This window comes from Pleomorphomonas sp. JP5, assembly GCF_023721815.1.
Classification (GTDB): Bacteria; Pseudomonadota; Alphaproteobacteria; order Rhizobiales; family Pleomorphomonadaceae; genus Pleomorphomonas.
The window spans coordinates 860041-917711 of sequence record NZ_JAMDLI010000008.1; the positions used below are offsets into that span (position 1 = coordinate 860041).

51 protein-coding genes and 1 riboswitch (2 of these 52 only partly in view) are annotated in these 57671 nt (G+C 63.8%); of the genes, 21 read left to right on the forward strand and 30 right to left on the reverse strand.

Going from position 1 to position 57671, the window contains the following annotated elements; genetic code table 11:
• Positions 1 to 136: the 5' end (the start) of an NAD(P)H-hydrate dehydratase gene (locus tag M4J40_RS15120; protein WP_251755092.1), read on the reverse strand. Its footprint begins 1418 nt before the window's first position; the window shows 136 of its 1554 coding nt (coding positions 1-136); it begins with the start codon at positions 134 to 136; the stop codon falls past the left edge of the window.
• A gap of 383 nt (positions 137 to 519) precedes the next feature.
• On the opposite strand from M4J40_RS15120, the gene M4J40_RS15125 reads away from it, so the two are divergent.
• From M4J40_RS15125 to M4J40_RS15135, 3 genes are all read left to right on the forward strand, one after another.
• On the forward strand, positions 520 to 858 hold the full coding sequence (locus M4J40_RS15125; protein ID WP_026790983.1) for a P-II family nitrogen regulator: 339 nt from the start codon (positions 520 to 522) through the stop codon (positions 856 to 858).
• Positions 859 to 998: 140 nt separating this feature from the next.
• Positions 999 to 2408, forward strand: coding sequence for a type I glutamate--ammonia ligase (gene glnA / locus M4J40_RS15130; RefSeq protein WP_251755093.1), 1410 nt, complete (start codon positions 999 to 1001; stop codon positions 2406 to 2408).
• A gap of 173 nt (positions 2409 to 2581) precedes the next feature.
• Positions 2582 to 3409, forward strand: coding sequence for a shikimate 5-dehydrogenase (locus tag M4J40_RS15135; protein WP_251755095.1), 828 nt, complete (start codon positions 2582 to 2584; stop codon positions 3407 to 3409).
• A 104-nt stretch (positions 3410 to 3513) separates the two neighbouring features.
• On the opposite strand, the gene M4J40_RS15140 is transcribed toward M4J40_RS15135, so the two are convergent.
• The 3 genes from M4J40_RS15140 to M4J40_RS15150 all read right to left on the reverse strand — a co-directional run bounded on the left by M4J40_RS15140 (position 3514) and on the right by M4J40_RS15150 (position 5585).
• Positions 3514 to 3996, reverse strand: coding sequence for a hypothetical protein (locus M4J40_RS15140; RefSeq protein ID WP_251755097.1), 483 nt, complete (start codon positions 3994 to 3996; stop codon positions 3514 to 3516).
• Between the two features lie 68 nt (positions 3997 to 4064).
• On the reverse strand, positions 4065 to 5312 hold the full coding sequence (locus tag M4J40_RS15145) for an Hsp70 family protein (protein ID WP_251755098.1): 1248 nt from the start codon (positions 5310 to 5312) through the stop codon (positions 4065 to 4067).
• Positions 5313 to 5378: 66 nt separating this feature from the next.
• Entirely contained in the window at positions 5379 to 5585 is a 207-nt protein-coding gene (locus tag M4J40_RS15150) for a hypothetical protein (RefSeq protein ID WP_251755100.1), read from the reverse strand.
• A 223-nt stretch (positions 5586 to 5808) separates the two neighbouring features.
• On the opposite strand from M4J40_RS15150, the gene parE reads away from it, so the two are divergent.
• The 4 genes from parE to M4J40_RS15170 all read left to right on the forward strand — a co-directional run bounded on the left by parE (position 5809) and on the right by M4J40_RS15170 (position 12205).
• The gene (parE, locus tag M4J40_RS15155) at positions 5809 to 7851 is read left to right on the forward strand and encodes a DNA topoisomerase IV subunit B (RefSeq protein WP_251755102.1); all 2043 of its coding nucleotides are present in this window, start codon (positions 5809 to 5811) and stop codon (positions 7849 to 7851) included.
• A 192-nt stretch (positions 7852 to 8043) separates the two neighbouring features.
• Positions 8044 to 8937 carry a prohibitin family protein gene (locus M4J40_RS15160; RefSeq protein ID WP_251755103.1) on the forward strand — a complete coding sequence of 298 codons (894 nt, stop codon included), beginning with the start codon at positions 8044 to 8046 and terminating at the stop codon, positions 8935 to 8937.
• 445 nt (positions 8938 to 9382) lie between these two features.
• Entirely contained in the window at positions 9383 to 10927 is a 1545-nt protein-coding gene (locus M4J40_RS15165) for a DEAD/DEAH box helicase (RefSeq protein ID WP_251755105.1), read from the forward strand.
• A gap of 222 nt (positions 10928 to 11149) precedes the next feature.
• A complete protein-coding gene (locus M4J40_RS15170) occupies positions 11150 to 12205 on the forward strand; it encodes a GGDEF domain-containing protein (protein WP_251755106.1) in 1056 nt (351 codons plus the stop codon).
• Positions 12206 to 12207: 2 nt separating this feature from the next.
• Here the strand turns inward: M4J40_RS15170 and M4J40_RS15175 are convergent, their stop codons facing one another.
• Complete coding sequence (locus M4J40_RS15175; RefSeq protein WP_251755108.1) at positions 12208 to 14382, reverse strand: ComEC/Rec2 family competence protein; 2175 nt, start codon at positions 14380 to 14382, stop codon at positions 12208 to 12210.
• A gap of 156 nt (positions 14383 to 14538) precedes the next feature.
• Between M4J40_RS15175 and gltX the strand changes: the two genes are divergently transcribed.
• Positions 14539 to 15963, forward strand: coding sequence for a glutamate--tRNA ligase (gene gltX, locus M4J40_RS15180; protein ID WP_251755109.1), 1425 nt, complete (start codon positions 14539 to 14541; stop codon positions 15961 to 15963).
• A 365-nt stretch (positions 15964 to 16328) separates the two neighbouring features.
• Positions 16329 to 17621, forward strand: a complete 1293-nt coding sequence (gene gltA, locus M4J40_RS15185; protein WP_251755112.1) for a citrate synthase — start codon at positions 16329 to 16331, stop codon at positions 17619 to 17621.
• Between the two features lie 84 nt (positions 17622 to 17705).
• Here the strand turns inward: gltA and lpxB are convergent, their stop codons facing one another.
• From lpxB to rpsB, 14 genes are all read right to left on the reverse strand, one after another.
• Positions 17706 to 18893 carry a lipid-A-disaccharide synthase gene (gene lpxB / locus M4J40_RS15190; RefSeq protein WP_251755114.1) on the reverse strand — a complete coding sequence of 396 codons (1188 nt, stop codon included), beginning with the start codon at positions 18891 to 18893 and terminating at the stop codon, positions 17706 to 17708.
• Positions 18890 to 19759: an LpxI family protein gene (locus tag M4J40_RS15195; protein WP_251755115.1), complete on the reverse strand. Its 870-nt coding sequence runs from the start codon at positions 19757 to 19759 to the stop codon at positions 18890 to 18892. The genes lpxB and M4J40_RS15195 overlap by 4 nt, the downstream gene beginning before the upstream one ends.
• Entirely contained in the window at positions 19756 to 20562 is an 807-nt protein-coding gene (lpxA, locus tag M4J40_RS15200) for an acyl-ACP--UDP-N-acetylglucosamine O-acyltransferase (RefSeq protein ID WP_251755117.1), read from the reverse strand. The genes M4J40_RS15195 and lpxA overlap by 4 nt, the downstream gene beginning before the upstream one ends.
• Before the next feature lie 123 nt (positions 20563 to 20685).
• Positions 20686 to 21114, reverse strand: coding sequence for a 3-hydroxyacyl-ACP dehydratase FabZ (gene fabZ / locus M4J40_RS15205; protein WP_251755612.1), 429 nt, complete (start codon positions 21112 to 21114; stop codon positions 20686 to 20688).
• Positions 21115 to 21179: 65 nt separating this feature from the next.
• Positions 21180 to 22229, reverse strand: coding sequence for a UDP-3-O-(3-hydroxymyristoyl)glucosamine N-acyltransferase (gene lpxD, locus M4J40_RS15210; RefSeq protein ID WP_251755118.1), 1050 nt, complete (start codon positions 22227 to 22229; stop codon positions 21180 to 21182).
• 346 nt (positions 22230 to 22575) lie between these two features.
• Positions 22576 to 24822, reverse strand: a complete 2247-nt coding sequence (bamA, locus tag M4J40_RS15215; RefSeq protein WP_251755120.1) for an outer membrane protein assembly factor BamA — start codon at positions 24820 to 24822, stop codon at positions 22576 to 22578.
• 243 nt (positions 24823 to 25065) lie between these two features.
• Positions 25066 to 26175: an RIP metalloprotease RseP gene (gene rseP / locus M4J40_RS15220; protein ID WP_251755121.1), complete on the reverse strand. Its 1110-nt coding sequence runs from the start codon at positions 26173 to 26175 to the stop codon at positions 25066 to 25068.
• Positions 26176 to 26245: 70 nt separating this feature from the next.
• Positions 26246 to 27454, reverse strand: a complete 1209-nt coding sequence (dxr, locus tag M4J40_RS15225; protein WP_251755122.1) for a 1-deoxy-D-xylulose-5-phosphate reductoisomerase — start codon at positions 27452 to 27454, stop codon at positions 26246 to 26248.
• A gap of 5 nt (positions 27455 to 27459) precedes the next feature.
• Entirely contained in the window at positions 27460 to 28323 is an 864-nt protein-coding gene (locus M4J40_RS15230; protein ID WP_251755123.1) for a phosphatidate cytidylyltransferase, read from the reverse strand.
• A complete protein-coding gene (locus tag M4J40_RS15235; RefSeq protein WP_251755125.1) occupies positions 28320 to 29081 on the reverse strand; it encodes an isoprenyl transferase in 762 nt (253 codons plus the stop codon). Before M4J40_RS15235 ends, M4J40_RS15230 begins: the two co-directional genes overlap by 4 nt.
• Before the next feature lie 54 nt (positions 29082 to 29135).
• Complete coding sequence (frr, locus tag M4J40_RS15240; protein ID WP_251755126.1) at positions 29136 to 29699, reverse strand: ribosome recycling factor; 564 nt, start codon at positions 29697 to 29699, stop codon at positions 29136 to 29138.
• 84 nt (positions 29700 to 29783) lie between these two features.
• Positions 29784 to 30500, reverse strand: coding sequence for a UMP kinase (pyrH, locus tag M4J40_RS15245; RefSeq protein ID WP_251755128.1), 717 nt, complete (start codon positions 30498 to 30500; stop codon positions 29784 to 29786).
• A gap of 197 nt (positions 30501 to 30697) precedes the next feature.
• On the reverse strand, positions 30698 to 31624 hold the full coding sequence (tsf, locus tag M4J40_RS15250) for a translation elongation factor Ts (RefSeq protein WP_251755129.1): 927 nt from the start codon (positions 31622 to 31624) through the stop codon (positions 30698 to 30700).
• Positions 31625 to 31849: 225 nt separating this feature from the next.
• Positions 31850 to 32614, reverse strand: a complete 765-nt coding sequence (rpsB, locus tag M4J40_RS15255; RefSeq protein WP_251755131.1) for a 30S ribosomal protein S2 — start codon at positions 32612 to 32614, stop codon at positions 31850 to 31852.
• Positions 32615 to 32929: 315 nt separating this feature from the next.
• Between rpsB and M4J40_RS15260 the strand changes: the two genes are divergently transcribed.
• Genes M4J40_RS15260 through M4J40_RS15270 form a run of 3 tightly spaced genes read left to right on the forward strand, consistent with a single transcriptional unit; the run spans position 32930 to position 36135 of the window.
• Positions 32930 to 33433, forward strand: a complete 504-nt coding sequence (locus tag M4J40_RS15260; protein WP_251755132.1) for a MarR family winged helix-turn-helix transcriptional regulator — start codon at positions 32930 to 32932, stop codon at positions 33431 to 33433.
• A 6-nt stretch (positions 33434 to 33439) separates the two neighbouring features.
• The gene (locus M4J40_RS15265; protein ID WP_251755133.1) at positions 33440 to 34603 is read left to right on the forward strand and encodes an HlyD family secretion protein; all 1164 of its coding nucleotides are present in this window, start codon (positions 33440 to 33442) and stop codon (positions 34601 to 34603) included.
• Complete coding sequence (locus M4J40_RS15270) at positions 34600 to 36135, forward strand: DHA2 family efflux MFS transporter permease subunit (RefSeq protein WP_251755134.1); 1536 nt, start codon at positions 34600 to 34602, stop codon at positions 36133 to 36135. The genes M4J40_RS15265 and M4J40_RS15270 overlap by 4 nt, the downstream gene beginning before the upstream one ends.
• Before the next feature lie 68 nt (positions 36136 to 36203).
• Here M4J40_RS15270 and M4J40_RS22550 read toward each other — a convergent pair whose 3' ends face one another.
• From M4J40_RS22550 to M4J40_RS15285, 3 genes are all read right to left on the reverse strand, one after another.
• Positions 36204 to 36806, reverse strand: a complete 603-nt coding sequence (locus tag M4J40_RS22550) for a hypothetical protein (protein ID WP_311134136.1) — start codon at positions 36804 to 36806, stop codon at positions 36204 to 36206.
• Between the two features lie 152 nt (positions 36807 to 36958).
• Positions 36959 to 39391 (reverse strand): hypothetical protein, encoded by a 2433-nt coding sequence (locus M4J40_RS15280; protein WP_251755136.1) that lies wholly within the window; start codon positions 39389 to 39391, stop codon positions 36959 to 36961.
• Positions 39392 to 39603: 212 nt separating this feature from the next.
• Entirely contained in the window at positions 39604 to 40800 is a 1197-nt protein-coding gene (locus M4J40_RS15285) for a porin (protein ID WP_251755138.1), read from the reverse strand.
• Positions 40801 to 41452: 652 nt separating this feature from the next.
• Between M4J40_RS15285 and M4J40_RS15290 the strand changes: the two genes are divergently transcribed.
• From M4J40_RS15290 to M4J40_RS15315, 6 genes are all read left to right on the forward strand, one after another.
• Positions 41453 to 42619, forward strand: coding sequence for a benzoate/H(+) symporter BenE family transporter (locus tag M4J40_RS15290; protein WP_251755140.1), 1167 nt, complete (start codon positions 41453 to 41455; stop codon positions 42617 to 42619).
• Positions 42620 to 42641: 22 nt separating this feature from the next.
• Positions 42642 to 43214, forward strand: a complete 573-nt coding sequence (locus tag M4J40_RS15295) for a histidine phosphatase family protein (RefSeq protein ID WP_251755141.1) — start codon at positions 42642 to 42644, stop codon at positions 43212 to 43214.
• A 111-nt stretch (positions 43215 to 43325) separates the two neighbouring features.
• Positions 43326 to 44024: a TerB family tellurite resistance protein gene (locus M4J40_RS15300; RefSeq protein WP_251755142.1), complete on the forward strand. Its 699-nt coding sequence runs from the start codon at positions 43326 to 43328 to the stop codon at positions 44022 to 44024.
• A gap of 86 nt (positions 44025 to 44110) precedes the next feature.
• Positions 44111 to 44752 carry a GNAT family N-acetyltransferase gene (locus tag M4J40_RS15305; RefSeq protein WP_251755143.1) on the forward strand — a complete coding sequence of 214 codons (642 nt, stop codon included), beginning with the start codon at positions 44111 to 44113 and terminating at the stop codon, positions 44750 to 44752.
• A 177-nt stretch (positions 44753 to 44929) separates the two neighbouring features.
• Complete coding sequence (locus M4J40_RS15310) at positions 44930 to 46372, forward strand: AMP nucleosidase (RefSeq protein ID WP_251755613.1); 1443 nt, start codon at positions 44930 to 44932, stop codon at positions 46370 to 46372.
• A 49-nt stretch (positions 46373 to 46421) separates the two neighbouring features.
• The gene (locus M4J40_RS15315) at positions 46422 to 47099 is read left to right on the forward strand and encodes an HAD family phosphatase (protein WP_251755144.1); all 678 of its coding nucleotides are present in this window, start codon (positions 46422 to 46424) and stop codon (positions 47097 to 47099) included.
• Positions 47100 to 47138: 39 nt separating this feature from the next.
• On the opposite strand, the gene M4J40_RS15320 is transcribed toward M4J40_RS15315, so the two are convergent.
• Positions 47139 to 47399, reverse strand: coding sequence for an EscU/YscU/HrcU family type III secretion system export apparatus switch protein (locus tag M4J40_RS15320; protein WP_251727194.1), 261 nt, complete (start codon positions 47397 to 47399; stop codon positions 47139 to 47141).
• A complete protein-coding gene (locus M4J40_RS15325; protein WP_251755146.1) occupies positions 47396 to 48109 on the reverse strand; it encodes a hypothetical protein in 714 nt (237 codons plus the stop codon). The genes M4J40_RS15320 and M4J40_RS15325 overlap by 4 nt, the downstream gene beginning before the upstream one ends.
• Positions 48110 to 49313: 1204 nt before the next feature.
• On the opposite strand from M4J40_RS15325, the gene M4J40_RS22420 reads away from it, so the two are divergent.
• Positions 49314 to 49445, forward strand: coding sequence for a hypothetical protein (locus M4J40_RS22420; protein WP_257235221.1), 132 nt, complete (start codon positions 49314 to 49316; stop codon positions 49443 to 49445).
• A 481-nt stretch (positions 49446 to 49926) separates the two neighbouring features.
• Here the strand turns inward: M4J40_RS22420 and gcvPB are convergent, their stop codons facing one another.
• The 6 genes from gcvPB to M4J40_RS15355 form a co-directional block, all read right to left on the reverse strand.
• Complete coding sequence (gcvPB, locus tag M4J40_RS15330) at positions 49927 to 51474, reverse strand: aminomethyl-transferring glycine dehydrogenase subunit GcvPB (protein WP_251755614.1); 1548 nt, start codon at positions 51472 to 51474, stop codon at positions 49927 to 49929.
• Between the two features lie 2 nt (positions 51475 to 51476).
• Positions 51477 to 51635 carry a hypothetical protein gene (locus M4J40_RS15335; RefSeq protein ID WP_251755147.1) on the reverse strand — a complete coding sequence of 53 codons (159 nt, stop codon included), beginning with the start codon at positions 51633 to 51635 and terminating at the stop codon, positions 51477 to 51479.
• Positions 51632 to 52978, reverse strand: a complete 1347-nt coding sequence (gene gcvPA, locus M4J40_RS15340; protein ID WP_251755149.1) for an aminomethyl-transferring glycine dehydrogenase subunit GcvPA — start codon at positions 52976 to 52978, stop codon at positions 51632 to 51634. Before gcvPA ends, M4J40_RS15335 begins: the two co-directional genes overlap by 4 nt.
• Positions 52979 to 53102: 124 nt before the next feature.
• The gene (gene gcvH, locus M4J40_RS15345) at positions 53103 to 53474 is read right to left on the reverse strand and encodes a glycine cleavage system protein GcvH (RefSeq protein WP_251755151.1); all 372 of its coding nucleotides are present in this window, start codon (positions 53472 to 53474) and stop codon (positions 53103 to 53105) included.
• 28 nt (positions 53475 to 53502) lie between these two features.
• Positions 53503 to 54660 (reverse strand): glycine cleavage system aminomethyltransferase GcvT, encoded by a 1158-nt coding sequence (gene gcvT, locus M4J40_RS15350; protein ID WP_251755153.1) that lies wholly within the window; start codon positions 54658 to 54660, stop codon positions 53503 to 53505.
• A 152-nt stretch (positions 54661 to 54812) separates the two neighbouring features.
• A riboswitch (glycine riboswitch) is annotated at positions 54813 to 54906 on the reverse strand.
• Positions 54907 to 54990: 84 nt separating this feature from the next.
• The gene (locus M4J40_RS15355; protein WP_251755155.1) at positions 54991 to 55566 is read right to left on the reverse strand and encodes a hypothetical protein; all 576 of its coding nucleotides are present in this window, start codon (positions 55564 to 55566) and stop codon (positions 54991 to 54993) included.
• A gap of 226 nt (positions 55567 to 55792) precedes the next feature.
• Between M4J40_RS15355 and ispH the strand changes: the two genes are divergently transcribed.
• Both ispH and M4J40_RS15365 read left to right on the forward strand, forming a co-directional pair.
• On the forward strand, positions 55793 to 56779 hold the full coding sequence (ispH, locus tag M4J40_RS15360; protein ID WP_251755157.1) for a 4-hydroxy-3-methylbut-2-enyl diphosphate reductase: 987 nt from the start codon (positions 55793 to 55795) through the stop codon (positions 56777 to 56779).
• 2 nt (positions 56780 to 56781) lie between these two features.
• On the forward strand, positions 56782 to 57671 hold the 5' portion of the coding sequence (locus M4J40_RS15365) for a homoserine kinase (RefSeq protein WP_251755159.1). Its footprint extends 91 nt past the window's final position; the window shows 890 of its 981 coding nt (coding positions 1-890); its start codon is at positions 56782 to 56784; the stop codon falls past the right edge of the window.

Below are 57671 nucleotides of genomic sequence, written 5' to 3' on the forward strand. Positions count from 1 at the left end.
TGAAGCGGGCACAGATGACGTCGGCAACGGCGTAGCCGGCATTTTCCATCAACCGTTCGCCGGAAATGCCCGCCGCTATGGTCAACGCGTCGGCGCGGCTCATCTCCGCTGGAGTCAGCAACAACTCGCCCTGCATTCGGTTCACTCCCTCGACCTCAGGCGCATGCGCCGTCCACCCAGCACACAAGCCCTTCCCATCTACACCCTTGGAGGAAAAGCAACAAATTGGCGCAGCCGCGCGGTTCGGCGCGTTGAGCTCGGCCACGCGAGGACTGGCGAACAAAGTTCTAACGCGGCCAACGGCTGCCCAATTGAGTCCCATTTGCACAACAATTAGGCCGCGCCATTGGGCAAACTTCGATATACCTCCCCACGACTGACCGCCAGTCGCCTCATTTTTCGCCAGGATCCGGCTCGCCCTCGAACTGGCACGTCGAATGCTTGAGAGGGTGCGTCTCGGTCGGCGCAGGGCGAAAAACGCCTCGCGCGGGCGCCTGGAGCAACGGAGACAAGGGGTCGATGAAAAAAATCGAGGCTATCATTAAGCCCTTCAAGCTGGACGAGGTGAAGGAAGCGCTGCAGGAAGTGGGGCTTCAAGGCATCACCGTCACCGAAGCCAAGGGCTTCGGCAGGCAGAAGGGCCATACCGAGCTTTATCGGGGCGCCGAATATGTCGTCGACTTCCTGCCGAAGGTGAAGATCGAGGTTGTCATGACGGACGACATGGTCGCCAAGGCCGTCGATGCGATCCGCAATGCGGCGCAGACAGGCCGCATCGGTGACGGCAAGATCTTCGTGTCGCCCGTGGAGGACGCCATCCGCATCCGTACCGGCGAGTCCGGCAACGACGCAATCTGACCTCGCGCGCTTCGCCGACAGCAAGAGTGGGCGACAGAGCGGCAAATGAGGACAACCCAGGGAAATTGGAGCGTTCGGATCGGCCAGACCGTTGGCCGAAAAGCGCTCCAGCAAGACCAGAAACCCGAAAGGAAGGGCAAATGACCACTGGTGCTGATGTTCTGAAAATGATCAAGGACAACGACGTCAAGTTCGTTGACCTGCGGTTCACCGATCCGAAAGGCAAGTGGCAGCACGTGACCTTCGATATCGGCCTCGTCGATGAGGACATGCTCGAGAATGGCACTGCCTTCGACGGCTCGTCGATCGCCGGTTGGAAGGCCATCAACGAATCCGACATGACGCTGATCCTCGATCCGGAATCGGCCTTCATCGACCCGTTCTTCGCTCAGACCACGCTGGTCATCGTCTGCGATATCGTCGACCCCTCCTCGGGGCAGTCCTACAGCCGCGACCCGCGCTCGATCGCCAAGAAGGCCGAGGCCTACGTTGCCACGCTCGGCATCGGCGACAGCGTGTTCTTCGGTCCGGAAGCCGAGTTCTTCGTGTTCGACGACGTTCGCTTCTCGGCGACGCCCTACAACACCGGCTTCAAGCTGGACATGGTCGAGCTGCCGACCAACGGCGACACCGAGTACGAGTCGGGCAACCTCGGCCACCGCGTCCGCACCAAGGGCGGCTATTTCCCGGTGCCGCCGATCGACAGCCTGCAGGACATGCGCTCCGAGATGCTGTCGGCCATGGCCGAGATGGGCGTCGTCGTCGAGAAGCACCATCACGAGGTGGCCTCTGCCCAGCATGAGCTCGGCATGAAGTTCTCGAGCCTGACCCGCATGGCCGACCACCTGCAGATCTACAAGTATGCGATCCACCAGGTTGCCCACGCCTACGGCAAGACGGCCACGTTCATGCCGAAGCCGGTGTTCGGCGACAACGGGTCGGGCATGCACGTCCACCAGTCGATCTGGAAGGACGGCAAGCCGGTGTTCGCTGGCAACCAGTACAACGACCTCAGCGAGACCTGCCTCTACTACATCGGCGGCATCCTGAAGCACGCCAAGGCCATCAACGCCTTCTCCAACCCGTCGACCAACAGCTACAAGCGTCTGGTTCCGGGCTACGAGGCGCCAGTGCTTCTGGCCTACTCGGCCCGCAACCGTTCGGCCTCCTGCCGCATCCCCTACACGACCAACCCCAAGGCCAAGCGCGTCGAGACCCGCTTCCCGGATCCGGCCGCCAACCCGTACCTCTGCTTCACGGCCCTTCTGATGGCCGGCCTCGATGGCATCAAGAACAAGATCCATCCGGGCGACGCCATGGACAAGAACCTCTACGACCTTCCGCCGGAAGAGCTGAAGTCCATCCCGACCGTTGCCGGCTCGCTGCGTGAGGCACTGGCCTCGCTCGACGCGGACCGCGACTTCCTGAAGGCCGGTGGCGTCATGGACGACGATTTCATCGACAGCTGGATCGAGCTGAAGATGGAAGAGAACATGCGCTACGAGATGACCCCGCATCCGGTCGAGTTCGACATGTATTACTCGGTCTGAGGCAGGTCCCCAGAGCCAATCCGGACGCCGACGAGGCGTCCGGTTTCGATGAGCCGCCCCGCCGCAAGGTCGGGCGGCTTTTTCGTTGCCCCGGGGATAGCCGGCCGACCGCGACTTCCCGTCGGCCAGCCGCGCGCCTATGCTAAACCGAGCTTACAAACGGAGATCGGAACATGCCCGACAAACCCGCCATCGGTCCGTCGACAAAACTGTGCATGTCTCTGGCCGGCCGACCGGGGAAGTTCGGCTCGCGTTTTCACAACCGGCTCTATGAGCTCACCGGTCTCGACTACATCTACAAGGCCTTCACGACCAAGGACTTGCCTGCGGCGATCGGAGGTGTCCGCGCCCTGGGGATTCGGGGCTGCGCCATTTCCATGCCGTTCAAGGAAGCGGTCATCCCGCTGCTCGATCATATCGAAGGATCGGCAGCGGCCATCGACAGCGTCAACACGATTCTCAACGACGACGGTTGGCTGACCGGCTACAACACCGACTACAGTGCGGTTCTCGACCTGCTCGACCAAGCGGAAATAGCGCCCTCGACACCCTTCCTTCTCGCCGGCTCAGGCGGCATGGCCAAGGCTGTGGCAGCGGCCTTGCGCAATCGCGGCCATCGTTCCGGCGCGATCATTGCCCGCAACAGGACGACCGGCCGAGCGCTGGCCGATCTCTACGGCTTCGACTGGGCGGAGACCTCCGAAGGACTTACGGCGCCGCTGATCATCAATGCCACGCCGGTCGGAATGGCAGGCGGCGTCGAGGCGGAGACGCTGGCCTTCCCTCCTGAAGCGATCGAAGCGGCCGAGACGGTGTTCGACGTGGTGGCGCTCCCTGTCGAGACACCGTTGATGCGGGCAGCGGCAGCAGCCGGGCGCAAGCGCATTTCCGGAGCCGACGTGGCCGTGCTGCAGGCGCTCGAGCAGTTCGTGCTCTACACCGGCGTGTATCCCAGCGAGGAGCAAGTGAAGGAGGCAGCCGCCTACGCGCGAAGCGCCTGAACTGTCAGGTCGTCGGCATCTCGGTTGTTTCCATTTCCATCAAGCGAAACACGGTGGTCGAAACCGCGCCGGTCACCACAAGACGCCCCACCAGCTTTCACAGCTTAGCTGTAGCAGGCCCGCTCCACCTTGCCGATGGCATTCGACGAACCCTTCAAGGTGAAGGTTGCCTTCGGCAGAATACCAGCCTTGTCGGTCACGCTCAGTGGCCCTGCCGACTTCAGAATGCGGACAAGGTCGCTGTCGCGACGAGGCGTCGCAGCCAGCACACCGTCCATCGCCTCGTAGCGGAGCGCGACTTCGGCGCTCAATGAGCCGCTCGTGAAGACGAAGGCGGACCGGTAGTTCATGTCGCCACCGGGTGGAAAGTCGTCGTTCAAGGCCGGCACGAAGCGAAGGCCGAGCTTGCCCTCGCCGCCGCAGGTGATCAGCAGCATGTCGTCAGGCCGTTCGATCGCGCAGATCGAAGCGGTCATCATCATGCCCTCCTCTTCCTGCTCCAGCCCGGCTTTCCAGCTGTCGCAGTCACCCGCCAGCGCTGGGGCCGCCCAAACGACACCGACCACCGCCATCCCACTCATCTTCATAGCCCGTCTCCGACTGGTCGGTGCATCAGGCACCCGCTTGCCGGTACCTGCAAGCGCGACCTTTGGGGTCAGCCGTAACGTTTGGCCGCCTCGACAGCGAGGCCGGTCCCGACGGAACCGAACACGTTGCCGGTGACGACGCGCGCCTCTGGCACTGACGCCAGAATGGCGGTGCGAACATGCTCGAGCCGGGTGGAGCCTCCAGTCAGGAACACAGCGTCGATATCTGTAGCTCCCACGCCGGCCATTTCGAGGCAGGCATCCACACGAGCGCCGATGCGGCTTGCGAGGTCGCCGGTGTGACGAACAAGCTCGGAATGGTCGATATCGGTGGAAAGGCCGCGCTCCAGCCAATCGAACGGCACGGTGACGGCGCCATGCTCCGCAACTGAGATCTTGGCTGCCTCCACGTCAATGGCGAGGGTATGGCCACGCTCGTCGTCGACGACCCGCATCAGGCGGTGAATGAGCTCCGGCTCGGCTGCGCGCTTCTCGAGGTCGACGAGCTCGCGATGAACACGCGACTCGTAGAGGCGATTGATCGCCGACCACGTGGCGAGGTCGTGGTAATAGACCGAGGGCACGTCGAGCTCGCCACGGGCGAGCTTGGAGCGAAAGCCGAGAAGCGGCATCACCGTGCCAAGGCTGAGGTGGCGATCGAAATCGGTGCCGCCGATGCGGACGCCGTCATTGGCCAGAACGTCGGAGACGCGCTCGGCCTTTTTTGCCCGTTCCGGCCCGAGGCGAACGATCGAAAAGTCGGAGGTGCCGCCGCCGATGTCGGCGATCAGCGCCAGCTCCTCATGGGAGAGCTGCTGCTCGTAGTCGAGGCTGGCGGCGATGGGCTCGTACTGGAAAGACACTTCCTCGAAGCCGAGATCGCGCGCAATGGCATGCAGGGTCGCCTCCGCCAGCCGGTCGGCCTCGGGATTGCCGTCGACGAAATGAACAGGGCGACCGTGGACGAGGTGGGTCAGCGGCTTGTCCGCCACCGCTTCGCCGCGCCTCTTCACTTCCGCGAGGTAGCGTTTCAGCACGTCGCGGAACTTGACGCGGCTCCTGCCGACCAACGTCGTCTCGTCCATCAAGGCCGAGCCGAGCACCGACTTCAGGGCTCGCATCAGTCGGCCGTGCTCGCCGCCGACATAGGCCGCGATGGCAGCGCGGCCGACCGAGATGGACCCATCCTGATAGTAGAAGGTGGCGCTTGGCAGCGTTTCCTCATCACCCTCAAGACGCACCATCTCGGCCCGACCGCCGGTAACGACGCCGAGGGTAGTATTGGACGTGCCGAAATCGAGGCCTGCCGCCGCCATGACCGCTCTCCGAATAAGTGGGGGGCGGTTTCCCTAACGCCTCAGAGCGACGATTGCCAGCTCAAATCAGGCGAGCAGGAGGACAAGCGCCGTCAGAGAGAGCAGCACCAGTACGGCGGGCAACGCAAAAAGCCCGCTCGTAAGCGGCGGCTCGGCCACCACTTCCTGAAGATGACGCCGCATGCCGCCGAGGCGATGGCCGGCGACAAAGGCATGGGTGTGGACGGTTCCGAGTTCCCGTAACACGGCATCTTGATACTGGTTTCGACGCATGACAAACCACCAATGAACATTCTGGAGCTTGCCGCCGCCACGGTTAAGAACGCCTCAACGGCGTTGACTGTACCCGGATCGCCGGTGTACGAGCCGGAACACATATAGAACGAGATTGGCGCTTCCACCGCTGGCGTGGCAAACTCCGAAGCGCGCGAATCAGCGTCGCCCGGCGGTAGGCGGAATGGCTGGCAGGGCCGGCCCATGGACGAAGACGGAACGCATGGAAAAGGACGACCTGTTCGGAACTCTCCCTCCGCCGGCAAGCAACGCCGCCTCGACGACGGCACCTGTTCGCGCTCCCAAGGCAACCCGCGCACGCCCCGAGCCCACCACGCCGGTTGAGGCGGTCTATGACGCGTCCGCCATCGAGGTTCTGGAAGGACTTGAGCCGGTGCGTCGGCGGCCAGGCATGTATATCGGCGGCACCGACGACAAGGCGATGCATCATCTGTTCGCCGAGGTGATCGACAACTCGATGGACGAAGCTGTCGCCGGTCACGCCTCGTGGATCGAGGTGCGTCTCGATGCCGATGGTTTCCTGACCGTCAACGACAACGGCCGCGGCATTCCGGTCGACCCGCACCCGAAGTTTCCAGGCAAGTCCGCGCTGGAAGTGATCCTCTGCACGCTACACGCCGGCGGCAAGTTCGACAGCAAGGTCTACGAGACATCCGGCGGTCTGCACGGCGTCGGCGTTTCGGTGGTCAACGCCCTGTCCGAGTGGCTCGACGTCGAGGTGGCGCGCGGTCGTCAACTCTACAAGCAAAGCTTCTCGCGTGGCGTGCCTCAGGGCGGCTTGCAGCGGCTCGGCGAAACGATGAACCGGCGCGGTACAAAGACGCGCTTCAAGCCGGATCCTCAGATTTTCGGAGAAGATGCCCGGTTCGAGCCAGCACGCATCTTCAAGATGGCCCGGTCGAAGGCCTATCTCTTTGGCGGCATCGAGATCCGCTGGTCCTGCGACCCATCGCTGGTCGAGGGTTCGAAGACGCCGCCCGAAGCCGTCTTCAAGTTTCCCGGCGGTCTAAAGGACTTCCTGGTCGAAGCGCTGGATGGCGAGAAGCGGGTCACCGACGACCTGTTCGCCGGCCGCGTCGGGACGGGCGGTCATGGCACCGTCGAATGGGCCGTCTCATGGTTCGCTGGAGACGGCTTCGTCAGTTCCTACTGCAACACCATCCCCACTCCGGATGGCGGCACCCACGAGCAGGGCCTGCGCCTCGCCCTCACCCGCTCGCTCAAGGCCTATGGCGAGATGGCAGGCAACAAGCGCGTCGCTCAGGTGATGCCCGAGGACGTGATGACCTCGGCTGGCGCCATGCTGTCCGTCTTCGTGCGCGAGCCCGAGTTCGTCGGCCAGACCAAGGACAAGCTGTCCACGGCGGAAGCTGCTCGCATCGTCGAGACGGCGGTGAAGGATGCCTTCGACCATTGGCTGACGGCGTCGCCGCAGCAGTCGGGCCGCCTCCTCGACTGGATCGTCGAGCGTGCCGACGAGCGCCTGCGTCGCCGCCAGGAAAAGGACGTTCTCCGCAAGAGCGCGGTACGCAAGCTCCGCCTGCCCGGCAAGCTTGCCGACTGCACGCAGAACGCCGCCCAAGGATCCGAGCTGTTCATCGTCGAGGGTGACTCGGCCGGAGGTTCGGCCAAGCAGGCGCGCGACCGCGCCAGCCAGGCGGTGATGCCGCTGCGCGGCAAGATCCTCAATGTGGCGAGCGCCGGCCGCGACAAGGTGACGGCCAACCAGTTGCTGTCCGACCTGTTGCAGGCCCTCGGCTGCGGCACCCGCTCGCACTATCGCGAGGACGATCTCCGCTATGACAAGGTGATCGTGATGACTGACGCCGACGTCGACGGCGCACACATCGCCTCGCTGTTGATCACCTTCTTCTACCGCGAGATGCCGCAGCTCATCCGTGGCGGTCACCTCTATCTCGCGGTGCCGCCGCTCTACCGCCTGACCCACGGCGGCAAGACCATCTACGCCCGAGACGACGCTCATCGTGAAGAGCTGCTGCGCACGACCTTCAAGAACAAGAAGCCCGAGATCGGCCGCTTCAAGGGCCTCGGCGAGATGATGCCGTCGCAGCTCAAGGAAACCACCATGGACAAGAAGACACGCACGCTTCTGCGGGTCGTTCTGGTGGAGGACGAAGCGGAGCGGACGGCGGATTCAGTCGAGCGCCTGATGGGTAACAAGCCTGAAGGTCGCTTCCAGTTCATCCAGGAGAATGCCGAGTTCGCCGAGGATCTGGACATCTAGTGGAGCGAATTTGACATTTGAGTCCCGCCTGACATAGAGCGCCCGCTCAAATGCCAAATTCAAAAGCTCCACTAGAAACAATAGCTTGCTAGTGGTCCGCCAGTATCCGGCGCCCTCACCGCGTAGAAGTTGCAGACGGCATGCAGGCGCTCCATCATGCCGCGCCCACGTCCTCCGAAGGATACTCCAGCAATGACCTACGTTCGCCTCGGCGTTTTGGCCCTTCTTGCGGTGGTGTTGTTGGCTCTTCTGAACAGTGCCTGGTTCACGGTTCAGGAGACCGAGCGCGGCGTGCTCCTTCGAAATGGTGCCTTTGTGGCAACCGTCGAGCCGGGACTTCATTTCAAGTTGCCGGTCTTCGAGACCGTCGTAAAAATCGACGTGACGCAACGGGCGCTTAAGTGGTCGGGCGACAGCAGTCTGGAAGCCTACAGTCAGGATCAGCAGCCGGCCAACTTGTCCGTATCGGTGGTTTATCACGTGCCCCCGGCAGATGTGGACAAGGTCTACCGACAGTTCTCAGGCGTTGACGGTCTGGAATCCCGCCTGGTCGCTCGGAAGCTACCCCAGGACCTCAAGACGGTGTTCGGCCGTTATACGGCTGCGTCAGTCATCCAGAACCGGGGCAAGTTTGTGGCCGACGTCGAGGACGCCGTGCGAGCCGGCATTACAGGCCCCTTGGTGATCGATCAGGTCAACATCGAAGACATCATCTTCTCCGATGCCTACGAGAATTCGGTCGAACAGCGTATGTTGGCGGAAATCGAGGTGATGAAACTGCGGCAGAATGCCGAGCGTGAGAAAGTTCAGGCTGAAATCACGGTTACGCAGGCGAGAGCCAGTGCTGACAGCCAACTCGCGACTGCCACCGCAGCGGCGCAGGCTACGCAAATCCAGGCCCGCGCCGATGCCGAGCGCATCCGCCTCAGGGGCGAGGCCGAGGCGGCGGCGATCCGGGCCCGGGCGGAAGCTCTCAACGCCAACGGCGACATGATCATCCGACTGACCAACTCCGAGAGGTGGAATGGCCAACTGCCGGCCACAATGCTGCCGGGAGCGGCCCTGCCCTTCGTCGAGGTCAAGTAGAACTCGCCCCAAGAACATCAGTTGCCCGGCCCACACAAAAAAGCGGCTCGGGAGCGGAGAGCCCGCCGCGCCTTGCAGTCGAGCGCCCGCCGAGCCTCTTTCGAGTGGCTGTGCCAGGCACACCCCGCGCCAACCTGCGAGGAGAGAGTGCGTAGAACTGCTCGCCTTCAAAGAAGATCTGCCGATCAACAGTGACGCATCGATGTGGTCCTCGCGATCATCTCAAAACCAGCACCATGCAAAGCCTGCCATGAAAGCCTCCGAGAGCGCTCCCATGACATCGAAAGTAACAATAAACGCTCAATTTGGCAGGAATTGATTGACATACCGACGATTCCACATATGGTCTCCCACCATATCCGGATCGTTCCAAGTTGATCTGGAAGCGCGTGGATTTGCCTGTCTACAGTGTTCGAATCCCCCTACCCAAGAGACCGCACACCACATGAGTTTTTCTGATCTCGGACTGAGCGCCAGCGTCATGGCGGCCGTTGAAGCGGCCGGCTATACGAATCCGACGCCGATCCAGGCCGAAGCCATTCCGCATGCCGTCGCCGGCCGAGACGTGATCGGCATTGCCCAGACGGGCACCGGCAAGACCGCCGCATTCGTGCTGCCCATGCTGACCCTGCTCGAAAACGGCCGCGCCCGCGCTCGGATGCCGCGAACGCTGATCCTCGAACCGACGCGCGAACTCGCAGCGCAGGTCGAGGAAAACTTCGTCAAGTATTCGATCAACAACAACCTCAACATCGCGCTGCTGATCGGCGGCGTGTCGTTCGACGACCAGAACCGCAAGCTTGATCGCGGTGCCGACGTGCTGATCGCCACGCCCGGCCGGCTGCTCGATCATTTCGAGCGCGGCCGCCTACTGTTGACCGGCGTCGAGATCCTCGTCATCGACGAGGCCGACCGGATGCTCGACATGGGCTTCATCCCCGACATCGAGCGCATCTGCAAGTTGGTCACCAAGAACCACCAGACGCTGTTCTTCTCGGCCACCATGCCGCCCGAAATTCAGGCGCTGACCGAGAACTTCCTCAACAACCCGGTCCAGGTCGAGGTTTCGAAGCCGGCGAGCGCCGCTACGACAGTGGCTCAGCGCCTCGTCGTTTCGGGCACCGAGGACTTCGAGAAGCGCGAGACACTGCGCGCGCAGATCGCCGCCGCCCAGGACCTCAAGAACGCCATCGTTTTCTGCAATCGCAAGCGCGATGTGGCCGTGGTGTTCCGTAGCCTCGTCCGTCACGGGTTCAACGTCGGCGCCCTGCATGGGGACATGGACCAGCGCGCCCGCATGGCGACGCTCGACGCCTTCAAGAAGGGCGCACTGACCCTGCTCGTGGCGTCCGACGTGGCGGCGCGCGGTCTCGACATTCCCGATGTCAGCCACGTCTTCAATTACGATGTGCCGATCCACGCGGAGGACTACGTTCACCGCATCGGCCGTACGGGCCGGGCCGGAAGGTCGGGCACGGCGGTGATGATCATCACGCAGGACGATGAGAAGCATCTCTCCGCCATCGAGAAGCTGATCACCACGGACATCGAATGGATCGGCGATCCGATCGTCTTCGATCCGGAAGCACGCAAGCGGTCGCGCGGCCGCAAGACCGCCGAAGGCAAGGAGCCGCGCCGCTCCCGTTCTAAGGCGGACGGCGACGAAGCTCGGGCTCCGTCTCGCTCGCGTCGCACTCGCCAGGAGGCCGCGCCGTCGGACGCCGCCGAGAGTTCGGCCGAGGAGGCTCCACGTCCGAGCCGGAGCCGCAGTGCCCGCCCCGAACGCGAAGCAAAGCCAGAGCGCGAGGCCCGGCCGGAGCGCGAGCCGAAGACCGAGCGGTCAGGCGCGCGTCAGCCGGTTCGCGCCGGAGAGCGCCCGCGTCCGCTGCCGCGCCGCGACACCGATGACGGCCCCACCGTCATCGGACTTGGCGACCATGTGCCGGCCTTCCTGTTGAGGCCGGTGCGGATCGCCAAGTCGGCGAACTGAGCGGAGCATAACTCTCAATCTTGGTGCGGCGGCCTTCCAGGCCGCCGTTTTCGTTTGCAGTGTGGCATTTCGCGTCTGGCGGTCGGAAAAAAACACCACAGGGCGTCAGGCCAGTGGCGGAAAGCTCAAGCTTTAGCGATCGCGTCCACCTTTGCTTAACGCTCAATTCATGCCTGCGGTCTATCAAATGGCAGGTCACGAGAGGAGCGATGGGCAGCGACAATGGCGCACCGTGAAGAGTTTTTGCGGACGATCGGTTACGGTGAGGCCGCCGTGGCGCAGCTGCGGCGTAACGAGAACGCCGCTTACCCGAGAAACTATGAGCTCTGGTACAACTATTGCGCAGGGTTCAACCATGCGCTGAATCGCGCAGTGAACGACATTCTTCGCAGCAAAGGCCGCATCGACAAGGCGGAGTTGCTCGCCATCTACAACCAGTTCATCTCACCTTCGCGCCTGTCCGATCGCATTGAGGATGTCGGCGGTCGTATCTCCGGCGAAATCGAAGGCGTCATGACCGTGATGAACAAAACGATCGCCGCCAGCACAAACTATGCGGGGACGCTGTCCGAAGCCTCGACCGAACTCAGCGCCGAGCCCGACCCGTCACGTCTTCGCGGTATCGTCGGGGACCTTCTTGTTGCCACACGCGCAACGGAGAAGGTCAATCGTGAGCTCGAAGGGCAGCTCGCCGACAGCCAACGGCAGATTTCAGAACTCAAGGAAAGCCTGGAGTCCTTGCGTTTCGAGACGCTGACGGACGAGCTGACGACGCTCGCCAACCGCAAGCACTTCGACCAGTCCCTCGAGAGAGCGGTGGCCAACGCCGTCGAGACGGACGGCATTCTCTCTCTTCTCATTACCGACATCGACAACTTCAAGTCGTTCAACGACAGCTTCGGCCATCAGACCGGTGATCAGGTGCTGCGTCTGGTAGCTCTTTCGGTCAAGCAGGCGATCAAGGGGCACCACCTCGCGTGTCGCTACGGTGGCGAGGAGTTCGCCATTATCCTTCCGAAAACCAGCCTCTCGCGAGCCGAGGCGTTGGCAGAACGCATCCGGGAGAGCGTCAAGGAGAAGGAGTTGAAGAAGCGGTCGACCGGCGAAACGCTCGGCTTCGTCACCGTTTCCGTCGGAGTGGCGACTTACCACGCGGGCGACACGGCCATCTCGCTGATCGAGCGCGCCGACACGGCCCTCTACCTGGCCAAGAGAGCCGGTCGCAATCGGGTGTGCACCGAGGCGATGCTCGCCACCTCCGCCGGCGAGGAAGCATAGCGTCAACGCGTCGGTGCAAGCCACGGCCTACGCGGATTGCCGAGCACGCGACCGGTTTCCTCAACACGCATGCCGCCGTCGCCTTCCATCCGGATATCGTAAGTAAGCGTTCCAGTCGAAGCGAGTTGACGCCCGTCGATGAGCATGCCGGACGGATGGCACCATCGCGGCGCTTCCAGGCCGGACACCAGAACGTCGGCGATCGCGCAATCGTCGCCAAAAGCGAACGGTCGACTGACAACCGACACCGATGGACGGCCCTTCCCAGCGTTCAGGAAACACGCCTCGGCGTCGCAGATCGTGTCGCTATCCAGTGAAGGCAGCAGGGCCGGATCGATGCCCAGGGCCGCCATCCACACATCGAGCGTGAAACCGCCCTTTTGACCAATCTTGTACCAGGCGCCACTCTCCTCCCTGACAAGGACCAGTGATCCATCCCCCGCGACGATGAGCCCCGGGGGCACACCAACGGGTACGAAGGCGAAGCCAACGAGAATCGGCGCAAGCCCGAGCCAACGCTTTCGGCCGCGCCACAGGCAGACCCAGAGCCCGCCCGCAGCGACGGCCAGCATGGTCCACCCGATGGGGCGACCGTATAGGCCGCCGCCGGGCGTCCAGTCGGCAACGGCTCGGGCCACAGCGATCATGCCATCGATGCCGAAGCCCATGATGGCAAGCGGCAGCCTCTCAAGACCGAGCGGCATCACCAGTGCCGAAACGAGCGCCGCCGGCATGATCACAAACGACACCAGTGGCTCGGTAACGAGGTTGGCGATCATGCTCAGCGGTGCCAGACGGCCGAAGTGATAGAGCGCCATCGGCAGCGTCGCGAAACCGGCGAGCACGGTCGCTGCCAAAGCGGCCATGACCCATAGCGCGAACCGCCGCACCATGCGGGCGAGCAAGTTGACGTCGCCGGTGTCCCCCGTCTCACCTCGCCTGGAGCGCCAAGCTTCGAGCCCGGCCATCAGCGCCACGACGGCTGCGAACGACATTTGCGCACCGGGCTCCATCACCGCCTCCGGCGAAAAGGCCAAGGTGATCAGAGCTGCAACCGCCACCACTCTCAGCGACAGTGCGCGACGATCGATCAGCACCGCGATCAGCGACACCGCCACGACGATCATCGACCGCTCCGCCGGCACGCCCATGCCCGAGACGACGAAATAGGCGCCGGTCCCGACCATCGACAGCACGGCGGCGATCTTCTTGATCGGCAGGGTCAGCGCCAGCGCAGGAATCAGCGCCAGAACAAGACGGATGCCGCCAAACAGAAAGGCGGCAACAAGGCTCATGTGCATGCCGGAGATCGACAGCACATGCGATACGCCGGCGATGCGCATGGCTTCGTTGGTCGGGCGTGAAATGCTACCTCGGTCACCAACGATCAGCGCGGCCGCGATGGCCCCGGCATCGCCGGGAAGAGCTTGACGAATGCGCCCCGCCGCGACCGTACGCAAGGTTTCGATGCGGCTGAGAATGGTGAACTTCATGCCAGGCGAAGGCGCGTCCGGCCACGGCTTGACGCTCCCATAGGAGAACCCGCTGGCACCGATGCCGGCAAACCATGCGACGCGAGCAAAGTCGTAGCCACCCGGAAGAGGAGGCGGCATCGGCGGCGCGAGACGCGCCAGCATCGACACGGCCTCACCGGGTTTCGTCAGCGCCCCACGAGTCGTCACGCGAACGAGCGGCGGCATGCCTGCCCTTGGGGCAGGCTCCATCTCGGCCGGCTGAACGAGCAGGCGTACCGCGCCTTTTCCCCTATCCTCGACGGCCACGACATGCCCGCGCAGCTTTACGGTTCGCTCGAAGGGAAACACTGGATGAGCGGTAAGCCGCGTCATCAGGGCTGCATGCAGGAAGCCGGCACAGGCGAGGCAGATGAGGATCGGCACCAATGGCACCGACGGCGACAGACGGACGATCACGACGAGCATGACCGCGAAACCAGATCCGACGAGCGCGAACTCGATCGCGGAAGGCTCGCTGATCGGGGCGAAGTACATGGCCGCACCGACAGCGGCGGCAACCGGCCACCAGAGAAACCCACGCCCGTCATCAAGGTCGCGGGCGAAAGACTTCCGGAGTGTCGAGACCACGCGACGCCATTGCGCGCCGATTGGAGACCGCCCCTGGCCGTGGCGCTCGATGCTTGTCTCGGTCCCGACCGTCACACTCGCCGCCTATTTCGGTTGCCGACGCGGCCGTGGCCGCGAACTTATTTTGCGAAACGCGCGGCTTTCCTGTAAGACGCCGTCCACGCTATGTCCGGCCGACGACGGTCCGCCGTCCTTTCCGGGCCAACCCTGGTATTTTCGGAACTATTGTCGATGTCCACGCCCGTCGTCACGCGTTTTGCGCCATCCCCCACCGGTTTTCTGCACATTGGAGGCGCGAGGACGGCGCTCTTCAACTGGCTCTACGCCAAGCGGCACGACGGAAAGATGCTGCTTCGCATCGAGGACACCGACCGCGAACGTTCGACGCAGGCCGCGGTCGACGCGATCATCGACGGCCTGACTTGGCTGGGCCTCACCTGGGAGGGGGAGCCCATCTCCCAGTTCAAGCGTGCCGATCGTCACGCCGACGTGGCGCGCGAGCTGGTCGCTGCGGGCAAGGCCTACTATTGCTATTGCACGCCCGACGAGCTCAACGAGATGCGCGAGACCGCCAAGGCGAACGGCCTGCCGCCGCGCTACGATGGCCGCTGGCGTGACCGTGACCCATCCGAGGCTCCTGCCGGCGTCAAGCCGTCGGTGCGCATCAAGGCGCCGCTGGACGGCGAGACGATGATCGAGGACGCGGTGCAGGGCACCGTTACGTTCCCCAACAAGGATCTCGACGACTTCATCATCCTGCGTTCGGATGGTACGCCCACCTACATGCATGCGGTGGTCGTCGACGACCATGACATGGGCGTGACCCAGATCATCCGTGGTGACGATCACCTGACCAATACGGCGCGCCAGAAGATCATCTACGATGCTCTCGGCTGGGACATGCCGAAGGTGGCGCACATCCCTCTGATCCACGGACCGGACGGCGCCAAGCTCTCGAAGCGCCACGGCGCGCTGGGTGTCGAGGCCTATCGCGCCATGGGTTACCTGCCGGTGGCGCTTCGCAACTACCTCGTCCGACTCGGCTGGGCGCATGGCGACGCGGAGATTCTGTCACCTGACGAGATGATCGCTCTGTTCGACCTCGAGGGTATCGGCCGCTCGCCATCGCGATTCGATTTCGGCAAGCTCGAGAATCTGAACGGCCACTACATCCGCCAGACGCCAGACGACGAGTTGGTGAACCACGTCGTCGCCCTGCTCGACCACATTCCCGGCGGCGAGGATCTCAAGGCGAAGCTCGACGAAGGCAAGAAAGCGCAGCTCGCCGCCGCCATGCCTGGCCTCAAGGAACGCGCCAAGACGCTCCTTGAACTGATCGACAATGCCGGCTTCCTGTTCGCCAGCCGGCCGCTGGCTCCCGATGAAAAGGCGGCTGCGCTGCTCGACGCCTCCGGAAAGGCGGCGCTGGCCGAGCTGCTGCCGCGCCTGACGGCATTGCCGGAATGGACCGCTGCCGCCACCGAGGAAATCGTGCGTGCCTACGCGGCCGAAACCGGCCTCAAGCTCGGCAAAGTGGCGCAGCCCCTTCGGGCCGCCGCCACCGGCCGCACAACCTCGCCGCCGATCTTCGATGTCCTCGCCGTGCTCGGCCGCGACGAAGCGCTTGGCCGCATCAGTGACGCATTGGCCGGCTGATCTCCCAAAAGAGCTGAAAATCGCCAACCCCGCCCGGCCCCGCCGCGGCGGGGTTTTCACTTCCTTGCGAGCAGAAACGCGGGAAGGCGAAAAGCTTCGTGCCAAGCTCAGCAAGGCGGAGCACCCTACGGGGTGAAAAAGCTCACCGAAACAACAACTCCCATGGCAACGGTGTGGTTCCGCACCTCAGCCGAAATGGCAAGTCTGACCGCCAATTCGACGGCTTGCCGGAGTAGGGATTTTCCGCTACGTGAAGATCGACATGCGACTGGGAGGTTGGCCTGCAGTTTACGTAAGCGTAAACGATTTGTCCTTCCCCTCATTGGCCTGGTCCACCCGATCACCTCTGCTGGAGATCCGACCGAATGACCACGAAGAACGCAACCGTCACCATCGATGACAAGACCTATGAGTTCCCGCTCAAGGACGCAAGCATCGGTCCGAGCGTGATGGACATCTCCTCCTTCTATGGCAAGACCGGCCACTTCACGTACGATCCGGGCTATACGTCGACTGGCGCCTGCGAATCCAAGATCACCTACATCGATGGCGACAAGGGCGTTTTGCTCTACCGCGGCTACCCGATCGAGCAGCTGACGCTTGAAGGCGACTATCTCGAGACCTGCTATCTTCTGCTCTACGGCGAACTGCCGACTCACGCGCAGAAGGAGCAGTTCGACCGCCATATCACCCGCCACACGATGATTCACGAGCAGATGACCCGCTTCTTCCAGGGTTATCGTCGCGACGCCCATCCGATGGCGGTGATGGTCGGCACGGTCGGCGCGCTGTCGGCCTTCTATCACGACTCAATCGACATCTCCGATCCGCACCAGCGGATGATCGCTTCCCACCGGATGATCGCCAAGATGCCGACGATCGCGGCCATGGCCTACAAGTACTCGATCGGCCAACCGTTCATCCATCCTAAGAACGACCTCGACTACGCGGCGAACTTCCTTCACATGTGCTTCGCGGTTCCCGCCGAAGACTACAAGGTGGACCCGGTTCTCGCTCGGGCGATGGATCGCATCTTCACCCTGCACGCCGACCACGAGCAGAATGCCTCGACTTCGACGGTGCGCCTTGCCGGTTCGTCCGGCGCCAATCCGTTCGCCTGCATCGCCGCCGGCATTGCCTGCCTGTGGGGTCCGGCGCATGGCGGCGCCAACGAAGCGGCGCTCAACATGCTGGCCGAGATTGGGTCGGTGGATCGCATCCCCGAATATATCGCCCGCGCCAAGGACAAGAACGACCCGTTCCGCCTGATGGGCTTCGGTCATCGCGTCTACAAGAACTATGACCCGCGCGCCAAGATCATGCAGCAGACCTGCCACGAAGTGCTGCAGACGCTCGGCATCAAGGATGACCCGCTGCTCGACGTGGCCGTCGAACTGGAGCGGATCGCGCTCAGCGACGAGTATTTCATCGAGAAGAAGCTCTACCCGAACATCGATTTCTATTCGGGTATCACGCTGAAGGCGATGGGCTTCCCGACCTCCATGTTCACCGTGCTGTTCGCCGTCGCCCGTACCGTCGGCTGGATCGCCCAGTGGAAGGAAATGGTCGAGGATCCGAGCCAGAAGATCGGCCGTCCGCGCCAGCTCTATATCGGCGCGCCGCAGCGCGACTACGTGGAGTACGACAAGCGCGACTGAGGCACGGCTGACCGGTTTTTAGCGCAAGACAATCGCCCCTGGCAGCAATGCCGGGGGCTTTCCGTTTGGGCGGGAAACGCGCCCTCAACGCGTAGCGAGCCGAAGCACCACGTTCGCCGCCGTTTCGGCGGCAGGCCGACCGTCCGGCAAAGCCATCATGCCGCGCAGACGTGCAAAGGCGGCAAGTTGCTCGGCGCGGGCTTTGGTCTCGGATAGAAGAGGCGCCAGAGCGTCGGCAAGCCTCTCGGGTGCAAGATCGGGATCGAGAAACTCCGGGCTCGCCTTCTCTCCGAGAATGATGTTGGCGAGACCGAACATGCTGATGTTGACCAGCCCCGGAATCCGACGGGCGACCTCGGATATTAGGCGGAACAGCGGATCGCGCGCATAGGCGATCACGCTTGGAACGCCGGCGAGCGCCAACTCCAGCGTCACGGTGCCGGATGTGGCAAGCGCCGCGTGCGCCGACCGGAAGGCGGCCCACTTCTCTGCCTCGCCGGTGACGACATGGGGGCGCACAGCCCACCCCGAGGTTTCCCGCTCAATGCGCGCCTTGAGGCGATCCACCGCCGGCAGCACGGGGCGAAACGCGAGACCGCGTGCGGCGAGTACATCCAGAACCCGCCCATACAGCGCCAGCATTCGGTCGATTTCGCCGGAGCGGCTACCCGGGAGCACCAGCAGCGTCGGCGGCGCAGAGTCTCCCAACGAAGCGCGCTCCCCGAGAGCGGGCGTGAGCTGCTCCGGACGATCGATCAGCGGATGGCCGACATAGGTCGCCTCAGGGCCGCTCAGACGCTTCAGGACGGCCGGTTCGAACGGAAGCAATGCGAGTACGTGATCGACGTAAGACGCCATCCTGCGGGCTCTGTTGGGCCGCCAGGCCCAAACGGAAGGACAGACGTAGTCGATGATGGGCAAGCCAGGCAGCGCGCACCGGACATCGCGCGCCACGCGATGGGTAAAGTCGGGGCTGTCGATGATCACCAAGACGTCCGGCCGCCCGGCAATGACGGCGCCAGCGGTTTCGGCGGTACGAAGCTGAATGAGCGGCAGACGCTTGACGACCGGACCAAAGCCCATGACGGCAATGTCGTGCAGGGAGAACAGGCTCGGCATCCCCTCGGCGGCCATACGGTCGCCGCCGACGCCGAAGAACTCGACCGGGTGCGTCGACAGCTGCTTCAGCGCGACCATCAGCCGCGCACCGAGCTGATCGCCGGACTCCTCGCCGACGACGATGGCGACGCGGAGCGGCGAGCTTCCAGTCATGACTTGCCATCCGAGAACGATCGGACCTGCAAGAACAACCGGGCCGCATCCGCTGCGGCGACCGTGGCAGATCGATCGACAATCATGACTCGCCCGGACTCCACGACGATGCCGGCAAGCCCCGCCGCCGCCGCCATCTCCACCGTCCTGGGACCGATCGTCGGCAGATCGACTCGCAGATCCTGCTGAGGCTTGGCCGCTTTGACCAGTACGCCGGAACGATGCGCCGCCTTGAGGCGGCCACGCTTCCTGAGGTCCGCCACGCGCTGCAGGAGCTCGTCGGTACCCTCGATACCCTCTACCGCGATGACCCGACCCGAAATCGCCACGACGGCCTGGCCGATATCGAGCCGACCGAGCGACAGCGACGCCTCGACACCTTTCACAATGTCGGCCTCGGAATCGTCGCTGGGCTTGAAGCGCCCCAGATTGCCGTTCCCGCCGACCAGCTCCGGCGCGACCTGATGGGCCCCGACAACACGATAACCGCGATCCTCAAGAAAGCGGACAACGTTTTTCAATACGGTGTCGTCGCCACCGACCATGAGCGACAGGATCTTCGGCAAGCTCAGCACAGCGCCGAGATCGACTCGAATCGCCGAGAAATCAGGCCGGTTCACGGCGCCGCAAATCACCACCTCGCCGACGCGCTCGCGCGCCATGAGGTCGAAAAGGCGGCCGATTTCACCCCAACGCAACCAATGGTGATGAAAGGCCTCGATGTCCAGGTCGGCCTCTCCGACGATGCCGAACACCACGACAGGCCTTCCTGCCGCCTCGGCCGCCTGCGCCACGACAACGGGGACGCCGCCGCCACCTGCGATGATGCCCAGGGTCGGGCGGTCGGAAGCGGTCTCCCGGGTCATTCGGCCTCGCCGTCCCGGCTTCGCGGCGTGCAGATGGCACGATCCCCCCCAGCCCGGATGAACTCGACCATACGATCGACCAGTTGGCTGCCGCCATGGGTCTCGACGACGCGGTCGAGACGCACGGACAAGGGATCGTCGCCCTCGAATAGAAGCTTGTAGGCGTTTCGCAACGCGTGGATATCGTCGCGGGGGTAACTGGCACGCCGGAGCCCGACGAGGTTCAATCCGCCCAGGCGGGCACGGTTGCCGGTGACGATGCCGAAGGGAATGATGTCGTTCTCGACGCCGGTCATGCCACCGACCATCACGCCCTCGCCGATCCGAACCCACTGGTGCACGGCGCTGAGCCCACCCAGAATGGCGTTGTCGCCAATATGGACATGCCCGCCGAGCGTGGCGCAATTGACCAGGATGACGTTGTTGCCGACGACACAGTCATGGGCCACGTGAGCGTTGGCCATCAGGAGGCAACCAGCGCCGACGCGCGTCAGCATGCCGCCACCCTCGGTTCCGAGATGCAGCGTTGCGCACTCGCGAATGACCGTGCGTTCGCCGACTTCGAGGCGGCTCGGCTCGCCATGGTATTTCAGATCCTGGGGCACCATGCCGACAGTAGCGTGCGGGAATACGGTCACGCCGGCCCCGAGCGTCGTGCGCCCGTCCACCACGGTGTGCGCGTGCAGGACCACCCCGTCGCCCAGCCGTACGTTGGGACCGACCACGCTGAAAGGCCCGATGCTGACGTCGTTTCCGATCTCGGCAGCCGGGTCGACAACAGCGGTAGGATGGATGGTGGGCATGCGATTGATCCTCGGCGGCAAAGCGACGGCGAGCCGCTCGCTTCCCTATAGCTTTCGTTGCCGGGAGAAAGGCTGCAAATAATGTTTCAGCGTATTACGGCGCGGCAACGCGGCGGCAATCGGTCAGGCATTCACCAGCATGGCGCTGAGCTCAGCCTCGGCAACTTTGGTGCCGCTGACGATGGCCGTGGCCTCAAACCACCACATGTTGGCGCGCTTCTTCATCTTGCGGACGTGATACTCGACCACGTCGCCCGGGCCAACCGGCTTCCTGAACTTCACCTTGTCGATGGTCATGAAGTAGACCAGCTTCGGGGCCATTCCTTCGGTGGCATTGACACAGATGGCGCCGGCCGTCTGAGCCATGCCCTCGATCATCAACACGCCCGGCATCACCGGCGCATCGGGGAAATGCCCCTGAAACTGCGGCTCGTTGATAGTGACGTTCTTGATACCGATGGCCGAGTTATCGCCGTCGATCTCGATGATCCGATCGATCATCATGAAGGGGTAACGATGGGGCAGAGCCTTGAGGAGCGCCTGAATATCCATGACCCCCAGGGTGCCCTTGTTCGACGTTCCGGCTTCGGCCGGTGCCCTTGCGGTATCGGTTTCGCTCACGTTTCGTCCCTTCCCGTCGCCTGCTTCACGGCCTTCTTCAAGGCCATCTGTTCCTTGGTCCACTCCCGAATCGGCTTCGCCGGGTTGCCGACGTAGCGCGTCCCCGCGGGAATGCTGTCCTTCACCATGGCGCCCCCCGAAATCTGGGCGCCCATTCCAATGCGAATATGACCGGCAAGCCCTGTGTGACCGCCAATCGCCACGAAATCCTCGAGCTGCGTCGAGCCCGAGATGCCGACCTGAGCCACCAGCACGCAATGCCGGCCAACTTCGACGTTGTGGCCGATCTGCACGCCATTATCGATCTTGGTGCCCTCACCGATCACCGTGTCCCGATTGGAACCACGATCGATGGTCACGTTGGCACCAATCTCGACGTCGTCCTGAATCACGACCCGGCCGATCTGAGGAACTTTGAGGTGGCCGCGCGGCCCCATCGCAAAACCAAAGCCGTCCTGGCCAATGCGTGAGCCCGGATGGATGATGACCCGGTTGCCGACGAGCGCGTATTGCAGCGTCACCCCAGCACCGATGTAGCCGTCGCGGCCGAAACGCACACCACGACCGACGACGGCGTTGGCCGACACCACGCTCCCTGCGCCGATCTCCGCGCCCGCGCCGATGACGGCGCCCGGCTCGACGGTTACACCTTCTTCGAGACGCGCGGTGGGGTGCACATTTGCCGCCGACGACACTCCCGCTTCGCCGAAAGGTCCTTTCAGGCGGAAGGCGTCGGGAAACAGCGCCTGCATGATCATCGCCATTGCCCGGTAGGGCTGCTGGGCCACGACGACGGCCGCGCTCGCGGGGGCGTCGGCAACATGAGCCGCCGAGCAAATCACGACCGAGGCCCGAGTCTCGCGGAAGGAAGCGACGTAATGGGGATTGTCGAGGAAGGAAAGATCGCCCGGGCCGGCCTGGTCGAGCGGCGCCACGCGGCCGATGGCGATATCGACGTCGCCCCGCGCGACTTCCCCACCCGCAATACGCGCCACCTCGGCAAGTCTGAGCGGACCGGAGGGCGCGAAGAATACTGGATCGGTCATGACAACACTCGCTCGTCCCTGCCGGTCGACAACCGAGCCGGACGTACGCCTTCCTTCTTCGTTTCGGTTGAGGCACCACTGGCTCTGCGGCCGCTCGGCTTACCGCTGCGACCGGCTGCGATGTCACCGGAACGGAAGGCATTAGCCATTGCTTTGCGGCGGTGTCAACCGATGGGACGCCTCCAGCCACCAATGGAAGCCGGACATCTGGCCATCATGGTCGTCTAGGTCGCCCTGTTCTTCACTCCAAAAGCCGCAAGCCTGCTCCGCCCCTAAGCTGGCTTTGGCTCAAAATGAAACCGCCGCGCTTGTGGCGCGGCGGTTGAAGATCTGCAAGGCAATGACCTCAGAACTTGGTACCGCCCGAGAAGCGGAACACCTGGGTCCTGTCGGCATCTTCCTTCATGACCGGGTAGGCAAAGTCGGCGCGAAGCAGGCCGAACGGCGACTGCCAAACCAGACCGGCGCCGACCGAGGCGCGCAGCGCAAGGCCGTTGTCGGAGCTGGCTGTCGTCTTGTCGGACGACCAAAGCGTACCGGCATCGGCGAACACCGAACCCCAGAAGCCATACTCCTGCGGAACGAACGGAACCGGGAAGATCGTCTCGGCACTCGCCGCGAAGAAATACCGGCCGCCAAGCGCATAACCGGAGGAATCGCGCGGTCCGATACCATTGGACTCGAAGCCGCGGATGATGGAGCCCCCCACCTGGAACTGGTCGATGGTCTCGAGGTCCCCATCCAGGCCGAACATGGCACCGCCCTTGGCGCCGAGGTGACCGATGAGATCCCAGTCTTCCACGAGTTCCTTGTAGTACTCGACGCGGCCAGTGGTTCTGAGGAATGTGGCATCGCCACCAACGCCGGCGAACTCCTGCTTGATCTGCGCGAAGACACCATTACGCGGGAAGGAGTAGTCATCGACCGTGTTGTAGGTCAGGCTCGCACCGACGATCGAGATGAAGCGATCACCAGTTGGAACGAACGTGCTGTAGGCCGCCTGAACGCCGCTGATCTCCTGCTTGTATCCCTCATAGAAGAGACCCAGGGTCGTGTCGTCATTCAGTGGCACACCGAAGCGAATCTTGCCGCCTGTATTTGCCTCGTCATAGGGGTGAACACCATTGTCGCCTTCGCTGTAATTGCGGCGATAGACATCAAAGCCACCTTCAAGACGACGATCGAACAGGTAAGGCTCGGTAAACGACAACTCGTAGGAGGAGTCGCCGCTCTTGCCATCGGTGGTGATACCCTTCGACACAGAAGCGCGCACATACTGGCCGCGGCCGAGGAAATTCTTCTCGGTCAGCGACAGCTCGGCCAGAATGCCATTCGTAGTGGAGTAACCGGCACCGACGCTCAACTCGCCGGTCGGCTTGTCATCAACCTGCACGTTGACGATTACCTTGTCGACCGATGATCCCTGCTCAGACCAGATGCGTACATTCTCGAAGTAGCCAAGATTCTTGAGCCTGCGCTCGGCTTTCTCGATCAGCACCTGATTATAGGCATCGCCTTCGCCGATATCGAACTCACGGCGGATAACGTAATCACGAGTACGGTCATTGCCGATGATATTGATGCGTTCGATATAGGCACGAGTACCTTCATCGACGAAATAGGTCACAGCGATGGTGCGGTTGGCGTAGTCACGGTCGCCGCGCGGCCGCACCTGCACAAAGGCATAGCCCTTGGCCGCGACAGCCGTCGTGATCGCCTCGAGGGACTTGTCCACCTCCGCAGCCGAGTACGTATCGCCCGAACGCGTCAGAGTCATAGCCTTGAGATCGTCGGCGTTGAGATCCGGCAACGTCGTCTCGACCTTGACATCACCGTACTTGTAACGCTCGCCTTCATCGACGGTGAACGTCAGGAAGAACGAATTCTGCTGACGATCAAAATCGGCGGTGGCCGACACCACGCGGAAGTCAGCATAGCCATGATTGTAATAGAAGCGACGCAACGCCTCCTGATCGGCGCTCAGCTTCTCCGGCGTGTAGGTATCGGACGTCTTAAACCAACCGAAAAGTCCCGACTCCTTGGTGGAGATGATACTGGACAGACGGTAGTCGGAATAAGCCTTGTTGCCGACGAACGTGATCTGGCTGACCTCGGTGCGCGGCCCTTCGTTGATCTGGAAGATGAGATCCACGCGCCCCTTGCCAAGATCGACCTGCTTGGGCTCGACAGTCGCGTCATAACGACCGCTCCGACGATAGAGCTCAAGAATGCGCTGCGTGTCGGACTCAACCTTGCCTTGCGTCAGTACCGAACGTGGCTGTAGCTCGATAACGCCCTTCAACATCTCGTCGGACTTAACGTCGTTGCCCTCGAAGGCGACGCGAGCGATCACCGGGTTCTCGACGACCTTCACGACAACCCGCCCACCGGACTGGCTGATCTGCACGTCGGAGAACATGCCGGTCGCGAACAGCGCCTTGATCGACTCGTCGACCTGGGCCGCGCTCAGAGCACGCCCAGGCGTCCCCTTGACGTAAGCCGCGATCGTCTCGGGCTCGACGCGCGTGTTACCGACGACCGTTACCCGACCCGTAGTTGCGGCCTCTGCCGAGATTGCGCCCAACTCTGGCACAAACCCGCCCCACAAAGGTGCCGCTACAAGCAAAGCAGCGGAGGCGGCGACGACTTTCGTCCATTCTTTGAATGAGCGCATTTAATCACGTACCCGAGTTTCTGCGGCCTGAGCCGATTGGGAACCCTTGTTAGAGATTCCGATCAAAAGGTTTTTACAGTCTTTGCCACGATGCGCAAGCGACCTTGCCATGAACGGTGCCGTTTTCCATGTCGTGCGTGACCCGAAGGTCACGAGCGAGGCCTAACCCGATGCGATCTTGGCTATATCGTTGAGCACGCCAAAGGCCATCAGCCCCAAGACGATAGCGAAGCCGATGCCGAAGCCGATCTCCTGAGCCCGCTCCGGCAGCGGACGCCCGCGCAACGCCTCAATCGCGTAGAACGCCAGATGTCCACCGTCCAGCATGGGAATTGGGAAGAGGTTAATGAGACCGATCGAAATAGACAGAATCGCAGCAAGGTTAATGAGCGGTATCAAACCCATCGCCGCGACCTGACCGCTGACGCGGGCGATGCCGATCGGACCGCTGATTTGCGTCGTGGAAGTTCGCCCGGAGAACATTCCGGCCACGGACGACAGAGTACTGTCGACGATAGACCACGTTTCGCGCGCCGCTTCGCGAACAGCCCCGAACGGTCCGAAGCTTCGCAACTCGACAGTGGGGTTGGTCTGCCTCAAGCCAAGCACCGGCACGATCTGCTTTTCGCCGAAGCCGTCGACGATCTCTCTCGACCGAGGCGTGGCATGCAACGTCAACCGGGTGCCGGAGCGATCGATGTCGATGGCCAGCTCGACCCCATTTTGCAGCATGACCACACGCTGGATGTCGGCGAAACTCTCAACGGGACCGCCATCTATGGCGACGATGCGGTCGCCAGGCTGGAAACCGGCTTCCGCCGCCGGACTCCCCGGTTCGACGGCACCGGCGACCGGAGCGATCATCGGCTTGCCGAATGCGTAGAAAAGGGCAGAGAGCACGGCGATCGCGAACAGGAAGTTGGCGGCCGGACCTGCCGCCACCACGGCCGCGCGGGCGGCGAGCCCCTTCGACTGGAACGCCCCCGGCTCGGTCGACTTCTCGCCAGGTTGGCTGGCAGCATTGGCATCATCGATGAAGCGCACGTAGCCGCCGAGCGGGATGGCCGAAAGCTTCCAGCGCGTCCCCTTGAGATCGGTCCGCCCCAGAAGTTCGGGGCCGAAGCCGATGGAGAAAACGCTGACGGCGACGCCGGCCCGACGTGCGACCCAGAAGTGTCCGAGTTCGTGAACGAAGACCACCACGGTCAGCACGACCAGAAAGGGAATCACCGTTCCGATCAGTGTGCCGCCGGTTGCCGCGAGAAAACCCAATGCTTCATCCTCTCGTGATCCTGTCTGCCCCAGTCGCCAACGGCTTCAAGGAAACGTCTGATCCATTCCACTATAGGCAGGCCAAGGCGATCTTGCGAGCCCAACCATCGAGTTCGGTTGCAGCGGCCAACGAGGACGGCTCAGACAGACCGCCCTCCGTGTCAATCTTGGCAAGGGTCGCCTCGACGACGCGGGCGATGTCAAGGAAGCCGATCCGGCCAGCGAGGAAGGCCTCGACAGCAACCTCATTGGCGGCATTGAGCACGCAGGGGGCGCCATCCCCCCGGCGCATCGCGGCCTCGGCCAGCGGCAGGCAGGGGAACCGATCGCGATCGGGCGCTTCGAAGGTCAGCGTCCCGATCGTCGCGAGATCAAGCGGCTTGACCGTCGTTGGCCGACGTTCCGGCCAAGAAAGACAATAACCGATTGGCGTGCGCATGTCCGGCACGCCAAGCTCGGCAAGCAGCGAGCCGTCCCTGTAGCGAACAAGGCCATGCACCACCGACTGAGGATGCACGAGCACCGAGAGCTGGTCGACCGAAACCGGATAGAGGCGGTAGGCTTCGATCAGCTCAAGCCCCTTGTTCATCAGCGTCGCGGAATCGATGGTGATCTTCGGCCCCATGCTCCACTTCGGGTGCTTGAGCGCCATATCGCGCGTAGCGGCGGCAAGCTCCTGTTTCGGCGTCCGCAGAAAGGGGCCGCCGGAGGCGGTAATGATCACCTCGGACACGTTCGCGGCATTGTCGGTCTCGAAGACCTGAAAGATGGCGTTGTGTTCGCTGTCCACCGGCAGAATGCGCGTACCTTCCCGTTGCGCCGTCGCCAGGAACAAGGGGCCGGCGGAGACCAGCGTCTCCTTGTTGGCCAATGCGAGCGTCCGCGTCGCGCCGAGTGCGGCGAGGCTTGGCGCAAGGCCGGCGAATCCGACGATCGCAGATACGAGAATGTCGGTCGACCGGGCAGCCGCTGCCGCTACGGCATCGGCACCCGCCGCCGCTTCGATGCCCGTTCCGACGAGATGCTCGCGAAGCTCGGCGTAAGCGGAGGGGTCGGCGACAACGGCAATCCGGGCAGAGAACCGAATGGCGAGCGCAGCCAGTTCGCGCGCGTTTCGGCCGGCAGTCAGCGCCTCGACCGCGAAGCGGCCGGGCTCGGCGGCAACCAAGTCCAACACATTGAGGCCGATCGACCCGGTGGCGCCGAGAATGGACAATCGGCGCGGCGCATGACCGTCCGAGGTCGCCCCCTTGCCTTCTGCCTCCGTTGTCGATGTCATCGTCATCACCAGATGAGAAGGCCGGCGGCAATGCCACCGCCCGAGAGCCAATCTCGCGCAAGGCCAATCGCAGCCGCGACGACAAGCGCAGCGACGAGGCCATCGACGCGATCCATAATGCCGCCATGTCCGGGAATCAGTACGCCCGAGTCCTTGACGCCGAAGTGCCGCTTCATGGCGGACTCACCGAGATCACCCACCTGGCCCACGGCCGAAAGCAACAGCGCGATCAGCACCAGGGCGACGCTCACGTTCACGCCGGCCGCAGCGACAACCAAGCACCCCACGACAACTCCGGCGAGCGCCCCACCGAGAGCGCCCGACCAGGTCTTCTTCGGCGAGAAACGCGGGGCCAGCTTGGGGCCGCCGATCAGTCGACCGGAGAAGTACGCGGCCGTATCGGTTGCCCAGACGACGGCAAGAACGAAAACAACGGCGACCGCTCCGGTCGAGGCAAAGGTGAATGTATCCGCCCCGCGCAAGGCAACAACGGCGACCGCCGGAGCGCCTGCATAGACAATCCCGAGCGACAGCCAGGCCACGCGCGGCTCGGAAACGCGCGCCAGAAGCAGAGCTGCCGCCACCAGCACGGTGAAGCCGAGCGACTGAAGCGGCTCCTCGCGCCCCGTCATCACCGTAACGGCTACGAAAGCCATCAAGGCCCAAGGCGCAGCCCGAAAGGAAAACGGCCCACTCATGGCCATCCACTCGCGCAGGATCAGCACGGCGGCAACCGCGACGAGCACGGCGAAGACCAAACCACCAGCCCAGAGTGCTGCGATGGTCGCCGCCGCAAGCACGGAGGCAGACAGCAGACGCAGAACGAGCTCGGAGCCTGGCTTGCCGAATTCTGGGGTCGGCGCGTTCATCGGACCTCGTCTTTCTGAGACAACCCGCCGAAGCGGCGATCGCGACCGAGATACTCGGCGATCGCCCGATCGAAAGCGACGCCATCGAAATCAGGCCAGTAGTCGGGGACGAACACGAACTCGGCATAAGCGGCCTGCCACAGCAGGAAGTTGGAAAGCCTCTGCTCGCCACTTGTACGAATGATGAGATCGGGATCGGGCATCCCGGCGGTGTCGAGCTTCGCCGCGATGATATCGGCGGTAATCTCGTCGGCGCCTAGGCGACCGGCAGCCACCTCGCGGGCGAGCGTCCTTGTCGCCCGTGCGATCTCGTCACGGCTACCGTAATTGAAAGCAATGACAAGATTGAGGCCAGTGTTGCCAGCCGTCTTCTCCTCTGCCTCGACCAGCAGAGCGGCTATGTCGCCGGACAGATTGTCGCGTCCGCCGATCACGCGCACACGGACGTTGGCGCGCTTCAACTCGGCAAGATCCCGGCGGATGAAAAGCTTCAGGAGCCCCATCAGCTCACTGACTTCTTCAGCCGGACGAGACCAGTTCTCCGATGAGAAGCCGAAGACGGTCAGCCACTCCAGACCGATGGCCCTGGCATGCCCCACGATATCGCGGATCGATTGCACGCCCCGCCTGTGCCCCTCGGCACGCGGCAGCCCGCGCGAACGAGCCCATCGCCCATTGCCGTCCATGATGATGGCGACATGGCGCGGCAGCCCCGCCTTCGCAGCGTTCTCCGCCGGCGCCGTTCCGAGCCCCGCCATGTCCGACCTGCCCCTCCCCGAGACCACAACGACCCATCAGCCCACAGCTGCGGATCAGACCTGCATGATCTCTTGTTCCTTGGCGGCCAGCATCCGATCCGCCTCGGCAATCGACTCGTCGGTTATCTTCTGCACGCGATCCGAATAGACGCGAAGCGAATCCTCGGAGATGAGGCTTTCCTTCTCGAGATCCTTCAGCTCATCAAGACCGTCGCGGCGCACGTGACGAATGGCCACCTTGGTCGCCTCGACATACTTGTGCGCGATCTTCACCAGTTCCTTGCGGCGCTCGGTGTTGAGCTCGGGAATCGGCAGACGAAGGAGCGTTCCCTCAATGATCGGATTGAGACCGAGGTTCGACTCCCGAATCGCCTTGTCGACGGCGTGCACCATGCCCTTGTCCCACACCTGAACGGAGAGCATGCGCGGCTCGGGAACCGACACGGTGGCTACCTGATTGAGCGGCATGGTGCTGCCGTAGGCGACCACAACGATGGGATCGAGAAGGCTCACGCTGGCGCGACCGGTACGGAGGCCTGCGAGGTCGTTCTTGAACACGCTGAGCGCGCCCTGCATACGGCGCTTCAGGTCGTTGATGTCGTAGTCTTCATCGGCCATCTTGCCAACCTTCCAGAACTGATCGGCGCCGTACCAACCTTTCGCCACTCACGGGCAGCGGCGGGTCGTCGGCGCTCGCTGTTGTTACCCGTCGATGACGGTGCAGAGACCCTTGCCCTTCAGAACATTGACGAATGCGCCATGCTCGTGGACCGAGAACACCACTACCGGAATCTTGTTGTCGCGGGCAAGCGCAATCGCGGCCGCGTCCATGACCTGCAGGTTTCTCGAAAGCACTTCCTGGTGTGTCAGGCGCTCGTAACGGCGCGCGGAGGGATCCTTCTTGGGGTCGGCGGTATAGACACCATCGACCTGCGTCCCCTTGAGAAGGGCGTCACAATCCATCTCGGCGGCGCGCAAGGCAGCACCCGAATCGGTGGTGAAGAAGGGATTGCCCGTCCCAGCAGCAAAGACGATCACCTTGTTGGCTGCGAAATGGCGCAAGGCCTCGCGCTGGGTGAAGGTCTCGCAAAGGGCGGGGATGGCAATGGCCGACAGCACCACAGCCGGCGCCCCGAGCCGCTCGATTGCCGAGCGCATGGCCAGAGCATTCATCACAGTGCCGAGCATACCAAGATAGTCGCCGGTTGTCCTGTCGCCACCATCGGCCGCCACGGACACGCCGCGGAAGATATTGCCGCCGCCGACAACCACGCCGACCTGGATGCCCAAACGATGCGCCTCGACGATCTCGCCAGCCAGTCGATCGACCACCTTGGGATCGATCCCAAAGCCGCGATCTCCCATCAAAGCCTCGCCCGACAACTTGAGCAGGACACGGCGATACTTGAGCTCGGTCATGGGCAATAACTCCGAATTATCGAGAAAAGGCGATTCCAGGAAAGGCAGGGATCTCAATTCGATCCAACTACCCCGCATCGGCGCCGATGGGAACCCCCACGAGCGGCATAATCGAGACCGCCGCCATGCGACAAAAGCAGACATGACAAGGGCGCCGAACCAGTCGGCGCCCTCATCTTGATCAACGGTGATACCGCTCAGCCCTGACCGGCAGCGGCGGCCACTTCGGCGGCGAAGTCACTCTCGCCCTTGTCGATACCCTCGCCAAGAGCGAAGCGCACGAAGCCGGTGACCTTGATCGGCGCGCCGACGGTCGCCTCAGCGGCCTTGACGGCAGCCTCGACGGTGAGGTCGGGGTTGATCACGAAGGCCTGCTTCAGAAGCGTCGACTCTTCGTAGAACTTGCGAATGCGACCTTCGACCATCTTCTCGATGACGCCAGCCGGCTTGCCAGATTCCTTGGCCTGCTCGATGAAGATCGCGCGCTCGCGCTCGACGACCTCGGCCGAGATGTCCTCGGCGGCCAGGGCCAGCGGCGAGGTGGCCGCAACGTGCATGGCAATCTGCCGGCCAAGCTTCACAAGCTCATCGACATTGCCGGTCGACTCGAGAGCAACGAGAACGCCGATCTTGCCGAGACCATCGGCAATCGCCGAGTGAATGTAGGTGGCGACGGCACCGGCGGACACCTTGAGAGAGGCGGCACGGCGGAAGCCCATGTTCTCGCCGATGGTAGCGACCAGCTCCTTGACCTCGGCATCGACCGAGTGCTCCTTGCCGGGATAGGTCGCGGCGGCAATGGCAGCGGCGTCGCCCCCCTTGTCCACGGCAACGGTCGCCACGGCGCGAACAAGCGCCTGGAAGGCCTCGTTGCGGGCCACGAAGTCGGTCTCGGAGTTCACTTCGACGACGGCGGCGGTCTTGTCGCCGGTGGCGACGCCGACCAGACCTTCGGCGGCAACGCGTCCAGCCTTCTTGGCGGCCTTGGAAAGCCCCTTGGCGCGCAGCCAGTCGATGGCCGCTTCGATGTCGCCATTGTTCTCGGCCAAGGCGTGCTTGCAGTCCATCATGCCGGCGCCGGTCTTCTCGCGGAGATCCTTCACCTGTGCAGCGGAAATGTTCATGTGACCCTCGTCTTTTTTCGTGAAACCTCGAACGCCCGCAGCCGGATTGATAGCGACCCGTTCTGACGGGCCGATGAACGGAAGCCAAGCAACCTATCGGATAGCTCGACGCCGGCAGGCATCTCCGGTTCAAGTGCCCACCGACCGGCGGGCTTCCTAACAGCTCGGGCGGACCCTCGAAGGACCCGCCCGAAAAGCATCGGCAAGATCACGCCGAAGCGTGGATCAGGCGTTGGCCTCGGCGGCAGCCGCTTCGTCGGCGAGCGCAGGCTCGTCGATCGGCTGCTCGGCTTCACCAAGATCGACGCCCATGGCGCCGGCCGAACGGGACAGACCGTCGATGGCGGCGCGCGAAATCAGATCGCAGTAAAGCGAAATGGCGCGGCCAGCGTCGTCGTTGCCCGGAACCGGGAAGGTGATGCCGTCCGGATCGCTATTGGAGTCGAGGATGGCAGCAACCGGGATGCCAAGGCGACGAGCTTCATCGATGGCATTCTTTTCCTTGTTGGTGTCGATGACGACCATCAGGTCGGGCGTGCCACCCATGTCCTTGATACCGCCGAGCGCACGCTCCAGCTTGTCGCGCTCACGGGTCATCACCAGACGTTCCTTCTTGGTGAGACGGGCAGACAGCTCGGAGTTGAGCGTCTCATCAAGCTTGCGCAGGCGCTGGATCGAGCCGGAGATGGTCTTCCAGTTGGTCAGCATGCCGCCGAGCCAGCGGCTGTTGACATAATACTGGGCCGAGCGATGGGCCGCCTCGGCGATCTCTTCCTGGGCCTGGCGCTTGGTACCGACCAGCAGCACGCGACCACCGCGAGCAACGGTGTCGGACACTGCCTTGAGGGCCTGGTGCATCAGGGGAACGGTCTGCGCGAGGTCGAGGATGTGAACATTGGCGCGAGAGCCGAAGATGTAGGACTTCATCTTCGGGTTCCAGCGGTGCGTCTGGTGGCCGAAGTGAACGCCGGCCTCGAGAAGCTGGCGCATGGTGAACTCGGGAAGAGCCATAGAAGTAGTACCTTTTTCCGGTTTAGCCTCCGCGGGAGGAATCAATCAGGACAACCGTGCCCGAACCGACCGGAGGGAACGCCAAGGCGCACCCGCGGCTCCCGCGTGTGGAATGGCGCGGGATATAGGGGAAACAGCCGCCCATGGCAAGTGCCAACGGTAGCTGGCACCACCAAGAAGCGTCTCGATACGGGCGCAACGCTCCATGAGGCCAGTCCGGCAATCACCACTAATTTACCTAGCTCACCATCAACTCTAGTTATCATAAGCATGCTTATCATATAAGTGATCAGCATGAGCACTTGGACACCCACCATCGGCAATCTGGTTCACGAGATCGACCGCCTCGTGAAGAAGCGCTTTGATCGCTTTGCGGAAACAACAGGAATGTCGCGCGCCCAATGGCAGGTTCTCGCCCGCGTCGCCAAGCGACAAGGTGTCAATCAGGCGACCCTGGCCGATCTCGTCGGCGTCGAGCCGATCAGCATTTGCCGCATGGTCGATCGCCTCGAAGCGATGAACCTGGTTGAGCGCCGTCCGGACCCAAACGACCGGCGGGCTCGCCTCATCCACGTAACAGAGGCGGCAAATCCGGCGCTCGAACGCATGAAGGCGTCGGCACAGGCCCTATTCGCGGAGGCTCTCTCGGGCATCACGCCGGAAGAGGAGGCGATCCTTTCCGGATTGCTCGGTCGCGTCCACGCCAATCTCCTCGCCATAACCGGCGAGGATCAGCCCTCCCCCATTGCCGCCGACGACCACACCCCCGTCCGGACCGAGCCGGACCAGAAAGACTGACGAGACATGTCCGATACCCAAGACGAGAAGCCAGCCTCTTCCCACTCGACAGAACCGGCGCCCAGTTCACCCCTTCCTTCTCCGAAGCCGCGTCGGCGGGGCGTTCGCTACCTGCTGATGGCCGCGCTTCCCCTGGCCCTTGTCGCGGCCGGCGGTTGGTACTGGGTGATTGGCGGTCGATGGGCCTCGACCGATAACGCTTACGTACAGCAGAACAAGGTACTGGTCGCTCCCGAGATAGAAGGGCGCATCGCCGAGGTGCTTGTCGGACAGAACCAGATGGTGAAGCCCGGCGATGTCTTGTTCCGTATCGATGACGCCGCCTATCGGATTGCCCTCGAGAAGGCCGATGGCGCCGTGGCGCTTGCCCGCCTGCAGGTAGAAGAGCTTCGCACCAGCCTGAGAGATGCCGAGCTGAAAGCCGAAACGGCGCGCAACACTCTCGCTTTTCGGGAAGTACAGTTCGGGCGCCAGGAGAAACTCCGGCAAACCGGCAATGCAACGGAGGCGCAATATGATAGTGCGCGCCACGACCTCGACCTTGCCAGGCAGGCCGTGGCGGAGGCAGAGCAAGGCGTGACCGATGCGCTGGTTGCGCTGGGCGGGGATGCCCACATCGAAACCGACAAGCACCCATCGGTGCTCGGCGCCCTCGCAGCGCAGGACAGCGCCCGACTCGACCTGAAGCGCTCCGTGGTGCGCGCGCCGACCACCGGCACCGTCAGCCAGGTGGCCAACCTGCAAGTCGGCCAGTACATCGGTAGCGGCAGCCCGGTCATGGCGATCATCGACACCACCAGCACCTGGGTGGAAGCCAACTTCAAGGAAACCGATCTTGGCCACATGCGTCCCGGGCAATCGGCCGAGTTGACATTCGATGCCTATCCCGACGTCACGATCAGGGGGCATGTCGACAGCCTGGGCGGTGGAACCGGCGCCATCTTCTCGCTGCTGCCGGCGCAGAACGCCACCGGCAACTGGGTGAAGGTCGTGCAGCGCGTGCCCGTCCGGATCGCACTCGACGAGCCAACGTCTCTGCCGCTGAAGGCTGGCCTCAGCGTCGGCGTCGATGTCGACACCGGCTTCGTCCGTCCGCTGCCGACCTTCCTGCGGACCGCGCTCGGAACGCTCGGGTTCGTGCCGGAAACAGAGAAGCTCGCCGCCAGATGACCGCCTCCGCCGACCTGACAAAAGTGCCGCATCGCGGCCTGCTGTCGCTCGCCACCATGCTGGCGGTGATCATGCAGGTACTCGACACGACGATCGCCAATGTCGCCCTTCCCTCGATGCAAGGCAGTCTCGGGGCGGCGCAGGACACGATCAACTGGGTACTGACATCCTATATCGTCGCGTCGGCGATCGTCATGCCACTGACCGGCTGGATGGCGGACGCCATAGGCCGCAATCGCCTGTTCTTGATCTCCGTGGCGGGCTTCACATTGGCCTCCTGCCTCTGCGGCATGGCCGGTAGCCTCACCGAGATGGTGTTCTTCCGCGTACTGCAAGGCGTGTTCGGCGCCTCTCTGGCCCCACTGTCGCAGGCCGTTCTGCTCGACATCAATCCGCGCGAGCGCCATGGCCAAGCCATGGCGCTCTGGGGAGCCGGCATCATGGTGGCGCCGGTTCTAGGACCGACATTGGGTGGATGGCTGACCGACAGCTTCGATTGGCGATGGGTGTTCTACATCAATGTGCCGGTTGGGTTGCTGGCCTTCGTCGGCATTACCTTCACCATGCCGACTTCATCGCGCCACACCCGTTCGTTCGACTTTGTCGGCTTCGCCTTTCTCGGCCTGTTCGTCGGCTCGCTTCAACTGATGCTGGATCGCGGGGAGCAACTCGACTGGTTCTCATCGCCGGAAATCGTCATCGAGGCCGCTCTCGCCGCCGCCGCGCTTTGGTGCTTCATCGTTCATTCGGCGACCGCCGAGCATCCCTTCATTCACCCGCAGATCTTCCGTGATCGCAACTACGTGGCCGCCAGCATCTTCAGCTTTGCCATCTCCGTGGTGCTGCTTGCGACCACCGCCCTGCTGCCGCCGCTTCTGCAACGCATCATGGGTTTTCCCACCGTAACCACCGGTCTCGTACTGGCGCCGCGTGGTATCGGCACCATGGTGGCCATGCTGCTGGTCGGCCGGCTGCTGCGCTTCATCGATCCACGCCTTATCATCGTCGTCGGTCTAGGCTTCACTGTCGGTGGCCTCTGGGGAATGACTGGCTTTACTGCCAACATGGACTCCTGGCCTGTCATCTACACCGGCGTGTTGATGGGTTTCGGGCTGGGGCTCGTGTTCGTTCCGATGTCGACGGTGGGATTTGCCACATTGCCAACCGAGCTCAGAACCGAGAGCGCCGCCCTGTTCAGTCTGGTGCGCAACATCGGTTCGTCGATCGGCATTTCCATGGTGTCGGTGGTTCTGACACGAAACATTCAGGTCAATCACGCCGAGCTCGCCGAGCGAGTGACGGCGTTCTCGCCAAGCGTCAACGCAGCCGCTCGCTCGGTTGGCATGAACGCCGGCTCGAGCACATTCGCAGCGGTTCTCGATCAGATCACCACGCTTCAGGCAACGATGCTTGCCTACGTCGATGACTTCAAACTGATGATGTACGTGTCGATCGCGGCATTACCGCTCGTGCTCCTGCTGCGCAGACCAAGGACGGCACAACAGGGACCGATCACTCCCGAAGCCGACTGACAGACCTCACTGACAGCTTGGTTCGCGGAGCACCTGACAGCGCAGAATATCAGGCTCCACCGGAACCGTCAGGCCCCGGCTTCGGTTCGATCACCCGCCGCCAGCGCCTTGGCCTGGGCAATCCAGTCCTCGCGCTCGATGCGCCCAGGAAAAGCAAGGTAGGCACCGACCCAGCGCACCTCTACAGGTGTCCATGCGGCAATCTGTTCAAAATGGTAGATACCGAGCGCGTTGAGCCGTGTCGCGCTCTGCGGACCGACACCCTTGATGCGCCGTAGATCGTCGGCGCCCTTGGCGAGCGGTCCCGGCAACGCCGGCGGCCGCTCACCGACGCGATCGGCCGCGGCAATGCGATCGAGCCCCGCCGAAACCTCGGCTGCAGGGCCGGTCAACGGATCCGGGCCGGTCGGCTCGACGATTGGCGGGGCCAGAACTTCAACCGGGGCAACGGGCTCGGTCTCCTGCGCTGCGGAAGCCGGAGTCGAGCCCTCCTCAGCGTTGCCATCGGCAGCCTCAGCCTCCGCCGCTTCGGCAGCGGCCATAACCTCGGTCAGGCGTTCGCTGCCAACGGTGCGGCGGCCGAACCATTGCTTGACGAGGATGCCAATCAACACGCCGGCACCAACTGCGATCGCCGTCAGAATGAAGGCTTCGATGATCAGAATGGCCATGATGAACCCCAATGGGAGAAAAGGCCGACGAACAACAGAGTCATGTTTCGATGCGGTCGGAGCCAAACCAACCGATGATCAGCCCGGCGGCAAAGGCAATGAGGAGATAAGGCCACAGCATGATTGCAAGATAGAGCATGACCGCCTCCCGATCACGGCGTTGCCAAGGTGATGGAAAACCCGTCGCCGCCACCGACCGCACCGCTGGTCGCGAGCCGACTGGGGTCGATGCCGATCTCTGCGAAAGCGCCCGCCACGCTTCGCGCACGCGCTTCGCCGAGAGACTGCGCCTGAGTGGCGTCGATCCCCGACACGGAGGCGATCAACGCGAGCCGTGCCGTCGGGCATCGAAGGGCCAGACCGCCGACCCGATCGACCACCCCCCAGCTGTCGGCGGCAATGGCCGCCAAGCCATCGTCGAACCGGATAGGATTGTGGGCAAGTACACTTGCAATCGCTTCGCCACAGGCTGTCGCCTCAAGCGTCGGTTCGGCGGGCGCCGCCGTGACCGCGATTTCAAGCGCGTAGCCTGAAGGAACCGCAGCCGAAAGCTCGGAGGGCAGGCGCGCGGATCCGGCGGCGGTGAAGGCGCTGCCCGTCACCCTGATCACGGAACCTTCAACGCTGACGTTGCCCTTGGCAAGAAGCGACGCGGCGCGGATCGCGAACAAAGCTGCCTCGCGCGCGTTCGTCGGCGCGGCTTCGGACACCGCTGAAGAATCGAGAATGTCGGCTCTCCCGAAAGCCCTGTCGGCAGCGGCGCGGATCGCCTTGCGCATGGCTTCTTCGGCAAGATCGCCGTCGAGGGTCACCGTGTCGAAGCCACGCTCGACAAAAAAACGAAAGGCGACAGGAGCCGAAACGTCGACATGCCCCTTGACCACACCACCTGGCAGATCGCCGAATTCCCGGTCGACCGCCGTCTTGCTGTCGACGGTCGTCGCCTTGCCCGTTACCGACAGCACATTGCCAACGAAGCGCACCTCTCCGATATCGAGTTGGGCCAGGACGGCAGCCGCCTTGCGCGCCACGGAAACAAGATCGATGGCCGGATCGAGACCGGCACCAAGACCGGACCTGTCGATGAGGCCGAGATCGCCGGAGGTGCCATCGACGACGGAACGTATGGCGGATCGCGCCGCTTCCGACGGGGCCGAACCACCGATCGTGAGTTGTTCGGGGTCCTTGTTAAGAGACCACACGTAGGGCGACACGACCGGCGGGGTGACGCCATTGCCAACACTATAGCCGGGGGGTGGATTGGCGATCGCCGCCTCCAGTTCGACAAGGTCGCCCGATGTCGACGCGGCACCGGAGAGCGTCAGATGCGAACCCGACAAAAGTGCCGTGCCTTCATCGAGCTTTGAAAGAAGGCCAACCGCGAACTCGGCCGCGGCACCGAAGTCATCCGGAGCGCCATCCGCAAGCGTCGTCTCGACCACCGGCTCGCTCTCGCCTGCGATTGCTTTTGCCGCGATGGTCAAACGATCCCGCACATCGTCAGTCGACACGAAGCCGGTGACCGTCACGCGACCGCGACTTTTGGAGATCGTCAGCGTGAACGGTTCGACGACCGGCAACGCGACGGACTTCTGGAGAATGAAGCCGGGTGGGTTCCAGGTCTCCAGATAGGCATTGAGTGTGCGATAGGCCTCGGGACTGGCGGCTCGACCGGAGACGACCAGCGTACGGTCGCTGATCGAGATGTGCGCCGATGCCAGGAGATCGATATAGTCAGCCGCCGCCTCGGCGACATCGGCGAACCCATCGGGTGCACCCGATGCGTAATCGAGATTGTCGAAGACGTTGCGGGGCCCAACGGCTTGCCGCACCACATCGAGCAGACTGGCGCGGGTCGCCGGATCGGGCACGACACCAGAGACCGTGACGCCACTGTCGTCGCGATCGACGGACCAGACGAAGGGCGACGCCAGCGGCCGCGATACGGTCACGGCTTCCAGGCTGTAGCCTTCCGGCAGCGTCGGAGCGAAAGAGACCAGTCGATCGTAAGCCGCATTGCTGACCGCCTCGCCGTCGACGGTTACCGTCCGATCGGCCAGCGTCACCTGCCCTTGCGACAGCAAGACCGGCAAGCCATAGAGCGTTCTGAGGGCATCGAAGTAGCGATCATCGGCCTTGCCGCGCGCCAGAAGGCTGTGATCGGCCACGGCGAGTCCCGGCGCTGCTGCTGCCAAGGCGCCCAATACGCGAGCCCTGTCCGGCAGCGAAGGCACGGCACCCGAAAGCGTGACCGTATCGCCGTTGCGCTCGAATTTCGTGACGTAGGGATGAACTTCCGGAAGCAGCCCAGCCGCCGTGGCATCGACCGCACGGACGCCATAGAGCCGGCTCAGGCGCTCGACCGCCAATTGACGATACTCTTCGGATGGCGCGCCCCCCCGAAGAAACAGGTCGCGGCCCCGAACATCGACGGACGCCCAACTGGTTGCCTCACCAGCCAGTACCTGTCCGGCACGCGTTCCGAGATCGACGGCAATATCTGTCGTGCGACTGATGAGCGCCGCCGCGGTCACGGCGACAGCCGCCGTCACGCCCAGTATCGCCGAGATCTGCCAGCGAACCATTTCCCGCCTCCGCACACCCGGACATCATCCGACCGATTGCAAGGCTGAGAATACGAAACGGCATTTGCGAAAAGCAATTACCCAGGGAGCACACTCGTCAAACAAATGACGAGCAAGGCAAAAATGTCGTCACCGCAAGCACTGTGCAGTCGACAAAAAGAAAAGGCCCGGACGAACCGGGCCTTTCCCTCAAACCCCAGAAGGGATCGATCTTACCAGTTGCGGGTCAGCTTCAGCATGGCGTCCCAGTTGTCGTCGGTCGTGCCCGAACCGAAGTCACCCGAGGCATAGCCACCATCGCTGGTGTAGTTCACTTCGGCCGTCAGGATCAGGTCCGGAGTGAAGGCATAGTCAGCACCGAGCTGAGCCTTGTAGGCGGTGTCGGCCTTGTCCCAGAACGCGCTACCGATACCGGCGTAGACGGCCAGGGCGTCGGTCGCCTGGTACTTCAGAGCCGCAGCGGCGCCGAAGTAGCTGTCAGCATCGAAGTCTTCATAGGTGGCGACCAGACGAGCGCTGAGCTTGTCGACCAGCTTGAGATCGGCAGTGGCCTTGACACCCCAGATGTCGTTGGCATCGCCGTCCAGAGCCTGATAGAAGGCCGACACGTCAGCCGAACCCCAGGACTGGCCATTGATGCCGAAGCGACCGGTGTACATCAGCTCGGCGCTGGAGCCCTGATTCCACACGACCGGGTTCCACTTGGTCGAGCTCGTGCCGAGGCTGCCGGTGTTGGAAGCCTGAATGCCGGCGCCGACGTAGAAACCACCGCCGAGGTTGTCGACCATGATCTGAGCGCCAGTGGAGCTCTGATCGAAGGCGCCGTAGATCGCGCCAGTGTCGCCATAGAACACGTCGCCGTAGCCATTACCGAACTTACCAACCGTCAGGTAACCGACCTGAATGAAGGCGTCGTCAGCGGTGATGGAGCCGTCGGCGCTGTCGAGCTGCAGAACGAAGAACGAACGCACGGTGCCGAGATCGGAGGCGGTGCGGGCGTCGAACTTGACCTGAGCGTCGGTCTTGAAGCTGATACGGTCGCCAACGACAGCAGCGGCACCAGCATTCTCGGTTACGGTACCACCACCAGCACCAGCTGCAGCAGCAAGGTTAGCAAGCTCTTCGGTGGAGTAAGTACCGGCAATACCACCACCAGCAACGGTCCACGTCGAAGCACCTGCCGCCGAAAGCTCAGCATGGTTGCTGTAAGCAACGCGAGCGCGGACGCGGCCGGAGATGTCCAGGCAGGTCTCGGTGCCGGGGATGTAGAAGAAGCCGGCGCCGTAGGCGTCGCAAACCTTCACGTAGTCAACAGCAACCGGAGCGGCTTCGCCCGGCAGGTCGGCGGCGTAAGCGCCCGAGGCGACCATCAGGCCGGCGGCGGTGCCGAGCAGCGTCTTCATGTTCATTTCCTGACCTCCAAAGTCATCTAGAGAAGGAACCCTTCCCCGCCTGACAACAAACGGCCTGACCGTTATCATCGCTGGCTTGGAACCGGTTCCGGTTCTTTGCCGCCTTGCTCCGCCGCCTAACCACCCCAGGCAGATCGACTTCACTTGGCGGTGAGTTCCGTCTCCCGAAATCTCACGGTGATAGTGATGGCCGATCCTGAGCCGGTCTTCAACGGGAAACACGCCGCCAATCCTCCCGGTGCGGCTAATCGAAAATCCATGTTGCAGTTTTGTCACGCACCTCCCCACCCCCCTCATGACGAGAATTAACGGGAGGTTAAAGGCCTGCATCAAAAGGGAATTGTCGGTTTCCAACCCATTAGCATCCTGGGTTTTTCCACAGACCTCAGGGAACATACTCATAACCAAACGGCTAGCAATCGCGGCGCCTTTCAACAGCCTCGAGGCAGACGGAGCGATCCGACGCCGACGAATCTCTCGTGGCGGAATCGGGTTGTCCAGGTGAGGCAACAGGGCTGCCGGGCACAGCCGGCGCTTCGAGTCGCAACGCACGTCCTCCACCGAGCACTTCTTCCTTCGCTGGGACTTGATGCCCCTCAGGCTTTCCGATTGGATGGCGGCGCCTCTTCCTCTTTCACCGGAACAGACAATGTCCTCTCGCCCCTCGCCGCAGGCCATCGCCGCGGGCTTGATCGCAGCTTTCGTCGGTTTCGGCGGGGCCTTCACGGTCGTCGTGCGCGGCCTTTCCGCCGCCGGCGCGTCTCCAGCCGAGGTGGCCTCCGGGCTGATGGCGGTCACCATCGTCATGGGGCTCTCGGGCGTACTGCTCAGCCTTCGCTTCCGAATGCCGATCTCCGTGGCCTGGTCTACTCCGGGGGCGGCATTGCTCGCCTCCTCCGGCGCGGTGGCCGGCGGATACTCCTACGCGGTCGGGGCCTTCCTTATAACGGGTGCGCTTTTGATGCTGTCCGGCGTCGTCAAGCCTCTCGGCCGAGCGGTCGCCGCCATACCCACGCCGATCGCCTCGGCGATGCTGGCCGGCGTGCTGCTCACGCTTTGTCTCGCACCGGTCAAGGCAGTCGCCGTCTCGCCGGTTGCCGGCCTCGCAGTCGTAGGGACATGGCTCGTGGTCGGCCTGTGGCGAAAGGTACTTGCCGTGCCGGCTGCCGTGATCGTCGCCGCCGTCATCATAGCGATGACGACGCCAATTCCCCCCTCCGTAACCGAAGGTCTCGTACCGGCGCCGGTTCTCATCGCGCCCCACTTCAGCTTTGCCGCTCTGATCGGAACCGCGCTTCCCCTCTACGTGGTCACCATGGCGGCCCAGAACATTCCCGGCATGGCCGTCCTGAACGCCAATGACTACCGGCCGGAGTTCGGTCCTATTCTCAGGAACACGGGTGCCTTCACCCTTCTCGCCGCCCCATTCGGCGGCCACTCGGTAAACCTCGCAGCGATCACCGCCGCCCTTTGCGCCGGCCCCGACGCCGACCCAAACAAGGACAGCCGTTACTGGGCCGCCGTCGTTTGTGGCGTCGCCTATGTGGTCGTCGGGCTGATCTCGGGCGCCGCCACGGCGTTCATCGCCGCCGCCCCGCCTGTCCTCATCGAGGCCGTTGCCGGCCTTGCCCTCCTTGGGGCTTTCGGCGCCTCCACCTCGACCGCCCTGTCGGCACCCGACACGCGCGAAGCGGCCGTCGTCACCTTTCTCGTCACGGCGTCGGGAGTCGGCTTCCTCGGCATCCCCGGCGCCTTCTGGGGGCTGATCGCCGGCATCTCAGTACACCTCATCAACCGCTTCAAGTTGGCCGCCTGACGGCCTAAACGGATCGACCACAATGCTTTATCTCGTACGACACGGACAAACGCTTTGGAACACGGAGGCGCGTTTCCAGGGACAATTCGATTCACCGCTCACGGATCTCGGTCGCGATCAGGCAACCCGCATCGGGCGGGCGCTCGCCGCCGAGATCGGACCGCGATCCGAACCGATCCTCGCCTATGTCAGCCCGCTCGGGCGCACCCGTGCCACTGCTCGGTTGATCGGACAGTCGCTGCCAATGCGCATCGTCGAAGAGCCGAAGCTGATGGAGGTCCATTTCGGCGACTGGGAAGGTTTGACGCGCGATGACATCCTCTCCCGTTTCGGCGAGGACCAATCCATTCGGCCGATAGACTGGCAGTTCCAGGCTCCGGGTGGAGAGACGCTCGATACCGTATTGGCTCGAGTCGCCGCATGGTATGACAAGGTGGAAACACCGGCCGTCGTCATCACCCACGGGGTGATCAGTCGGCTTGTGCGCGGCCTCTACGCGGGGCTTTCGCATGAGGAGATGCTGACGCTGCCCGTGTCGCAGGACGGGTATTTCCGGCTTGATGGCGGACACGTCGAGTTCGTGACGGCGCCTTGACGGACTTCCGCCAGGTTTCGTTGACCGAACCGGTCAAATCCTGGTGTGAATGGCGTGATCGGCCGCGTCCGGGCTCGCCAGGGTAGCGATTATGCCTTATGGTCCATGATCATGACCTTCTGGCAGCATTTCTCCGCCGTCATCTCCCGCATTCCCGATGCGGTCACCTGCGTCTTTCAGTGCGTGGTCGATGTGCTGCGCGAGACCTTGTCGCCCGAGGCGCGGCGCGAGGTCGCCTTCACCTCTGCCATGATTGCCCTTTCCGCCAAGATGGCCAAGGCCGACGGCGTCGTCACGGCCGACGAAGTGGCCGTGGTGGAGCGCCTTTTCCAGGTACCGCCGGAAGAGAAGCGCCACGTCGCCCGCCTCTTCAATCTCGCCAAGCAGGACACTGCCGGCTACGAATACTACGCCGAGCGCATCCATGCGCTCTACGAGGCGGATCTGGAGACGCTCGAAGACATCCTTGACGGCCTTTTCGTCATCGCCACTGCCGACGGCAGCCTGCATGACGACGAGCTCGCCTTCCTGGAAACGGTGGCAACCATTTTCCGCGTACCGCAGGCGGCTTTCCATCGCCTCTTTGCCCGCCACGTCGGTGAAGACGCACGTTGCCCCTACGCGGTGCTCGGCCTCCCTCCGGGCGCCGACGACGCGGCGGTGAAGAAGGCGTGGCGGCGTCTCGTCGCCGAACACCATCCGGACCGCCTGCAGGCGCGTGGCCTTCCGGCCGATTTCATTCGGGTCGCAACCGAGAGGATGGCGACAATCAATGCCGCCTACAGCGCGATCACCCGACAGGCTGCCTGAGAAAAGCCTCCAGCGCCGAGGCTCGCCTGCGATTTGGCGATACGGTATCTTTCGACGCTCTCCAGCTTCCGCTAAAGACGGAAGCCATGACCGACACAACCTTCCTTCCCGACGGCTACCATGCCCTCGCCCCCGGCAAGCTCGCCAACGTCGTCACCTTTGTGGAAATGACCGAGCCGCCCGACCGGCCACGGCGGCCGGCGCCTGCGGGATACGTGCTCGAGCCCATCGACCGCTGGGACACCGACGCTTTTCTTGACCTCTATCGGGAGATTGGCTGGGAGTGGCTGTGGAGCTCGCGCCTATTGATTGCCCGCGAAAAGCTCGAGGCAAAGCTCGCCTCACCTCACCTGCGTTCCTGGTGCCCGGTAAAGGATGGCCGTCGCATGGGAATCGTCGAGATGGACCTTTCCAAGCCGAACGAGACCGAAATCTCCTTCTTCGGTCTGGTCCCGGACGCGGTCGGCGGCGGTATCGGCGGCTGGCTGATGCAGGAGGCTGTTGCCATCGCTTTCGAACGACCGGGCGTGAAACGCCTGTGGCTGCATACATGCAACTTCGACAGCCCGCAGGCCCTGCCGTTCTACATGCACATGGGCTTCGTGCCCTACGCCCGCGCGGTGGAGGTGCATGACGACGTCCGGCTCCTTGGAGAGCTCGGAGAGAGTGCCGGTCCGCACATCCCGATGATCCGGAACGGCCGTCCGCCGGATCTCGACCAGGACTGAAGCGGCGGCGGACGTTCGGCGAACAAACGGGACTGGCTTCGTCGTCATCTTGTGGTATTGACCTTGCGGTACCAGCCCAAGGGTGAGCAACCCAGAGGGCACGTACCGCAAGAGACCGACATGATCGCATCCGAGCGCCCGGCTCCCGTTTTCGTCGATAGCCCCCCCCGCCTGCCCATGACGAGTTTCCGCGACGCGGAAGCCGCCGTTGACCGCCTGGTCGAGATCTATGCCCGCAACACCGCTTTTCTTCGCTCGTCCTTCGAGGCGGTCGTGCAGGGAGCCGTTCCCGAAGGTCGAATCCGCGCCTTTTATCCGCTGATCCGGGTGTCCACCGACACGCACGGTCGCGCCGACTCGCGCCTGTCCTACGGCCAGTTCAGCGGTCCCGGCGTCTATGAAACCACCGTTTCTCGCCCGGAACTGTTCCGCACCTATCTGGTCGACCAGTTGTCGGTGATCATCCGCAACTATGACGCTCCCGTGGAGATCGGCGAGAGCTCGCTGCCGATACCCCTGCATTTTGCCTTCTACGAAGGGGCCTACGTCGAAGGTGCCCTGATGGACACGTTGCCGCGCCCCTTGCGCGACATGTTCGACGTGCCCGATCTCGCCGTCACCGATGACGCCATCGTCAACGGCACGCTCGATCCCAAGATCGGCGATCCGCTACCGCTGGCCCCCTTCACCGCGCCGCGCGTCGACTATTCGCTGCACCGCCTTCAGCACTACACGGCGACGTCGCCACGGTTCTTCCAGAACTTCGTGCTGTTCACCAACTACCAGTTCTACGTCGACGAGTTCGCGGCCCGCGCCCGCGAAATGATGGCGTCAGGAGAGAGCGACTACGTCGCCTTCGTCGAGCCCGGCAACCAGATTACGCCGCTCGGCGAGGCAGCGCCCGTCGAAGGCGACGAACTGCAACGCCTGCCGCAGATGCCGGCCTATCATCTCCTGCGCAACGACCATTCGGGCATTACGCTGGTCAATATCGGCGTCGGCCCCTCGAACGCCAAGACGATCACCGACCACGTCGCCGTTCTCCGCCCACACGCCTGGGTGATGCTTGGCCACTGCGCCGGCCTCAGAAGCAGCCAGGCGCTTGGCGACTATGTTCTGGCCCACGGCTATGTGCGCGACGATCACGTGCTCGACGCCGACCTGCCGCTGTGGATTCCCATCCCGCCTCTGGCGGAAATCCAGGTTGCGCTCGAAGGATCGGTCGCCGAGGTCACAGGCCTCAAGGATCTCGAGCTCAAGCGCATCATGCGTACCGGCACCGTCGCCACCATCGACAATCGCAACTGGGAACTGCGCGACCAGCGCGAGCCCGTGCAACGATTCTCGCAGTCGCGCGCCATCGGCCTCGACATGGAATCGGCGACGATCGCCGCCAACGGCTTCCGTTTCCGTGTCCCCTACGGAACCTTGCTCTGCGTCTCCGACAAACCGCTGCACGGCGAACTCAAGCTGCCGGGCATGGCAAGCGCATTCTACCGACGCCAGGTCAGCCAGCACCTGACCATTGGCATGCGTGCCATGGAAAAGCTGCGCGAAATGGCGCCGGAGCGGCTGCATTCGCGCAAGCTGCGCTCCTTCATGGAAACGGCCTTCCAGTAGGAGGCCGATTCCGCTCCGCCCACAGGGCCACTTCAATACGGACTGACTAATGCTCACCATTTTCGACTGCGACGGCGTGCTCATCGATTCCGAGATCATTTCCTCGACGGTTACCGCGGAAGTGCTCAACGAGGAGGGGTTCGCCATCACCGCCGAAGAAGTGACGTCACGCTTCGCCGGTCTCGCCAGTGGCGAGATGGAAGCCATCCTTTCGGAAGAAACCGGGCTGCCGGTCAGCGGCCGCATCAAGGACAGGATTCAAGCGGAGTTCGACCGGCGTATCGTCCACGTCAAAGCGGTCCCCGGCATCGCCGAACTGCTCGATGCGCTCGACGGCCCGCGTTGCGTCGGCTCCAATGCCGACTCGGCCTATCTCAAGAAGGCGTTGACCAGCGCCGGCCTCTACGATCGCTTCAAGCCCTACGTGTTTTCGGCCGGAGAGGTTGGAACCTGCCAGGGCAAGCCCGATCCCAACGTCTTTCTTCATGCCGCTCGCGAGTTCGGCGTTGACCCGGCGCAGGCGATCGTCGTCGAAGATTCCTTCGCTGGCGTCACCGCTGCCGTCCGGGCCGGAATGCGAGCCATCGGATTTACAGGCGGCGCCCATTCGTGGCCGGGACACGCCGAGGCGCTGATGGAAGCCGGCGCCGAGACGGTTGTCCGTCGGCACGCGGACATTCTGGCAGTGGTCGAGGCCTTCCGGAGCTGGGACGGCCGGGGCGTCTGACGCCCCCCCTGCTTGACAAGCGATGATTTCCAGCGACGGTCACGCCTTTTTCGCGGCCCGCAGCACGGCGGCGATTACCGACGCCACCGCCTTGTAGAGATCAACAGGGATCGTCTCGTCGAGCTTCAGCGTCGACAACGCATCGGCAAGCGCCGGATTCTCTTCGATTGGGACGCCTGCGTCCCGCGCCTTGTCGATGATCGCCTCGGCCACGGCTCCCTTGCCCGTCGCAACGACTTTCGGCGCGTCCGGCGCGGCGTATTGCAGGGCCACCGCCTTGCGAATGTCCTTGTCGCTCATAGCTGAAGATCCAGGCGATGATTGGCTGCGACCGTCGCGTCTTCGCGACCTTCGGGCGGATGGCCGTGATGCAGGTCGAGGCCGGCCACGACCATTCCCTCCTGTTCGAGACCGAGTACGATGTTCTCCCGCTCCGCTTCCATTCGGACAAGACCGTCGTCGCTCTCGCACCAGACGCCGACCGCCACCCTGCGCCCATCCATCAGGCCAATACGCACAGCCACCGGCCCAAGCGGCGCAATGTCAAAGGCGATGTCCACCTGGAACACCCTGCGAGGCTTGGCTCCCGGCTCGGTCGGCGCGTGGTCATCGCGCTCGATGCGTAGCTGGGCGATCGAGGTTCCGTTCGGCCCGGCGATGGGTATTTCGAACATCAGGGTCTGCGTCGGCGGCGCGGCCTTGGCGTCCCGGCTCTCGGACGTCACCGCCTGATGCAGAAAGACGCGCGACAACGAGCGCTCCGCCTCGCCGAGCGCTCGACCGGCCAACGCTTCCGTTGTGCCCGCCTCGGCTTGATCACCGTCGAGAAGCGGCACGGCCGGCTGACCACGCACCGGTCCGCCCTTGCGAGGCGGCGGCGGTCGGTTGGCGCTTGCCGTTTCGCCATCGTCTCCGGCAACGCTGGCCATCACGTCGGCGTTGCGGCCGAGCCAGGCCAACAGCTCGTGGCGCAGGATCCCCAACGCCCCCTTGAGGTCGATGCCAGTCATCGCAAGATTTGCAGCCGCCTGTGGTGGAGTGGCAGCTGCGGGCGAGCCAACCTGTCTGTCAGGGTTCGCGACCGGTTCGCCGGGAAGCGTCGATACCGGACGTGCCGGTTGTGGAACCTGCGGTGGGCCGACATTTCCGGGACCGACGGCGACCTTGGGCTCCGAACCCGGCTGAGACGATACGGCCTCCGCCGCCGGTTGACCGGCGCCCGGCGGCGCCGGCACTCCGGGGGCGCTGGGTGGTGACGAAGCCGCCCCGGCAGCCACGCGCGGCAAGGCCGCAGGTGCAGCGCTCGGCAAGCTGTCCACCGTGGACGGAACAAAAAGCGCTTTGTCGCCGGCCGAGCGAGGAAGTGGAGGTTCCGTACCTGCAGGATGAGCGGACTGGGGAGGCACCGAATGGCCTGCGACCTGGGAAGATCCGGACGACGCCGACGTTGTGGCTGCCGAGGCCTGCGGGTGCAACGGACGGCCTGGCGTCCAAGGCGCGAAGGTGCGCGCGGACGCAGCGGCACTTCCTGAGCCGCTCTGTGGTGTCGCCTGCGATGGTGAGAGCGACGGCCCCTCCGCGTCGGCGCTGGATGCCGACACCTCGGGTGATGGCGTCTGAACCATGGAGCCGGATGTCGGTTGCGCGCCGCCCAGTTGGCCGGGCGCGGCTCCGCCAGATGTCGATGCGACAGGGGGCGATGAAGGCGCCCCCCCCGCCCCACCGCCAGGCTGCGGTGTTGGCGCGCGCACTTCGACATCGGGCGGCGAAACCTGTTGTGCGGGAGATGCTGGCGCCCCTTCGGGAGCCAGCGCAGCGGCGGGCAGCGCAGGCGCGGATGCGGTTGATCCTGACTGGGAAACCGCGACGCCCACCGAGGCGGACGTCGTCGGCAGCGCTTCTCCTCCCGCAGGTGTTTGGGCTACGCCCACCGCACCGACCGACGGCGCGGGTGTAGCGGTCGAAACGGACGCGGGAACGGCCGTCGGTGCAGCGGCGCCGGTAGCGGCCGGAGCCCCCGGAGGGAGGCTGACCGAACCGGCAGGGGGGGCGGCCGGAGACGCTGGTGTGCCAGCCGAAGAGGTGACGGCCGTAGGGCCCGGCGATCGAGAGCCGCCTTGAGCTGGGGACGCCTCCGTGTTCTGAGACACGACTCCTGCGTTCGGCGAAGATGGTGACGTTGCGGTTGCAACGGGCCTGGCGCTAGGAGACGAAGTGGCGAGCGAAGAAGCCGATATCGAGGGGCGCGCCGTTGCCGGACGCCTTTCTTCCGGTAAGCCACCAAGCGCTTGGCGGATCGCCGGAGGCAGAACCGCCGCCATCCGACCGGCCACCACCGCCTCGTGAAACAGGCCGGACGAACGGATCGCCTCGGCAACCCGCTCCGGTGTCACGGTTCCATCGCCCAGGCGGAAAGCCAGCACCGTGTTGATCGCGGCCTTCACGGTGTCAGGGAGATCCGGGGCGTCGGCAAGCTCGGCCAGTGTGGCGTAGAGCGGCGCCAACCCGCCCTGACGCCCAAGTGCCTCGGCGACCGCTTTCTCGATCAAGGTCGTCTCGGGAACTATGGCAACAGCCGGCTCGGCCGCCGCCGCTTGTACGTCGAGCAGCGAGCCGGCTGGCATATGTTGCGCAAGCGTCTTGCCCGGTTGACCGGAGTTCGCCTGAATTTCGTTGGTCACCGGCGGCAGCGAGCCGATCGCCATGGGCGTGCTCCCGGAGAAGGGGGTCCCCGGAAGGGTGCTTCGAAACGGCCCGTCTGGCAAGCCGTCACAATGGATCGGTGTTACCCAAAGCAAAACGGCGGCCGAAGCCGCCGCCCTGTCGCTTACCCTTGATGGACCAGTTTGGGCTGGCGGGCTGCCAGCGTCTCGTCGACGCGGCGTCGTGGCGCAAGCCGTGGCGCGGCCTTGAACGCATCAGCGTCACCCGACCTCGCCTTGTCCGCGAGATGGCGCAGGGTGCCGATGAACTGGTCGAGGCTGGTCTTGGACTCGGACTCCGTCGGCTCGATCAACATGGCACCGTGAACGACCAGCGGGAAATACATGGTCATCGGGTGATAACCCTCGTCGATCATCGCCTTGGCGAAGTCGAGCGTCGTGACGCCGGTCCCATCGAGGAAGCGATCGCTGAATAGCACCTCATGCATGGCAGGGCGCTCGGGGAAAGCGACCGTCATCACGTCCTGAAGGCGTGCCTTGACGTAATTGGCGGCGAGGACCGCGTCTTCCGAGGCCTGCCGGAGGCCGTCGGCACCGTGGCTCAGCATGTAGGCAAGCGCGCGCACGAACATGCCCATCTGGCCGTGGAAGGCAGTGATGCGGCCGAACGGTTTCAGGCCCCGTTCGCTCGCAGCCTTGCGCGTCTCGACGAACTCGGCGGCACCGTCCTCGTCAAAGCGGACGAAGGGCACCGGCGCATATGGCGCAAGCCGATCGGACAACACCACCGGACCGGCGCCCGGACCACCGCCACCATGCGGTGTCGAGAAGGTCTTGTGCAGGTTGATGTGCATGGCGTCGACGCCAAGATCACCCGGCCTGACCTTGCCGACGATCGCATTGAAATTGGCGCCATCGGCATAGAAATAAGCACCCGCCGCGTGCACAGCCTCGGCGATCTCGACGATGTCGCGCTCGAACAGGCCGCAGGTGTTGGGGTTGGTCAGCATGATAGCAGCGACCTCCGGCCCGAGGCGCTTCCTGACCTCTTCCGGATCGACAGTGCCGTCGGCACGCGCCGGCACGGACACAACTCGGAACCCGAGCTGGGCGGCGGTCGCCGGGTTGGTGCCATGCGCCGATTCCGGCACCAGCACCACGTCGCGCGCCTCGCCGCGATCGACGATCGCCGCCTTGATCGCCGCCATGCCGCACATCTCGCCATGGGCGCCGGCCTTGGGGCTCATGGCGACAGACGCCATGCCCGTCAGCTCCAGGAGCCAGCGGCCGAGCTCGGCTACCAGTTCGACTGCCCCCGACACCGTCGACAGCGGCTGCAGCGGATGAACGTCGGCGAAGCCCGGCAGCCGCGCCATCGCCTCGTTGAGACGCGGGTTGTGCTTCATGGTGCAGGAGCCGAGCGGGTAAAGGCCGAGATCGATGGCATAGTTCTGCCGACTGAGGCGAACGTAGTGGCGCATCGCCTCAGGCTCGGTGAGGCCTGGGAGCTCGACAGGCGCTGTGCGAGCCAGACCGCCGAGGCGCGTCTCGAAGGTATCGGCCTCCTCGATATCGACGCCGCTGACGTCGAGACGGCCCACTTCGAACAACAGCGGTTCTTCGATGGCGAGCCCCTGGTTACCGGTGAATGTGGATGTGGCAACGACGGCGTCGGTGGCGACGGGCGCGGTCGGGCGGCCCACGTTGTTCATGGTCATCGATCACCTCCGAAGGTGAACAGCGTCGAAAGCAGGAAGCTGCGGTAGCGGCTCGGCGTCTTTGTCGGGCTGTCGCTGAAGAAGCGGCGCTGGGAAGCGGAAGACATTTCTTTCCCCAAGGGCTCGGCGCCGTTGGCCGATCGAGTGTCGGTCATGCCAGCGCCTCCCGCATAGCGCTTGTGAAGGCGGCCCTGTCGTCGTCGGTGTTGACCTCGGTGGCGGCCACCACCAGCACGTTTGCAAGTTCGGGCCGGTTCGGCTCGAGCCGGCTCGCCGGAACGCCCGCCAGAACACCCTGGGCAGCCAGCTTATCGACGACGGCAGCCGCGCTTTTCGGCAAGCGAAGGGTAAACTCGTTGAAGAAGGTGCGGTTGAGCAACTCGACGCCGGGGACGCCGGCCAGTTGATCGGCAAGCTGAACCGCGTTGGCGTGATTGACGCGCGCAAGCTTCGTCAGCCCGGCGCCACCCAGCAGCGTCAAGTGGATCGAGAACGCCAGCGCGCAGAGACCGGCGTTGGTGCAGATGTTTGAGGTGGCCTTCTCGCGGCGGATATGCTGCTCGCGGGTCGACAGCGTCAGAACGAAGGATCGCTTGCCATCGGCATCGACCGTTTCGCCGCAGAGGCGACCGGGCATCTGGCGCACGTACTTCTGGCGCGTTGCAAAAAGACCGACGTAGGGACCTCCGAAGCTCAGCGGGTTCCCGAGGGACTGCCCTTCGCCCACCACGATATCGGCGCCTTGCGCGCCCGGAGGCTCGATCAGCCCCAGGGAGACCACCTCGGTAAACACGGCGATCAGGAGTGCGCCCACGGCGTGCGCCTTCTCTGCGATCGGCTTCAGGTCGTAGAGGTGGCCATAGAAGCTGGGCGACTGAACGACGACGCAGGAGGTGGCGTCATCAATGGCCGCGAGGATATCCTCGGTACCCGAGAGATCCGGCGGCAGGCTCTCCACCACGTGCCCAGGAAAGCGCGTCACCGTCTCGACCACGCCACGGTAGTGGGGATGGATGCCCCCCGACAGCACCGCCCGGTCGCGCTTCGTGATCCGGTGAGCCATCAGGACGGCTTCGGCCAGACCGGTCGAGCCGTCGTACATTGAGGCGTTCGCCACTTCCATGCCTGTCAACCGAGCAACCTGTGTCTGGAACTCGAACAGGACTTGCAAGGTGCCCTGGGCGATTTCCGGCTGGTAGGGCGTGTAGCTGGTGAGAAACTCGGACCGCTGGATCAGGTGATCGACGGTGGCCGGGACGTGATGTCGATAGGCGCCGGCGCCAACGAAGAAGGGCACCGACCCCGCCGCCGTGTTTTTCGCCGCCATGGCGCCAAGCCGGCGGGCAACAGCCAGCTCGCCGGCATGCGGCGGCAGTTTCGGCAGCGCCGCAAGGCGCTTTGCCTTGGGAAGATCGGCGAAGAGATCGTCGACAGAGGCAACGCCAATGGCGGCCAGCATGTCGCTCCGATCGGCATCGGACAGTGGAAGATAGCGCATGAACTTGGCTCCGTGGACGCACGACGAAAATCAGGGCAAGACCTGGAATGCCGCATTCCCTCCTCTCTCAGAGTTCCATCGAGAGAGGAGAGAGCAAAAGTGTCGCGGGAAAAACGATCGAGTCTTACTGCCCCTCGACGAAAGCCTTGTAGGCAGCTTCGTCCATCAGGACTTCCAGTTCGGCGGGATCCGACATTTCGATCCGACAGAACCAGCCGGCGCCCTCGGCATCTTCATTGACGGTGATCGGGTTGCTGGCGAGCGGCTCGTTGGCTGCGACGACCGTACCGGTGACCGGCGAATAGACTTCGCTCGCCGCCTTGACGCTTTCGACGACGGCGGTTTCCTCGCCCTTCTTCACCTTGCGGCCGACCGTCGGCACCTCGACGAACACCACATCGCCGAGCTGGGCCTGGGCATGATCGGTAATGCCGAGGGTCGCCACCTTGCCCTCGACGGCGATCCACTCGTGCTCTTCGGTGTAATACTTGGTCATGGTTTTGTTCCGTTGTCTCGGGAGGTCTTTATTTGGGCGCGCGATGGAAGCGTGCCGGAACGAAGGGAAGGGAAACAATCTCGGCCGGCAGCGCCTTGCCGCGCACCAACAGGCCGACCCGCGTCCCCGGGCGAGCGTGAACGACAGCGACGTAGCCCATCGCCACCGGGCCGCCGACCGTCGGACCGAAGCCGCCGGATGTAACGGTGCCGATGGCGACGCCGTTTTCATCCACGATCTCGGTTCCGTCACGGGCGGGCGCGCGGCCATCCGGCTTGATGCCCACGCGCTTGCGAGCAACGCCCTCGGCGATCTGGGAACGAACGATATCGGCGCCGGGGAAACCGCCCTCCTCGCGGCGGCGCTTCTGGATCGACCAGAGCAAACCGGCTTCGACCGGCGTCGTCGTCTCGTCGATGTCGTGACCGTAAAGGCAGAGCCCACCCTCAAGGCGAAGCGAGTCGCGAGCACCGAGACCGATCGGCCGAACACGGGGATCGCCAAGGAGGATTTGCCAAAGGTCCACGACGGTGTCGGCATGGACCGATATCTCGAAGCCGTCCTCACCGGTGTAGCCCGAGCGGGACAGGAAGACCGGAATGCCGGCAAGGCTCGCCGGGCCAACTTGCATGAAGTCCCAGTTCGCAACGTCGGCGCCGAGCGACACCAGCACGTTCACCGCTTCCGGACCCTGAAGGGCGAGCAGTGCCCGCTCCTCATGGATTTCCAGCGAGACGCCTGCGGGCAAGCGGGCGGCGATATGAGCGTAGTCCGCCACCTTGCAGGCGGCATTGACGACAAGCCCGAGCGTGCCGTCGGCACCCGGAGCACGATGCACCATCAGATCGTCAAGGATACCGCCACGGCCGTTGAGAAGCTGAGAGTAACGCTGTCGACCGGGTTCGAGTCCGAGAATGTCGGCCGGTACAAGTGTCTCGAGAGCGCCGGCGACCGTCGCGTGGTCAGCTCCACGCAGGGTGGCCTGCCCCATGTGCGACACGTCGAAAAGCCCGGCTGCAGCGCGGCAATGGGCGTGTTCGGCGAGAATGCCTTCATATTGCACCGGCATGTAGTAGCCGGCGAATGGCACCATGCGGGCGCCGAGCGCCACGTGGGCGTCATAAAGCGGCGTCTTGAGTGGCGCGTCGGAATGCGGGTCATGGTCGGCATGGACGGGTGTCGTCATGCGTCGGCTCCGGATAGAGGTGGGCGAACGACGGGTTCCGTCTGTCCGCGCCCCCTCTGTCACGTAACCTGAGAGATTTCCCCGGGGCACCTTGCCCGGGTTACTCCTTCGGTGAGTCGGGCCTGAACCTCGACTGCTTTCCAGAGCGTCGCCCGCTGCGAGCGGTCCTTTTGCCTGAGAGTTTCCGGGGCGGTTGCTCCTTCGGCGCCGACGGTAACCACCGTCGATCTCTCCCGCGCAGCGTCTCGGAGCCTTGCAGCCCCGCGTCCGGGTACGACCTTTCCCGGACAGCCGCCAACATGACCTGTCGGCGGCGGAATATCAAGCGTCCTACTTCTTCTTGCTCTCGTCGAAACCAACATAAATGATGAAGTTGCCCTGGGTCTTGTCGCCCGTCACGACCAGATCAGGCGCCACAAGGTCCCAATCGGCAGCGGCCGTACCCGGAGCGATGGTGGCATTCACCGGATAGAGCTTGGAGTAGAGCACCTCATCGCCATTGCGGACCATCACGACGCGCACCGGTAGCGATGTGGACCCTGTCAATCCCTTGGGTCCGGCCAAAAGGCGACCGGCCACGCCGACCTTGATGGTGGTCGTGCCGGAAGCATCCGTATGACACTCGCGGGCGAACTTGCGGATGGTGCCCTGGAAGCGGATGGCGCTGTAGTCGCCCTCCTTGCCTTTCTCGAACACGGCCAGCATCTGCGTGCCATCGCGCACCTGCACCTCGGGGCAAACCGCCACCACGGCGAATCGCTCCAGGGCTTCCTGCTCGGCCTTGGGATCCGGACCACCGGAGACCAGCGACCGGGGGGAGAAGCCATTATCCGAGGAACAGGCCGAAAGCGTCACGGCGAGCGCCAACGCCGACAAAATCTTACCGCTGAAACCGACAGACATCATGAGAGCGTCACCTCCGCTTCGCCGCTTCCATAGCATGCGGTCCCGGCCTTGGCGACTCGTTCGATGCGGCTCATCAACGAGCAAACTTTCGATCATATCGGGAGGCGGCCAGCACGCAGAGAAGACTTCCACCAGCATCCGAGCCATGATCCGGACGTCGGCCTTTCCCTTGACAGTGCATGGGCAAACACTTCTATTCCGCTTCTCCACTGACGAGGTGCCACGGTTGACGCTGCCGAAGCTCAAAATCCTGCTCTGCGCGCCGCGCGGCTTCTGCGCCGGCGTCGACCGGGCGATCCAGATCGTCGATTTGGCGCTCGTCCGTTATGGTGCGCCGGTCTACGTGCGGCACGAAATCGTTCACAACAAATACGTGGTCGAAGAGCTCCGGGCCAAGGGCGCCGTGTTCGTCGAGGAACTCGACGAGATTCCCGATACCGAGCAACCGGTGATCTTCTCGGCCCATGGCGTGCCACGCTCGGTGCCCGCGGCTGCGGCTGCCCGCAACCTCTTCCAGCTCGACGCGACATGTCCGCTGGTCACCAAGGTGCATCGCGAGGCGGAAATTCACCACAAGAAGGGACGGCACGTCATCCTGATCGGCCACGCCGGCCACCCCGAGGTGATCGGCACCATGGGTCAGCTCCCCGAGGGATCCGTGACGCTTATCGAGACGGTGGATGATGTCGACAAGCTCGATTTTCCGCCCGGCACCGTGCTCTCCTACACCTCGCAGACCACGCTGTCGGTCGACGACACGCGGATGATCGTCGAAGCTCTCTCGCTTCGCTATCCGGACATCGTGCCGCCCCACAAGAGCGACATCTGCTACGCTACGACCAACCGGCAGGCTGCGGTGCGGGAAGTGGCGCCCAAAGTGGACGCCATGCTGGTTGTCGGCGCTCCCAACTCCTCGAACTCGCAGCGCCTGCGCGAAGTTGCGGCTCGCGAGGGCTGCGCGCGGGCCTTCCTGATCCAGCGAGCTTCCGATCTCGACTGGAGCGCACTCGACGGCATCGCCACACTCGGCATCACGGCGGGTGCCTCGGCGCCGGAAGTGCTCGTCGAAGAGATCATCGATGCCTTCGCCGCCCGTTACGACGTGACGGTGGAAACGGTGCGAACGGCCGAAGAGACCATCGCCTTCACCCTTCCGCGCCAACTGCGCGACATCACCGACCACGGGGCCGACAAGAGCGGCCCGGAGCAATAAAAATGGCCGTCTACACGGATGTTTCCGACGAGGAACTTTCCGACTTCCTGACCCGCTACGATATCGGCGCCCTCGTCTCCTGCAAGGGGATCGCCGAAGGCGTGGAAAATTCCAATTATCTGCTGGGCACCGAAGCCGGCCGCTTCATCCTGACGCTCTACGAGAAGCGAGTGAACGAGGCCGACCTGCCGTTCTTCCTCGGCCTGATGGATCATCTTGCCGGCCGGGGCATCACCTGTCCCCAGCCCGTGCGGGACCGCGACGGTCAAGCACTGGGCCGTCTGGCCGGGCGCCCCGCCACCATCGTCAGCTTCCTCGACGGCATGTGGGTGAAACGGCCGGAGGTGAGCCATTGCGGCCAGGTGGGCGAGGCGCTGGCCCGTCTGCACAAGGCCGGCGAAGGCTTCTCGATCCACCGCCGCAACGGCCTCGGGCCGGACGGCTGGCCGCCACTTTACGCAGGCAGTGCCGACCGGGCCGACGACGTTCTCCCCGGCCTCGGAGGCGAGATCGAGGCCGAACTTGCCTTCATCGGGGCGAACTGGCCGAAGGATCTGCCTGAAGGCGTCATCCACGCCGACCTTTTCCCGGACAACGTCTTCTTCCTGAAGGGCCAGTTGTCCGGTCTCATCGACTTCTACTTCGCCTGCAACGACTTTCTCGCCTACGACCTCGCCGTCTGCCTCAATGCCTGGTGCTTCGAGCCGGACGGCTCGTTCAACATCACGAAGGGCCAAGCGATGCTTGCCGGCTATACGGCCGGCCGGCCGTTGACGGACACCGAGGTCGGCGCACTTCCGATACTCTGCCGGGGAGCGGCGCTGCGCTTCCTGCTGACCCGCCTCTACGACTGGCTGATGACGCCCCCCGGTGCGCTCGTTCGCAAGAAGGA

Coding starts and splice junctions, on each gene's coding strand:
- M4J40_RS15310 (WP_251755613.1), top strand. CDS start 44,930: ATGACGAGTTTCCGCGACGCGGAAGCCGCCGTTGACCGCCTGGTCGAG.
- M4J40_RS15285 (WP_251755138.1), bottom strand. CDS start 40,800: ATGAACATGAAGACGCTGCTCGGCACCGCCGCCGGCCTGATGGTCGCC.
- gcvPA (WP_251755149.1), bottom strand. CDS start 52,978: ATGCGCTATCTTCCACTGTCCGATGCCGATCGGAGCGACATGCTGGCC.
- M4J40_RS15135 (WP_251755095.1), top strand. CDS start 2,582: ATGCCCGACAAACCCGCCATCGGTCCGTCGACAAAACTGTGCATGTCT.
- rpsB (WP_251755131.1), bottom strand. CDS start 32,614: ATGCGCCAGCTTCTCGAGGCCGGCGTTCACTTCGGCCACCAGACGCAC.
- lpxB (WP_251755114.1), bottom strand. CDS start 18,893: ATGACTGGAAGCTCGCCGCTCCGCGTCGCCATCGTCGTCGGCGAGGAG.
- frr (WP_251755126.1), bottom strand. CDS start 29,699: ATGGCCGATGAAGACTACGACATCAACGACCTGAAGCGCCGTATGCAG.
- M4J40_RS15170 (WP_251755106.1), top strand. CDS start 11,150: ATGGCGCACCGTGAAGAGTTTTTGCGGACGATCGGTTACGGTGAGGCC.
- dxr (WP_251755122.1), bottom strand. CDS start 27,454: ATGACATCGACAACGGAGGCAGAAGGCAAGGGGGCGACCTCGGACGGT.
- M4J40_RS15315 (WP_251755144.1), top strand. CDS start 46,422: ATGCTCACCATTTTCGACTGCGACGGCGTGCTCATCGATTCCGAGATC.
- gcvT (WP_251755153.1), bottom strand. CDS start 54,660: ATGACGACACCCGTCCATGCCGACCATGACCCGCATTCCGACGCGCCA.
- M4J40_RS15300 (WP_251755142.1), top strand. CDS start 43,326: ATGACCTTCTGGCAGCATTTCTCCGCCGTCATCTCCCGCATTCCCGAT.
- gltX (WP_251755109.1), top strand. CDS start 14,539: ATGTCCACGCCCGTCGTCACGCGTTTTGCGCCATCCCCCACCGGTTTT.
- glnA (WP_251755093.1), top strand. CDS start 999: ATGACCACTGGTGCTGATGTTCTGAAAATGATCAAGGACAACGACGTC.
- gcvPB (WP_251755614.1), bottom strand. CDS start 51,474: ATGAACAACGTGGGCCGCCCGACCGCGCCCGTCGCCACCGACGCCGTC.
- lpxA (WP_251755117.1), bottom strand. CDS start 20,562: ATGCCCACCATCCATCCTACCGCTGTTGTCGACCCGGCTGCCGAGATC.
- M4J40_RS15260 (WP_251755132.1), top strand. CDS start 32,930: ATGAGCACTTGGACACCCACCATCGGCAATCTGGTTCACGAGATCGAC.
- gltA (WP_251755112.1), top strand. CDS start 16,329: ATGACCACGAAGAACGCAACCGTCACCATCGATGACAAGACCTATGAG.
- M4J40_RS15160 (WP_251755103.1), top strand. CDS start 8,044: ATGACCTACGTTCGCCTCGGCGTTTTGGCCCTTCTTGCGGTGGTGTTG.
- M4J40_RS15280 (WP_251755136.1), bottom strand. CDS start 39,391: ATGGTTCGCTGGCAGATCTCGGCGATACTGGGCGTGACGGCGGCTGTC.
- M4J40_RS15165 (WP_251755105.1), top strand. CDS start 9,383: ATGAGTTTTTCTGATCTCGGACTGAGCGCCAGCGTCATGGCGGCCGTT.
- fabZ (WP_251755612.1), bottom strand. CDS start 21,114: ATGGATATTCAGGCGCTCCTCAAGGCTCTGCCCCATCGTTACCCCTTC.
- M4J40_RS15290 (WP_251755140.1), top strand. CDS start 41,453: ATGTCCTCTCGCCCCTCGCCGCAGGCCATCGCCGCGGGCTTGATCGCA.
- M4J40_RS15150 (WP_251755100.1), bottom strand. CDS start 5,585: ATGCGTCGAAACCAGTATCAAGATGCCGTGTTACGGGAACTCGGAACC.
- M4J40_RS22550 (WP_311134136.1), bottom strand. CDS start 36,806: ATGGCCATTCTGATCATCGAAGCCTTCATTCTGACGGCGATCGCAGTT.
- M4J40_RS15295 (WP_251755141.1), top strand. CDS start 42,642: ATGCTTTATCTCGTACGACACGGACAAACGCTTTGGAACACGGAGGCG.
- M4J40_RS15325 (WP_251755146.1), bottom strand. CDS start 48,109: ATGACTGGCATCGACCTCAAGGGGGCGTTGGGGATCCTGCGCCACGAG.
- gcvH (WP_251755151.1), bottom strand. CDS start 53,474: ATGACCAAGTATTACACCGAAGAGCACGAGTGGATCGCCGTCGAGGGC.
- M4J40_RS15305 (WP_251755143.1), top strand. CDS start 44,111: ATGACCGACACAACCTTCCTTCCCGACGGCTACCATGCCCTCGCCCCC.
- M4J40_RS15335 (WP_251755147.1), bottom strand. CDS start 51,635: ATGACCGACACTCGATCGGCCAACGGCGCCGAGCCCTTGGGGAAAGAA.
- tsf (WP_251755129.1), bottom strand. CDS start 31,624: ATGAACATTTCCGCTGCACAGGTGAAGGATCTCCGCGAGAAGACCGGC.
- M4J40_RS15195 (WP_251755115.1), bottom strand. CDS start 19,759: ATGACCCGGGAGACCGCTTCCGACCGCCCGACCCTGGGCATCATCGCA.
- M4J40_RS15145 (WP_251755098.1), bottom strand. CDS start 5,312: ATGGCGGCGGCAGGCCTCGATTTCGGCACGTCCAATACTACCCTCGGC.
- M4J40_RS15270 (WP_251755134.1), top strand. CDS start 34,600: ATGACCGCCTCCGCCGACCTGACAAAAGTGCCGCATCGCGGCCTGCTG.
- M4J40_RS15355 (WP_251755155.1), bottom strand. CDS start 55,566: ATGATGTCTGTCGGTTTCAGCGGTAAGATTTTGTCGGCGTTGGCGCTC.
- M4J40_RS15140 (WP_251755097.1), bottom strand. CDS start 3,996: ATGAAGATGAGTGGGATGGCGGTGGTCGGTGTCGTTTGGGCGGCCCCA.
- M4J40_RS15265 (WP_251755133.1), top strand. CDS start 33,440: ATGTCCGATACCCAAGACGAGAAGCCAGCCTCTTCCCACTCGACAGAA.
- M4J40_RS15320 (WP_251727194.1), bottom strand. CDS start 47,399: ATGAGCGACAAGGACATTCGCAAGGCGGTGGCCCTGCAATACGCCGCG.
- lpxD (WP_251755118.1), bottom strand. CDS start 22,229: ATGACCGATCCAGTATTCTTCGCGCCCTCCGGTCCGCTCAGACTTGCC.
- pyrH (WP_251755128.1), bottom strand. CDS start 30,500: ATGACCGAGCTCAAGTATCGCCGTGTCCTGCTCAAGTTGTCGGGCGAG.
- M4J40_RS15230 (WP_251755123.1), bottom strand. CDS start 28,323: ATGAACGCGCCGACCCCAGAATTCGGCAAGCCAGGCTCCGAGCTCGTT.
- parE (WP_251755102.1), top strand. CDS start 5,809: ATGGAAAAGGACGACCTGTTCGGAACTCTCCCTCCGCCGGCAAGCAAC.
- M4J40_RS15125 (WP_026790983.1), top strand. CDS start 520: ATGAAAAAAATCGAGGCTATCATTAAGCCCTTCAAGCTGGACGAGGTG.
- M4J40_RS15235 (WP_251755125.1), bottom strand. CDS start 29,081: ATGGCGGGGCTCGGAACGGCGCCGGCGGAGAACGCTGCGAAGGCGGGG.